General features: G+C 67.6%; 50 protein-coding genes (2 of these 50 cut by a window edge). 19 read left to right on the plus strand and 31 right to left on the minus strand.

Going from position 1 to position 57,671, the window contains the following annotated elements; translation table 11 throughout:
* Window positions 1-516, minus strand: the beginning of a protein-coding gene (locus tag ABD683_RS17170) for an acetyl-CoA C-acetyltransferase (protein WP_344771288.1). It extends 816 nt beyond the left edge of the window; the window shows 516 of its 1,332 coding nt (coding positions 1-516); it begins with the start codon at window positions 514-516; the stop codon falls past the left edge of the window.
* A 158-nt stretch (window positions 517-674) separates the two neighbouring features.
* Between ABD683_RS17170 and ABD683_RS17175 the strand changes: the two genes are divergently transcribed.
* Genes ABD683_RS17175 through ABD683_RS17185 form a run of 3 tightly spaced genes read left to right on the plus strand, consistent with a single transcriptional unit; the run spans window position 675 to window position 4,834 of the window.
* Window positions 675-2,021: a 3-oxoacyl-ACP reductase gene (locus ABD683_RS17175; RefSeq protein ID WP_344771289.1), complete on the plus strand. Its 1,347-nt coding sequence runs from the start codon at window positions 675-677 to the stop codon at window positions 2,019-2,021.
* A 1-nt stretch (window position 2,022) separates the two neighbouring features.
* Window positions 2,023-2,907, plus strand: coding sequence for a MaoC family dehydratase (locus ABD683_RS17180; RefSeq protein ID WP_344771290.1), 885 nt, complete (start codon window positions 2,023-2,025; stop codon window positions 2,905-2,907).
* A gap of 28 nt (window positions 2,908-2,935) precedes the next feature.
* The gene (locus ABD683_RS17185) at window positions 2,936-4,834 is read left to right on the plus strand and encodes a CocE/NonD family hydrolase (protein WP_344771291.1); all 1,899 of its coding nucleotides are present in this window, start codon (window positions 2,936-2,938) and stop codon (window positions 4,832-4,834) included.
* A gap of 137 nt (window positions 4,835-4,971) precedes the next feature.
* Here ABD683_RS17185 and ABD683_RS17190 read toward each other — a convergent pair whose 3' ends face one another.
* The 5 genes from ABD683_RS17190 to ABD683_RS17210 form a co-directional block, all read right to left on the minus strand.
* Window positions 4,972-5,844, minus strand: a complete 873-nt coding sequence (locus tag ABD683_RS17190; RefSeq protein ID WP_344771292.1) for an acyl-CoA thioesterase — start codon at window positions 5,842-5,844, stop codon at window positions 4,972-4,974.
* A gap of 122 nt (window positions 5,845-5,966) precedes the next feature.
* Window positions 5,967-6,872: a PAC2 family protein gene (locus tag ABD683_RS17195; RefSeq protein WP_344771293.1), complete on the minus strand. Its 906-nt coding sequence runs from the start codon at window positions 6,870-6,872 to the stop codon at window positions 5,967-5,969.
* Window positions 6,873-6,887: 15 nt separating this feature from the next.
* Complete coding sequence (dxs, locus tag ABD683_RS17200) at window positions 6,888-8,783, minus strand: 1-deoxy-D-xylulose-5-phosphate synthase (protein WP_344771294.1); 1,896 nt, start codon at window positions 8,781-8,783, stop codon at window positions 6,888-6,890.
* A 4-nt stretch (window positions 8,784-8,787) separates the two neighbouring features.
* Window positions 8,788-9,624: an alpha/beta fold hydrolase gene (locus ABD683_RS17205; RefSeq protein ID WP_344771295.1), complete on the minus strand. Its 837-nt coding sequence runs from the start codon at window positions 9,622-9,624 to the stop codon at window positions 8,788-8,790.
* A gap of 39 nt (window positions 9,625-9,663) precedes the next feature.
* Window positions 9,664-10,164 carry a flavin reductase family protein gene (locus ABD683_RS17210; RefSeq protein WP_344771296.1) on the minus strand — a complete coding sequence of 167 codons (501 nt, stop codon included), beginning with the start codon at window positions 10,162-10,164 and terminating at the stop codon, window positions 9,664-9,666.
* A 59-nt stretch (window positions 10,165-10,223) separates the two neighbouring features.
* On the opposite strand from ABD683_RS17210, the gene xylB reads away from it, so the two are divergent.
* Genes xylB through ABD683_RS17225 form a run of 3 tightly spaced genes read left to right on the plus strand, consistent with a single transcriptional unit; the run spans window position 10,224 to window position 13,970 of the window.
* Complete coding sequence (xylB, locus tag ABD683_RS17215; RefSeq protein WP_344771297.1) at window positions 10,224-11,606, plus strand: xylulokinase; 1,383 nt, start codon at window positions 10,224-10,226, stop codon at window positions 11,604-11,606.
* Window positions 11,607-11,628: 22 nt separating this feature from the next.
* On the plus strand, window positions 11,629-12,792 hold the full coding sequence (gene xylA, locus ABD683_RS17220) for a xylose isomerase (RefSeq protein ID WP_344771298.1): 1,164 nt from the start codon (window positions 11,629-11,631) through the stop codon (window positions 12,790-12,792).
* A 56-nt stretch (window positions 12,793-12,848) separates the two neighbouring features.
* Window positions 12,849-13,970 carry an ROK family protein gene (locus tag ABD683_RS17225; RefSeq protein WP_344771299.1) on the plus strand — a complete coding sequence of 374 codons (1,122 nt, stop codon included), beginning with the start codon at window positions 12,849-12,851 and terminating at the stop codon, window positions 13,968-13,970.
* Between the two features lie 23 nt (window positions 13,971-13,993).
* Here ABD683_RS17225 and ABD683_RS17230 read toward each other — a convergent pair whose 3' ends face one another.
* The 9 genes from ABD683_RS17230 to ABD683_RS17270 all read right to left on the minus strand — a co-directional run bounded on the left by ABD683_RS17230 (window position 13,994) and on the right by ABD683_RS17270 (window position 27,858).
* Complete coding sequence (locus ABD683_RS17230; protein WP_344771300.1) at window positions 13,994-15,172, minus strand: ROK family transcriptional regulator; 1,179 nt, start codon at window positions 15,170-15,172, stop codon at window positions 13,994-13,996.
* A gap of 50 nt (window positions 15,173-15,222) precedes the next feature.
* The gene (locus ABD683_RS17235) at window positions 15,223-16,488 is read right to left on the minus strand and encodes a sugar ABC transporter permease (protein ID WP_344771301.1); all 1,266 of its coding nucleotides are present in this window, start codon (window positions 16,486-16,488) and stop codon (window positions 15,223-15,225) included.
* The gene (locus ABD683_RS17240; RefSeq protein ID WP_344771302.1) at window positions 16,485-17,267 is read right to left on the minus strand and encodes an ATP-binding cassette domain-containing protein; all 783 of its coding nucleotides are present in this window, start codon (window positions 17,265-17,267) and stop codon (window positions 16,485-16,487) included. The genes ABD683_RS17235 and ABD683_RS17240 overlap by 4 nt, the downstream gene beginning before the upstream one ends.
* 93 nt (window positions 17,268-17,360) lie before the next feature.
* Window positions 17,361-18,443, minus strand: coding sequence for a sugar ABC transporter substrate-binding protein (locus tag ABD683_RS17245; protein WP_344771303.1), 1,083 nt, complete (start codon window positions 18,441-18,443; stop codon window positions 17,361-17,363).
* A gap of 211 nt (window positions 18,444-18,654) precedes the next feature.
* On the minus strand, window positions 18,655-21,318 hold the full coding sequence (gene acnA, locus ABD683_RS17250; protein ID WP_344771304.1) for an aconitate hydratase AcnA: 2,664 nt from the start codon (window positions 21,316-21,318) through the stop codon (window positions 18,655-18,657).
* 124 nt (window positions 21,319-21,442) lie between these two features.
* Entirely contained in the window at window positions 21,443-22,129 is a 687-nt protein-coding gene (locus tag ABD683_RS17255) for a hypothetical protein (protein ID WP_344771305.1), read from the minus strand.
* 9 nt (window positions 22,130-22,138) lie between these two features.
* The gene (locus ABD683_RS17260; protein ID WP_344771306.1) at window positions 22,139-24,640 is read right to left on the minus strand and encodes an SCO7613 C-terminal domain-containing membrane protein; all 2,502 of its coding nucleotides are present in this window, start codon (window positions 24,638-24,640) and stop codon (window positions 22,139-22,141) included.
* 9 nt (window positions 24,641-24,649) lie between these two features.
* A complete protein-coding gene (locus ABD683_RS17265) occupies window positions 24,650-25,849 on the minus strand; it encodes a class I SAM-dependent RNA methyltransferase (RefSeq protein WP_344771307.1) in 1,200 nt (399 codons plus the stop codon).
* Window positions 25,849-27,858, minus strand: a complete 2,010-nt coding sequence (locus ABD683_RS17270) for an APC family permease (protein WP_344771308.1) — start codon at window positions 27,856-27,858, stop codon at window positions 25,849-25,851. The genes ABD683_RS17265 and ABD683_RS17270 overlap by 1 nt, the downstream gene beginning before the upstream one ends.
* Window positions 27,859-27,974: 116 nt before the next feature.
* Here ABD683_RS17270 and ABD683_RS17275 point away from each other — a divergent pair, with 116 nt between their 5' ends.
* A complete protein-coding gene (locus ABD683_RS17275) occupies window positions 27,975-28,637 on the plus strand; it encodes a potassium channel family protein (RefSeq protein WP_344771309.1) in 663 nt (220 codons plus the stop codon).
* Window positions 28,637-29,299: a potassium channel family protein gene (locus ABD683_RS17280; RefSeq protein ID WP_344771310.1), complete on the plus strand. Its 663-nt coding sequence runs from the start codon at window positions 28,637-28,639 to the stop codon at window positions 29,297-29,299. Before ABD683_RS17275 ends, ABD683_RS17280 begins: the two co-directional genes overlap by 1 nt.
* Here ABD683_RS17280 and ABD683_RS17285 read toward each other — a convergent pair.
* The 4 genes from ABD683_RS17285 to dut all read right to left on the minus strand — a co-directional run bounded on the left by ABD683_RS17285 (window position 29,296) and on the right by dut (window position 31,515).
* Window positions 29,296-29,937 (minus strand): DUF3159 domain-containing protein, encoded by a 642-nt coding sequence (locus ABD683_RS17285; RefSeq protein WP_344771311.1) that lies wholly within the window; start codon window positions 29,935-29,937, stop codon window positions 29,296-29,298. The two genes, ABD683_RS17280 and ABD683_RS17285, sit on opposite strands and share 4 nt — an antisense overlap.
* A gap of 8 nt (window positions 29,938-29,945) precedes the next feature.
* A complete protein-coding gene (locus ABD683_RS17290; protein ID WP_344771312.1) occupies window positions 29,946-30,296 on the minus strand; it encodes an OB-fold nucleic acid binding domain-containing protein in 351 nt (116 codons plus the stop codon).
* A gap of 125 nt (window positions 30,297-30,421) precedes the next feature.
* On the minus strand, window positions 30,422-31,048 hold the full coding sequence (locus tag ABD683_RS17295) for a DUF3710 domain-containing protein (protein WP_344771313.1): 627 nt from the start codon (window positions 31,046-31,048) through the stop codon (window positions 30,422-30,424).
* Window positions 31,048-31,515 (minus strand): dUTP diphosphatase, encoded by a 468-nt coding sequence (gene dut / locus ABD683_RS17300; protein ID WP_344771314.1) that lies wholly within the window; start codon window positions 31,513-31,515, stop codon window positions 31,048-31,050. The genes ABD683_RS17295 and dut overlap by 1 nt, the downstream gene beginning before the upstream one ends.
* 110 nt (window positions 31,516-31,625) lie before the next feature.
* Here dut and ABD683_RS17305 point away from each other — a divergent pair, with 110 nt between their 5' ends.
* Together ABD683_RS17305 and ABD683_RS17310 are read left to right on the plus strand one after the other, a co-directional pair.
* Window positions 31,626-32,111 (plus strand): DUF3093 domain-containing protein, encoded by a 486-nt coding sequence (locus tag ABD683_RS17305; RefSeq protein WP_344771315.1) that lies wholly within the window; start codon window positions 31,626-31,628, stop codon window positions 32,109-32,111.
* Complete coding sequence (locus ABD683_RS17310; RefSeq protein ID WP_344771316.1) at window positions 32,086-32,535, plus strand: DUF4235 domain-containing protein; 450 nt, start codon at window positions 32,086-32,088, stop codon at window positions 32,533-32,535. The genes ABD683_RS17305 and ABD683_RS17310 overlap by 26 nt, the downstream gene beginning before the upstream one ends.
* On the opposite strand, the gene ABD683_RS17315 is transcribed toward ABD683_RS17310, so the two are convergent.
* The 3 genes from ABD683_RS17315 to ABD683_RS17325 form a co-directional block, all read right to left on the minus strand.
* Window positions 32,510-32,809 carry a DUF4193 domain-containing protein gene (locus ABD683_RS17315; RefSeq protein ID WP_340385235.1) on the minus strand — a complete coding sequence of 100 codons (300 nt, stop codon included), beginning with the start codon at window positions 32,807-32,809 and terminating at the stop codon, window positions 32,510-32,512. The two genes, ABD683_RS17310 and ABD683_RS17315, sit on opposite strands and share 26 nt — an antisense overlap.
* Before the next feature lie 63 nt (window positions 32,810-32,872).
* Window positions 32,873-33,664 (minus strand): inositol monophosphatase family protein, encoded by a 792-nt coding sequence (locus ABD683_RS17320; protein ID WP_344771317.1) that lies wholly within the window; start codon window positions 33,662-33,664, stop codon window positions 32,873-32,875.
* Window positions 33,661-34,698: a ferrochelatase gene (locus ABD683_RS17325; protein ID WP_344771318.1), complete on the minus strand. Its 1,038-nt coding sequence runs from the start codon at window positions 34,696-34,698 to the stop codon at window positions 33,661-33,663. Before ABD683_RS17325 ends, ABD683_RS17320 begins: the two co-directional genes overlap by 4 nt.
* A gap of 43 nt (window positions 34,699-34,741) precedes the next feature.
* Between ABD683_RS17325 and ABD683_RS17330 the strand changes: the two genes are divergently transcribed.
* Window positions 34,742-35,926: an MFS transporter gene (locus tag ABD683_RS17330; RefSeq protein WP_344771319.1), complete on the plus strand. Its 1,185-nt coding sequence runs from the start codon at window positions 34,742-34,744 to the stop codon at window positions 35,924-35,926.
* A 35-nt stretch (window positions 35,927-35,961) separates the two neighbouring features.
* Window positions 35,962-39,351 carry a bifunctional proline dehydrogenase/L-glutamate gamma-semialdehyde dehydrogenase gene (locus ABD683_RS17335; RefSeq protein WP_344771320.1) on the plus strand — a complete coding sequence of 1,130 codons (3,390 nt, stop codon included), beginning with the start codon at window positions 35,962-35,964 and terminating at the stop codon, window positions 39,349-39,351.
* On the opposite strand, the gene ABD683_RS17340 is transcribed toward ABD683_RS17335, so the two are convergent.
* A complete protein-coding gene (locus tag ABD683_RS17340) occupies window positions 39,348-39,968 on the minus strand; it encodes a trimeric intracellular cation channel family protein (RefSeq protein ID WP_344771321.1) in 621 nt (206 codons plus the stop codon). The genes ABD683_RS17335 and ABD683_RS17340 overlap by 4 nt on opposite strands.
* A 109-nt stretch (window positions 39,969-40,077) precedes the next feature.
* Between ABD683_RS17340 and sepH the strand changes: the two genes are divergently transcribed.
* Window positions 40,078-41,037: a septation protein SepH gene (gene sepH / locus ABD683_RS17345; RefSeq protein ID WP_344771322.1), complete on the plus strand. Its 960-nt coding sequence runs from the start codon at window positions 40,078-40,080 to the stop codon at window positions 41,035-41,037.
* 170 nt (window positions 41,038-41,207) lie between these two features.
* Here the strand turns inward: sepH and ABD683_RS17350 are convergent, their stop codons facing one another.
* The 4 genes from ABD683_RS17350 to ABD683_RS17365 are packed head-to-tail and all read right to left on the minus strand — an operon-like array spanning window position 41,208 to window position 46,279.
* Window positions 41,208-41,873 (minus strand): thymidine kinase, encoded by a 666-nt coding sequence (locus tag ABD683_RS17350; RefSeq protein WP_344771323.1) that lies wholly within the window; start codon window positions 41,871-41,873, stop codon window positions 41,208-41,210.
* Between the two features lie 19 nt (window positions 41,874-41,892).
* A complete protein-coding gene (locus tag ABD683_RS17355; RefSeq protein WP_344771324.1) occupies window positions 41,893-43,011 on the minus strand; it encodes an alkaline phosphatase family protein in 1,119 nt (372 codons plus the stop codon).
* On the minus strand, window positions 43,008-43,589 hold the full coding sequence (locus ABD683_RS17360; RefSeq protein WP_344771325.1) for a DUF5998 family protein: 582 nt from the start codon (window positions 43,587-43,589) through the stop codon (window positions 43,008-43,010). The genes ABD683_RS17355 and ABD683_RS17360 overlap by 4 nt, the downstream gene beginning before the upstream one ends.
* Window positions 43,589-46,279, minus strand: coding sequence for a bifunctional acetate--CoA ligase family protein/GNAT family N-acetyltransferase (locus tag ABD683_RS17365; protein ID WP_344771326.1), 2,691 nt, complete (start codon window positions 46,277-46,279; stop codon window positions 43,589-43,591). Before ABD683_RS17365 ends, ABD683_RS17360 begins: the two co-directional genes overlap by 1 nt.
* Window positions 46,280-46,379: 100 nt before the next feature.
* On the opposite strand from ABD683_RS17365, the gene ABD683_RS17370 reads away from it, so the two are divergent.
* Genes ABD683_RS17370 through ABD683_RS17385 form a run of 4 tightly spaced genes read left to right on the plus strand, consistent with a single transcriptional unit; the run spans window position 46,380 to window position 51,883 of the window.
* Window positions 46,380-48,848 (plus strand): DNA gyrase/topoisomerase IV subunit A, encoded by a 2,469-nt coding sequence (locus tag ABD683_RS17370; RefSeq protein ID WP_344771327.1) that lies wholly within the window; start codon window positions 46,380-46,382, stop codon window positions 48,846-48,848.
* Window positions 48,849-48,877: 29 nt separating this feature from the next.
* A complete protein-coding gene (locus ABD683_RS17375; RefSeq protein WP_344771328.1) occupies window positions 48,878-49,630 on the plus strand; it encodes an LppX_LprAFG lipoprotein in 753 nt (250 codons plus the stop codon).
* A complete protein-coding gene (locus ABD683_RS17380; RefSeq protein ID WP_344771329.1) occupies window positions 49,627-51,375 on the plus strand; it encodes an MFS transporter in 1,749 nt (582 codons plus the stop codon). Before ABD683_RS17375 ends, ABD683_RS17380 begins: the two co-directional genes overlap by 4 nt.
* Window positions 51,376-51,388: 13 nt before the next feature.
* Window positions 51,389-51,883: a beta-class carbonic anhydrase gene (locus ABD683_RS17385; RefSeq protein ID WP_344771330.1), complete on the plus strand. Its 495-nt coding sequence runs from the start codon at window positions 51,389-51,391 to the stop codon at window positions 51,881-51,883.
* A gap of 3 nt (window positions 51,884-51,886) precedes the next feature.
* Here the strand turns inward: ABD683_RS17385 and ABD683_RS17390 are convergent, their stop codons facing one another.
* Complete coding sequence (locus ABD683_RS17390; RefSeq protein WP_344771331.1) at window positions 51,887-53,980, minus strand: DNA gyrase/topoisomerase IV subunit B; 2,094 nt, start codon at window positions 53,978-53,980, stop codon at window positions 51,887-51,889.
* 176 nt (window positions 53,981-54,156) lie between these two features.
* On the opposite strand from ABD683_RS17390, the gene ABD683_RS17395 reads away from it, so the two are divergent.
* Entirely contained in the window at window positions 54,157-54,378 is a 222-nt protein-coding gene (locus tag ABD683_RS17395; RefSeq protein ID WP_425548518.1) for a DUF7455 domain-containing protein, read from the plus strand.
* Between the two features lie 78 nt (window positions 54,379-54,456).
* Here ABD683_RS17395 and ABD683_RS17400 read toward each other — a convergent pair whose 3' ends face one another.
* Complete coding sequence (locus ABD683_RS17400; protein ID WP_344771332.1) at window positions 54,457-56,058, minus strand: phospholipase D-like domain-containing protein; 1,602 nt, start codon at window positions 56,056-56,058, stop codon at window positions 54,457-54,459.
* A gap of 228 nt (window positions 56,059-56,286) precedes the next feature.
* On the minus strand, window positions 56,287-56,976 hold the full coding sequence (locus ABD683_RS17405; RefSeq protein WP_344771333.1) for a hypothetical protein: 690 nt from the start codon (window positions 56,974-56,976) through the stop codon (window positions 56,287-56,289).
* A 59-nt stretch (window positions 56,977-57,035) separates the two neighbouring features.
* Between ABD683_RS17405 and ABD683_RS17410 the strand changes: the two genes are divergently transcribed.
* Window positions 57,036-57,290, plus strand: coding sequence for a hypothetical protein (locus ABD683_RS17410; protein ID WP_344771334.1), 255 nt, complete (start codon window positions 57,036-57,038; stop codon window positions 57,288-57,290).
* Here the strand turns inward: ABD683_RS17410 and ABD683_RS17415 are convergent.
* Window positions 57,261-57,671: the final stretch of an RNA polymerase sigma factor gene (locus tag ABD683_RS17415; protein ID WP_344771335.1), read on the minus strand. Its footprint extends 1,062 nt past the window's final position; only the last 411 of its 1,473 coding nucleotides appear in the window; the start codon falls outside the window, past its right edge; its stop codon occupies window positions 57,261-57,263. The two genes, ABD683_RS17410 and ABD683_RS17415, sit on opposite strands and share 30 nt — an antisense overlap.

Consider the following 57,671-nt stretch of genomic DNA (forward strand, 5'->3'; position numbering starts at 1 on the left):
CTTGAGGAGCGCGGCGACACGGCCCTTGGTGTCCTTGGCGCGGTTGGCCTCGAGCAAGATCTTGCGCAGCTTGTCACCCACGGCGAGCGGGGCGTCCGACGTGGTGTCGGAGCCACCGGCGATACCGGACTCGATCTTGCCGAGGGCGATCTTGTTGGCGACGAGGATCGCGGCCTGGATGCCGGTGTCGCACGCCTGCTGGACGTCGTACGCGGGCGTGTCGGGCGAGAGCTTGGATCCGAGCACCGACTCGCGCGCGAGGTTGAAGTCGCGGCTGTGCTTGAGCACGGCACCCGCGGCGAACTCTCCGACGCGTTCGCCCTCGAGGCCGAAGCGCGTCACGAGCCCGTCGAGCGCCGCTGTCAGCATCTCCTGGTTGGACGCGTTGGTGTAGACGGTGTTGGAGCGTGCGAACGGGATGCGGTTGCCGCCGATCACGGCAACCCTGCGTACGGTCGGCGCGCTCGACGTCGCCGCCTTCTTGGCTGGTGCCTTCTTGGCCGGTGTCTCCGCCATGGCGGTCTCCTCAGGTCTTCTCAGTGTTCGTGCTCAGGTTGTCTGAACGTGACGAGCGCCGCATACCCTGTTGGTGGACTGGCGCCTGCACCCGACGTTACAGTTTCAGGAGCATTCCAGATACCAAGGGTATCCGAGAGATAGGACACACCCAAGCCATGGCCGACCGCTACCAGTCGCTCGCGCACAACCCGATCGGCAAGTTCGTCGTCAAGAACCTGGGCCTCCCCAACCCTCCGGTGCTGGAGCGCTGGAAGGAAGGCGAGCCGCTCGTCAAGGGAACCGTCCTCATCGGCGCTGCCCCGGGCGGCACGCTCGGCCAGAAGCTCAACGCGACGCTGAAGTCCAGCGGCATCACGGTGGTCGGCGTCCGCGCAGACGGCAAGCGCTACAAGGCGCTCGTCTTCGACGCGACGGGGATCTCCGACACCGCCGGCCTCGCCGACATGCAGCAGTTCTTCACGCCGGCGCTCCGCAGCCTCTCGAGCTCGGGCCGTCTCATCGTGATCGGCACACCGCCCGAGCAGGCGACGTCGGAGACGGCGGCCATCGCGCAACGGGCACTCGAGGGCTTCGTTCGCTCCGCCGGCAAGGAAGTCGGGGGCAACGGCAGCACGTCCAACCTCGTGTACGTCGGCGCCGGCGCCGAGGACGCACTCGCCTCGACGCTCGAGTTCCTCCTCTCCCCCAAGTCCGCGTTCGTCTCCGGCCAGGTCATCCGCCTGGGCCTGACCGAGCTGGTCACGGCCGATGAGTACGACCCCGCCCAGCCGCTGGCCGGCAAGGTCGCCCTCATCACAGGCGCATCTCGTGGGCTCGGCGAGGCCATGGCGCGCACCCTGCACCGTGACGGCGCGTCGATCGTCGGACTCGACGTCCCGCAGTTGTCGGCCGAGCTCGACGCCGTGATGGCTGAGCTCGGCGGCACGTCGATCGCCGCGGACATCACCGCCCCCGATGCCCCCAAGGTCATCGCCAAGGCGGTCAAGGACGCACATGGTCACGTCGACATCGTGGTGCACAACGCCGGCATCACCCGCGACAAGCGACTCAAGAACATGAAGACCGAGAACTGGAACCTCGTGATCGACATCAGCGTCGGCGCGCCGCAGCGCATCACCGCCGAGCTGCTCAAGCAGAAGCTGCTCGGCAAGGGTGGCCGCGTCATCGGCATCTCGTCGATCGCCGGTATCGCCGGCAACAACGGCCAGACGAGCTACGGCACCGCCAAGGCCGGCGTCATCGGGTTCGTCAACGACCTGTCCAAGCGCGTCGCCAAGGACGGCATCACGGTCAACGCGATCGCGCCGGGCTTCATCGAGACCGACATGGTCAAGACGATGCCGCTCGGCATCCGCGAGGCGGGACGCCGCCTGAGCTCGCTGTCGCAGGGCGGACTGCCGATCGACGTTGCCGAGGCCATCGCCTGGTACGCCAATCCGGGCTCGTCCGCGATCTCGGGCAACACGGTCCGCGTGTGCGGCCAGGCGCTGATCGGCGCCTGACATGACCACCACTCGTACGTTCAGCAAGGCGCCGTCGACCCTGCCGATGATGCTCAAGGCGGTACTGCCGGCACTGCCTGTCGTCGGCGGGCTGCCCGGCGTCAAGCACGCCAAGGGATCGGTGCCCGACGTGGTGCTCGAGCGCCGCGGTGTGACGACCGATCGGGAGCACCTGGAGTCCTACAACGAGGTCTGCGGGTTCCCGCGCGGAGACACGGTCCCCGCGACCTATCCCCACATGGCGGCGTTCGGGCTGCACATGAGCCTGATGACCGACACGTCGTTCCCGTTCGCACCCATGGGACTGGTGCACCTGCGCAACAGCATCACGCAGCACCGCCCGATACGGGTCGACGAGACGTACGACATCTCCGTACGTGCCGCCGATCTCCGCAGTCACCCCAAGGGCTCGCTGGTCGACCTCATCACCGAGGCGACGGTCGACGGCACCATCGTGTGGGAGGAGGTCACGACGCTGTTCTCCCGCCACAGCGGAGGGGCCGCCGAGAAGACCGCGGCTCCCCTGGCCGGCGTCGAGGCACCGAGCGGTGTCGTGCACTGGAAGCTGTCGGGTGACCTCGGTCGCCGATATGGCGCGGTGTCAGGTGACCGCAACCCGATCCACCTCTATCCGCTGACCGCCAAGGCGTTCGGCTTCCCGACCAACATCGCCCACGGCATGTGGACGCTCGCTCGATGCATCTCAGCACTGCAGAACAAGCTGCCCGAGGCGTTCACCGCCGAGGTCGAGTTCCGCAAGCCGATCTTCCTGCCCGGCACCGTCGTGTTCGGGTCGGACGCGAGCGACGGCGGGATCACCTTCGGGGTCAAGGGATCCAAGAAGCCCGTGACCCACCTCGTCGGCCGGATCGTCACTCCTACGTAACTCGGAGTTACGTCGCGTCGTTGAGTTCATGACGACTCTGGAGGGAATCCCGTTGACCACCCGACGCCTGGCACGCCTGCTGACATTCCTCACCTCGCTCACGCTGATCGGGGGGATGCTCTCGTTCACGTCGGCCTCCGCCGCCGTGACGTGGAAGCCCCGCCCCGAGCAGTACACCAGGACCGTCACCGAGAAGGACGTCGCGATCCCGATGTCCGACGGCGTGATCCTGCGGGGCGATGTCGTACGGCCCGCCGATGCGTCCGGGAAGGCGATCAACAAGCGGTTCCCCGTGATCGTGACCATCACGGCGTACAACAAGACGCTCCTCGGCTCGGCCGGCGGCCTCGGCGGCACCCCTGCCGACTACCTCGTGAAGCGCGGGTACGTACAGCTCACCGTCGACGCCCGCGGCACCGGGAGCTCCGAAGGCATCTGGCGGGCCTTCGATGCCCGGGAGAACGCCGACGGCGGCGAGATCATGACGTGGGCCCACTCGTCGGCGCGTCCGTGGAGCAACGGGATCACCGGCATGAGCGGCCCGTCCTACATGGGCATCAGCCAGCTGTGGGCCGCGGCGGCCAACCCTCCCGGTCTCAAGGCGATCTTCCCGCAGGTCCCCGGCGCAGACGTCTACCGCGACATCGTGGCGTCGGGCGGCCAGCTCGACGTCGGCTTCATCCCGCTGTGGCTGGGCCTCGTCACCGGCGCAGGACTCATCCCGCCCGCTGTCGGCTCCTCCGACCCCCAGTCGGCCATCACCGAGCTGCTCAACCACCTGCAGGGCGCGGCAACGTTCACCGTTCCGCTGCTGCTCCAGGCGCTCGGCGGCGGCGAGCCCGCGTACGACGGAGCGTTCTACAAGGAGCGCTCGGTCATCAACGTCATCGACAAGGTCAAGGTCCCGGCGTTCTTCGTGTCCGGTGAGTACGACCTGTTCCAGCGTGGCACTCCCCTGCTGTTCGAGAACCTCAACAAGCGGGGCATCCCGACCAAGCTGATCATCGGCCCCTGGGACCACCTCCAGGCATCGGGCGGCACGGGACTCGACAAGGCGGGCTACGGCTCGCTCGCGGCGCTCCAGCTCCGCTGGTTCGACCACTACCTGCGCGGTGTCGCGGACTCGACGCTCAACACCGACATCGCCAACCTGACCTACTACGAGCAGGGCACTGGCGCGTGGGCCAGGGACTCGAGATGGATCGGCGCCGGCCTCAAGGGCTCGAGCCTCAAGCTCACCGGATCGTCCAAGCCAGGAGGTGCCGCGGGCGGCATCACGTCAGGCGCTCGTACGGACGGCGTCTCCGACATCTACCCGATTCCGGTCCAGGGCCTCTGCACGCGGTCGACCAACCAGTGGACGGCTGGCCTGCCCAACCTCCTGCTCGCCGACCTGCCGTGCTTCTCCGACAACCAGTACAACGACAAGCTCGGAGCGGTGTTCTCGTCGAAACCCCTGACCAAGGCGGTGACGCTGCAGGGTCCGATCAACGCGCACCTCTTCACGTCCAGCGTCGGCGGCGACGGCATGCTGTCGGTCGCGGTCGAGGACGAAGCACCCGATGGCACGGTCAAGCGACTCTCGGGTGGCTGGCAGGTCATCTCGCACCGCGCCCTCGACACGACGAGGTCGCGCTACCTCGACAACGTGCTGATCCAGCCGTTCCACCCGTTCACCAAGGCGACCCAGAAGAAGCTGGCGTACGGCGAGGTCGCGCCGGTCGACGTCGAGATCTTCCCGACTCGCGCCAAGATCCTGCCGGGCCACAAGCTGCGGATCGCGGTCCAGGCGTTCGACGTGCCGCACCTGTTGCCGACGCTGCCCGACCTGCTCGGCACGCTGACGGTGCTCAAGATCCACAGCTCGACGGCGTACCCCTCGACGATCAACTTCCCGAGCGTCGGGACACTGCCAATCGTCAACTAGGTCCCACCAGCTTCGTGATTCCCAGGAGCGGCCAGGAAACTTTCAGGCTGAGGACATGAACCTGGGACTGGACCCCTGAAGCAGCAAGGATCCTGTGCCAGATGTCGAGGAGCTGCTGGGAATCTTGGGACTGACCGTCAGTCGCGCGGTCTGACCGGGCGGATCAGGCCCTCCTGCGCCACCGTCGCGACCAGCGTGCCGTCCTGGGCAAACACCCGGGCGGTGCTCAGACCGCGTGCGCCGGAGGCCGACGGCGACGTCTGGTCATAGAGCAGCCACTCGTCCATCTGGATCGGGTGGTGGAACCAGATCACATGGTCGAGCGACGCAGCCTGCACGTCAGGCGTCCCGATGAAGACTCCGTGCGGGATCAGCGAAGCGCCCAGGAGGCTGAAGTCGCTGATGTAGGCAAACGCTGCGTTGTGGATGATCCGCGACTCCGGCAGTGTGCCGTTGGTGCGGAACCACATGCGCTGGACGACCGGCACGAGATCGCGCTGTGGGTCATCTGCCGTGCGGTTGTCGCCGACGTAACGCAGGTCGAACGACGCCCACTCGCGCTCCCAGATGTCGATGCCCTCCTGGCCGTTGGTGTTGATCAGCTCGATCAACGGCCGCGAGTCGTCCGGAGACGGAACCTCAGGCATGACGTCCTGGTGGATCCACCCGTCTTCCTGCTTCTGGAACGACGCCGTCATGTAGAAGATGATCGCGCCGTGCTGGCGTGCCGCGACCCGGCGCGTCGTGAACGAGCCTCCGTCGCGGATCTTCTCCACGTCATAGACGATCGGGATGCTCGGATCGCCGCCGAGGATGAAGTAGATGTGCAGCGAGTGCACGGACCGGTCCTCGGGGACCGTCAGCTGTGCCGCCATCAGCGCCTGCGCGGCGACCTGGCCGCCGAACACACGCTTCATCGAGGAGACCTCGGGCTGTGAGCCGCGGTAGAGGCCTACCTCCAGCTCCTCGAGCTCGAGCAGGCCGACGACTTCACTCAGGGATCCGGGCACGCACCGATCGTAGCGTTTGGCCAGCCCTGATCGTTCTTGCGCTGACGCGCAAGGCTAGCCCTGATCGTTCTTGCGCTGACGCGCCAGGCTAGCCCTGATCGTTCTTGCGCTGACGCGCCAGGCTAGCCCTGATCGTTCTTGCGCTGACGCGCCAAGAACTGCTCGAACTGGTCAGCGAGCTCGTCGCCGCTCGGGAGCTCTTCGTCACTGGCCAGGAGGGACTCGGCGGCACCGCGGGTGAACGCGTCGTACTGCTCCTCGAGGCCGGTCAGCACATCGGTGCCACCCTGCTGCTCGATCTGCTCCTCGATCTCGGCGATCGTGTCGTTCTGGCGCGCACGCAGACGCTCGACGTCGATGCTGAGACCCGTACGGTCGGTCAGCGCGTCGATCAGGGCAAGCGCGGCCGGCGGGTAGTCGACACCCGCGAGGTAATGCGGCACGTGCACGACATAGCCGGCCGCATCGTGGCCCCACTGACCGAGACGGAACTCGAGCAGGGACTGGGCCGACGACGGCACCGCGACCTGGGCCGACCAGAGATTCTTGCGGTCGACCAGCTCGGGCCGCGTGGCATGCGCCGTGATCATCGGCGGGCGGGTGTGCGGCACGCCCATCGGCACGGCGCCCAGCCCGATCGAGAGGGGAACGCCGAGATCCTCGATGACCTCGTGGGTCTCGGCGATGAACCGTTCCCACATGAAATCTGGTTCGGGACCCGCGAGCAGGAGGTAGGGCGTGCCGTTGGCGTCGTGCTCCAGGACGACCTGCAGCGTGGGTTCGGTGTAGTCGACGTAGCGGTCCTCGCTGAACGCGATCATCGGCCGACGTGCGCGGTAGTCGTACATCGAGTCGAGGTCGAACTCGTGGACCACCTTGCCATCGCCCGTGCGCAGCTCGTTGGCCGCGAGCCGCGTGGCCGAGCCGGCTCCAAGGAACCCATCGAGGGCGTGAATCAGCACCGGACCGCTGCCCGGCTCTGCTCCAGAGCTGTCAGCGGACTTGCGGATGCGGGGATTCCAGGCCACGTCTATGTCAACCGCTCAGGCCGTGGCCGTATTCCGGGCCAGCGCTGCGATCGTCTCGTCGGCGACGGCCCGCGGCGTGAGCCCGAGGCGCCCGAGGATCACGTCACGCTTGGCGTGGTCGAGGAACTCCTGCTCGATGCCATGCACCTGGATCGGTGTGAGGATCCCGGCATCGCGTACGGCCTGCGTGTAGGCCGAGCCGACGCCGCCGTGACGACCGTTGTCCTCGATCGTCACGACCTGCGTGAATTCTGCCGCAAGCCGGACCAGCGCGGGATCGATCGGCTTGACCCAGCGAGGGTCGACGACCGTGACGCCGTTGCCTGCCGCACGGATCAGCTCACCCGCCTCGACGCCGAGATGTCCGAACGCGCCGACCGCGATGACGAGGACGTCCTGCTCCTCGTCGCGCGACAGCACGTCGTAGGTGCCGACCCGCTGGATCGCCGGGAGGTCATCGCAGACCGCGCCCTTGGAGAACCGGATGACGCTTGGGGCGTCGTCGATGTCGACGGCCTCCCGGAGCAGCTCGCGGAGCTGCTGGCCGTCGCGCGGTGACGCCAGGTGGAGGCCCGGGACCATCTGCATCAGCGACATGTCCCACATGCCGTTGTGACTGGCGCCGTCCTCACCCGTAACACCGGCGCGGTCGAGCACGAACGTGACGCCGCACTCGTGCAGCGCAACATCGAGCAGGACCTGGTCGAAGGCACGGTTGATGAACGTGGCGTAGACCGCGACGACGGGGTGCAGGCCACCCATCGCGAGACCGGCGGCGCTGGTGACGGCGTGCTGCTCGGCGATACCGACATCGAAGACCCGGTCGGGGAACTTGTCGGCGAAGGCGTCGAGACCCACCGGGTAGAGCATCGCGGCGGTGATCGCCACGACATCAGGACGCTCGTCGGCGATGCGTACGATCTCGTCGCGGAACACCGAGGTCCAGCCGGCAGGTGCGACATTGGTGGCCTCGCCGGTCTGTACGTCGAACGGGTTGGCCTGGTGCATCTGGTCGTTCTCGTTGGCGACGGCGATGTCGTAGCCCTGGCCCTTGGTCGTGAGCACGTGGACGAGGACGGGACCACCGAACTTCTTGGCCGCGGCGAGCGCCCGCTCGACGGCGGGGCGATCATGCCCGTCGACGGGACCGATGTACTTGAGGCCGAGGTCCTCGAACATCCCCTGCGGCGCCAGTGCGTCCTTGACGCCCTTCTTGATGGCGTGAAGGGCTTCGTACGCCGCTGGTCCGACGCGACGCGACCGGTTGAGACGGTCCTTGATGGCACCCAGGGCAGGCTCGTAGCGAGGATTCGTACGGATCTCGGTGAGCCGGTTGGCGAGGCCGCCCACGGTCGGCGTGTAGGAGCGGCCGTTGTCGTTGACGATCACGACGAGGCGCCGATCCTTGTCGGCGGCGATGTTGTTGAGCGCCTCCCAGGCCATGCCGCCGGTCAGCGCGCCATCGCCGATCACCGCGACGACGTGGTCCTCCTTGCCGAGCAGGTGGTTGGCCTTGGCCATGCCGTCGGCGTACGACAGGCTCGTTGATGCGTGGGAGTTCTCGACCCAGTCGTGCTCGGACTCGGCGCGGCTGGGATAGCCCGAGAGGCCACCCTCACGGCGCAGCTCGCCGAACTGCCCGGCGCGGCCGGTGAGCATCTTGTGGACGTACGCCTGGTGACCCGTGTCCCAGACGACCCGATCCCGAGGCGAGTCAAAGACCCGGTGGATCGCGATACCGAGCTCGACGACGCCGAGGTTGGGCCCCAGGTGACCGCCGTTGGAGGCGACCGACGAGATCAGGAGCTCACGGATCTCGGTGGCAAGCGCGCCGAGCGCATCGTCATCGAGGCCGCGCAGGTCGGCGGGCCCGGTGATCGTCGCAAGAACGTCCTGCTGCGCTTCGGCCATTGGCTCAGTCTATCGAGTCGCCCATGTCCTGCGCAGTCAGGAAGTCCTCGATCAGGCCGGCCAGGATCTCCGGCTGCTCGACCGTGCTGGAATGCCCGCAATCCTCGACCTTCTTGAGCACCGATCCCGTGATCCCGGCGGCAATCGCCTCCGACCGTGCGACGGGCGTGGCGACGTCGTCCACACCCACGACGACCAGGGTCGGGACCGAGATCTTGCCGAGCTCGGCCGAGACCGGCTCACGGTCCACGACACCCAGGATCGCCTTCACCAGTCCGGCGCGATCGACCGCGGCGACCCCGTCCTTCCACCGCTCGATGTCAGGCTTCGACGCGGCGCTGGCGAGGAACGTCGGTCCAAACATCAGCTGTTGCACCTTGCCCGCGAGGGGCCGGATGCCCACGACGCGGTAGATCTTCGCCAGCAGCCTGTCCTGCTTGGCCATCGCCGGGTCCTCCGGATCGGCGCTGGTGTCGAGCAGGGTGAGCGACCGGATGAGCTCAGGGCGCCGCGCCGCCAGCCGCATGCCGACGAAGCCGCCCATGGACAGCCCCACGTAATGGACCGGCCCGACGCCGAGGCCTTCGATGACGTCGGCCGCGTCGAGGAACAACGTGTCCATGTCGTAGCCGTCGGCGGTTGCCGGCGTCTTGCCCTGGCCACGCCAGTCGACGGCGACGCAGCGGTAGGAGGCGCGAAGGCGCTCGATCTGTGCCTCGAACATGTGCCCGCTGAACAGCAACCCGTGACCGAACACCACGGTCGGAGCGGCCGGACTGGCAGTCGGAGGGCCGGTGTCGGTGATGTTGACCTGGATGCCGTTCGCCGCGATGAGGGTCATGCGCCGAGCATGGCATGGCCAGGGCGATCGCGGGAGGACTCAGATCTCGTAACGACCGCGTAGGTGGATCAGGGCATCCGAGTCGCCGGTCTCCACGTGCTCGACGACTCCCTCCACGAGCAGTCCCCAACCCACCGGACGAGTCTCCTCGAGGAGTCGTATGCCGAGCCAGCCGGCGCTGCCTTCGAGGACCGGACCCCATTCGCCGTCGGTCCACACGCCCAACGTGAAGGGGCCGCCCGGCGCGGGCACGGTTCCGGCGAAGGCATCTGCAAGGAACCTGTGCTCCTCGGCCAGCACGTTGACCGCAACGGTCTCCGGCCCTGACGTCCACCAGTCGGAGTCGGCATCGATCACCGCCAGCACGTGGCCGGGTTCACCGTTGGCCACGATCACCGACGAGACCGTCAGCCCTGCACGGCCTGAGCCCACGCCACTGGCCCACACCGTGACAGGCGCCGGCATGCGTCCTCGCAGCTGCCGCAGTGGGTCGCGATCACCACTCGGTGGCAGGAAAGGGTGGTCTGAATGAATCGTCACGCTGCCAGCGTACGGCCCTGTGCCTTGACTTAATTCACGACTCGTACTAAACCTGACTCATGGCATTCGTGATCGGCGTCGACTCCTCAACCCAGTCGACGAAGGCACTGCTGGTGGACGCCGATTCCGGCACCGTCCTGGAGAGCCAGCATGCGCCGCATCCGGCCGGCACCGCGGTGGACCCGCGGAGCTGGCTGGATGCGTTCGACAAGACGACGGCGAGCCTCCTCGATCGCGCCGAGGCCATCGCCGTCGGCGGACAGCAGCACGGCATGGTGGCGCTCGACAGCGATGACGCACCCGTGCACGACGCGATCCTGTGGAACGACACGCGCTCCAACAAGGAAGCGCTCGACCTGATCGACGAGATGGGCGGGCCGGCCGCGTGCGCCGAGGCGGTCGGCAGCGTGCTGGTCGCATCATTCACCTCGACCAAGCTGCGGTGGCTCCGGGACCACGAGCCCGACGCCGCCAGCCGTACCAAGCGAGTGCTCCTCCCCCACGACTACGTCTCCCGGCACATCGTCGGAGGCGGTGAGCCGTTCACCGATCGCGGCGATGCCTCGGGCACCGGCTACTTCTCGACACGCGACGACGCGTGGCGACCCGATCTTGCCGAGACAGCCATCGGTCATGCCGTCGAGCTTCCCCGCATCGTCGCCTCCTCGGACGTCGCAGGCATGTCAGCGTCCGGACTCAAGGTCGCGGCAGGCACCGGCGACAACATGGCCGCGGCCCTCGCGCTCGATTTGCAGCCCGGTGACGTCGTGGTGTCGATCGGCACCTCCGGCGTCGCCTCGGCGATCGCCGGCGAGCCGGTCTGCGACCCGACCGGGTCCGTGACCGGATTTGCCGATGCCACGTCACGATTCCTGCCGCTGGTCGCGACGATCAACGCGGCTCGCATCCTCGAGCTGCAGTCCACCCTGCTCGGCGTCGACCACGACGAGCTGGCGCGGCTGGCCCTGGCGGCGCCGTCGGGCGCGAACGGTCTCACGGTGCTCCCCTACTACGACGGCGAACGTACGCCGAGCCGGCCCGAAGCCACCGGCACGTGGTCGGGGCTGACGACGTCGACGACCCGTGAAGACCTGGCCCGCGCGGCTGTCGAGGCGCTCCTGTGCTCGCTCGCCGACGCGATCGATCACCTGACCGCCGCCACCGGGACGCCGCCACAGCGGATCCTGATGGTCGGGGGCGCGGCGAGCAATCCCGCCGTACGCACCCTCGCCCCGGCGATCTTCGGCCGCCCCGTCACGGTGCCGGCCCCCGGCGAATACGTCGCGCTCGGCGCGGCACGCCAGGCCGCCTGGGCGCTCGCCGGCACTCCCGAACCCCCGTCCTGGGCGCCTGTCGCGGCCGAGACCTATGACGCAGAACCGACCCCTCTGGTGCGTGAGGCCTACGCACTCCTTCGCGACCGCGAAACCCTCGAGGACTAGCCCCAATTAAGAGAGTGTTGCCATGAGCATCCCCACCCCGTCACCGTCCGACAAGTTCTCCTTCGGACTCTGGACCGTCGCCTACCCCGGACGTGATCCGTTCGGTGACCCGACGCGTGAGCCGATGGACGTGATCTATGCCCTCGAGAAGCTCAAGGCGATCGGCTCGTACGGCGTCAACTTCCACGACGACGACCTGATCCCGTTCGGCTCCGACGACAAGAGCCGCGAGGCGATCATCGAACGCTGGAAGAAGGGGCTGGCCGACACCGGCCTCGTCGTCACGACCGCGACGACCAACCTGTTCGGCCACCCGGTCTTCAAGGACGGCGGCTTCACGTCCAACGACCGCGAGATCCGCCGCTTCGCGATTCGCAAGGTCATGCGCAACATCGACCTCGCCGCCGAGCTCGGCGCCAAGGTGTACGTGTGCTGGGGCGGCCGCGAAGGTGCCGAATCCGGCGCTGCCAAGGACGTGGCAGCTGCGCTCGACCGCTACCGCGAGGCGTTCAACATCCTCGGCGAGTTCGTGCACGACAAGGGCTACGACATCAAGTTCGCGATCGAGCCCAAGCCCAACGAGCCTCGCGGCGACATCCTGCTGCCGACGATCGGCCACGCGCTGGCGTTCATCGAGACGCTCGACCGCAAGGAGAGTGTGGGCGTCAACCCCGAGATCGGGCACGAGGAGATGGCCGGGCTCAATGCGGCACACGGCTACGCCCAGGCGATGTGGCAGGGCAAGCTCTTCCACATCGACCTCAACGGCCAGAGCGGTCCCCGCTACGACCAGGACTTCCGCTTCGGTGCCGGCAACGCCCGCGGCGCCTTCTGGGTCGTCGACACCCTGTTGGCCGGCGGCTATGACGGTCCGGTGCACTTCGACTTCAAGACGCCGCGCACCGAAGACGACAACGGCGTGTGGGTCGCGGCCGAGGCGTGCATGACCAACTACCTCATCCTGCGCGAGAAGGCCCTGGCGTTCCGGGCCGATCCGGAGGTCCAGGCCGCTCTCGAGGCGGCCAAGCTGCCCGAGCTGGCGAAGCCGACGCTCAACGAGGGCGAGACCTGGAGCGAGCTCGAGGCGTCGTCGGGCCCGTCGGCGGACGAGCTGGCCGCGTACGGCGCCGGCTTCGAGAAGCTCGACCAGCTGGCGCTCGAGCACCTCTACGGAGTGCGTGGTTAGTGATGACTCCCGGGCCAAGCGGAACGGAGCACCTGCGCCGGCAGAACACTGCGCTGGTGCTCCGTTCCCTTCGCTCCGAGGGCGCAGCCACCCGTACCGAGCTCGCACGCCGTACGGGCCTCGCGAAGGCCACGATCGGCACGATCGTCGCGGAGCTCGGGACCGGTGGGGCGATCAGCGAGGACCAGTCCGCACCCTCGGGCCGAGGTCGTCCCGGGCGCCCCGTCACGCTGACCGGCGAGTCGATCATCGGCCTGGGATTCGAGGTCAACGTCGACTACCTCGCGGCGGTGGCGCTCGACCTCGGCGGCAACGACCGCATCTCCACGATCCGTGAGGTCAGCGGGGACGGACCGCCCAGCGTCGATGAGCTGATCGCGCTCGCGACCGAGATCCGCGACTCACTGGTGGCCGACGGTCACAGCATCGTCGGTGCCACGGTTGCCGTACCCGGGCTCGTCGAGCACGACAACCGCACGATCGCCTGGGCGCCCAACCTCGGCTGGGACGATGTGGATCTCGCGACCCAGCTCGAGACGGCCTTCGGTGAGAACTGCCCGACGATGGTCGACAACGACGCCAACTGCGCGGCCCTCGCCGAGGCATCCCACGGGGTCTCGACCGATGTCCAGAACTCGCTCTACATCACCGGAACTGTCGGAATCGGCGCCGGCATCGTGCACGACGGCCGACTCCTGCGCGGCGGTGCCGGATTCGCCGGCGAGGTCGGTCACATGCCGATCGGCGACGAGTCGTCGGTGTGCGGTTGCGGGCGCACGGGATGCTGGGAGGCGTCGGTCGGCCTACGCGCCATGCTCCGTTCCGTGGGGATGCAGGAAGGGGAGACACCGCTGAGCACGGCGCTCGCGGTCGCCGAACGTGCATCCCGTGAGCAGCCCGTACGGGATGCACTTGCCGGTCTCGGCACGAGCCTCGGCATCGGGCTCGCGACCCTCGCCACCGTGATCGACCCCTCGGTGATCGTGCTGGGTGGTTACTTCGTACCGCTCGGTGAGTACGTCGTGCCTGCTGCCAACGGGGTGCTCGAGGCGCGGCTGCCTGCCGCCGACAAGCACCTGCCGGAGATCCGGCTCAGCTCACTCGGAATCCATGCCGCGGCACTCGGCGCAGCCGAGGGCGCACTGGCCGGTGTCTACGCCGGCGCGGTGTCCATCTAGCACCCCCGCGATCTGTCGGGGGTTCAGGACGCCAGGACGCTCTCGACGTCGTGGCACGCGCTGGCCAGGCAGGCCACGGGATCGCTGAGCAGCGGGCCGAATGCCAGCTCGGCAGCCCCCAGCAGCACGGAGTCACCCCCGAGACCGGGCACGCACACCTCGACGAGCTCGCGCGGTGCCGTCAGGGCGTGGGCGCCGAGTCCGGCCTCGACGTCCTCGCTGACCAGGGGGTAGAGGGCGCGAAGGTAGCCGCCCAGCACGATGACTCGTGGATTGAGCAGGTTGACGGCGGCCGCGAGACCACGACCGAGGTTGCGACCGACGACACGCAGGTCCGGAGACGCCTCACTGACACCCTTGAGGAACTCCCCGAGCGCCGCCACGCGATCCGGAGGGCAGCCCACCGCGAGGGCGATCGCCGGGGCACCGATCTCGGTCTCCCAGCAGCCACGACTTCCGCAGTGGCACACCTTGCCGTCGGGGGTGAACGGGAGGTGGCCGATCTCTCCGGCGTAGCCGCCGGACCCCTCGAGCGGACTTCCGCCCACGATCACACCGGCACCGACACCAACTTCGCCGGAGAGGTAGATCAGGTCGTCGACACCGACGCCTGCTCCGCGCAGGTGCTCGGCAAGAGCACCGAGATCAGCGTCGTTGCCGAGTACCGGACGATCGGGGGTCGTGATGCGCTCGGAGAGGATCTCCGCGAACGGGACGTCGTGCCACCCGAGGTTGGGGGCAAAACGTACGAGCCCGTCCTCGGCGCGGATGATGCCCGGGACACTGATGCCGATCCCGACCAGCGGGGCACCTTCCTTGACGTCCTTGACGACCAGGCGCATGAGCTCGACGACCGAGTCGGCGATCGCGCGCGGGTCGTGTGACGACGGGATCGGCCCGGTCGCCCGTGCCTCCACGGCGCCACCGATGCCGACGCGCGCCACGGTCAGGCCGTCGACGCGCACGTCGGTGGCAAGGACGTACGCACCACCGCGCGTACGCACGTCGACGGACGGACGACCGGCGCTGATACGTGTGCCCGACGGCTTGACCTGCTCGGCGAGACCGAGCGACTCAAGCTCGGTGACCAGCCCCGCGATCGTGCTGCGGTTGAGGCCCATCCGAGCCGTGAGCTCGGCACGCGAGATGCGGCCGGCGCGGTGCACATGACCCAGAACAGTGCCCAGGTTGTGACGCCGCACGTCCTCCTGGTTTGTTCCGACGCCCGAGCGTCCCGCGGAGGCCACCTGACTCAGCCGAGACCCGTGGCAGACCGCCGCCTGCGCGAGATCGCATCGACGCTGGCCGCGAGGAGCAGCACGCCGCCGGTGACCAGGAAGTTGATGTAGGACGCCTGAGCGAGCAGGCCGAGTCCGTTGGCGATCGTCGCGATGACGAGGCCACCGATGACGGCGTCGCGTGCCTTGCCCCTGCCGCCGAACAGGCTGGTGCCGCCGATCACGGCCGCACCCACGGCGTACAGCAGCGTGTTGCCGCCGCCGGAGGACGTCGAGACCTTGCCGCCGTACGACGCCACGACGATGCCGCTGATGGCGGCCATCGACGAGCACGCCATGAACACAGCGACGCGGATGCGAGCGACGTTGATGCCGGCGCGGCGCGCCGCTTCGGCGTTGCCGCCGACGGCATACACGTGACGGCCCCAGGTGGTGCGGGTCAGGAGGAACGTCCACATCGCCAGCAGCACGACGACCAGCGGGAGGACGTACGGGATGCCCTTGATCGGGAAGCTGGGGTTGACGCTGCGGTTCTCGTTGAGGATGTAGGTCACGGCCAGCAGGACCGCTCCCAGCGTCAAGATCTGTGTGACCACGACGGCGAGCGGCTGGTGCTGCAGCTTGGCCGCGACCTTGCGACGATGTGCCAGCAGCTTGAACGCGGCGAACAGCGCGGTGATCGCGATGGCGCAGATCCAGCCCCACAGCACGCTGAGGTTGTTGTTGGCGATGCCGCTGATGACCGAGTCGTTGACGCGGACCGAACCGCCTTCGCCGATCAGCCACAGCGGGATGCCCTGCAGGCCCAGGAAGAACGCCAGCGTGACGACGAACGATGGGATGCCGAGCTTGGCGACGAGCAGTCCGATCGCCAGCCCGATCGCGGCACCAACCGCGACCGCCGCCAGGACCGCGATGTACCACGGCTGGTCGTGCTTCACGAGCAGGACGCCCATGACGCAGGCAGACGTACCGCCTGCGACGCCGGCAGACAGGTCGATCTCGCCGAGCAGCAGCACGGGCACCAGCGCCATCGCCAGGATGATGATCGAACCGGCCTGGGTGATCAGGTTGGCGAGGTTGAGGTTGGACAGGAACCGGTCGTTGGCGAAGTTGAACACGATGAACAGCACGACCAGGCCGGCGATGGAGGGCAGAGCGCCCATGTCGCCGCCACGTACGCGGCTGATGTAGGCGCGTACGGACTCGCCGAACGTGTTGGACTGCGTCAGGTCGGAGGCGAAGCCGGCCTCTTCGGCGTCAGTGATGATGTCGGTCATGAGGTGCTCGCAGCCTTCGTTGCGGGTCCGGGGATGCCAGCAGACTGGCCGGTCGTGATGAGTTCGACCACCTGCGTCGAGGTGACGTCCTTGGTACGGACGTCAGCGGCGACGCGGCCGAGGTAGAGCGCGGTGATGCGGTCGGCGACCTCGAACACGTCGGTGAGGTTGTGCGAGATCAACATGACGCCGACGCCCTGGTCGGCGAGGCGGCGTACGAGGTCGAGGACCTGGCGGGTCTGTGCGACGCCGAGTGCTGCGGTCGGCTCGTCGAGGAGCACGACCTTGGAGTTCCAGAGGGCCGACTTCGCGATCGCGACGGTCTGGCGCTGACCACCGGACAGGCTGGCAACACTCTGGCGGACGGACTTCACGGTGCGTACCGACAGGGACGCGAGGACCTCGCGTGCCTTGGACTCCATCGTGGTCTCGTCCATCACGACGCCGCTCTTCATCTCGCGGCCGAGGAACATGTTCTCGACGATGTCGAGGTTCTCGCACAGCGCGAGGTCCTGGTAGACCACCTCGATACCAAGGGCGGCGGCGTCCTTGGGGCTGGTCACGTGCTGGGGCTGGCCCTCGAAGAGGTATTCACCCGAGTCCGCGGGGTAGATGCCGGCGATGGCCTTGACCAGCGTTGACTTGCCGGCGCCGTTGTCACCCACGAGGGCGGTGACTTCACCGGGATAGATGGCGAGGTCGACGTCATGGAGAACGTGGACGACACCGAAGCTCTTGTTGATTCCACGCAGATTGAGGATCGGCGACTTTTCGCTCATGACTGACCTTCCGAGAGCAGTGTTCGAGACGTGGCGATGGTACTGCGTGGGATGTGGCCTCCCGGGATCACCGGGAGGCCACACCCGTTGCAGCTACTTGATGCCAGCGTCAGTGCACAGCTTGGCGAAGTCGCCCGTGCACACTTCCGATGCCTTCAGGTCGCCCGACTCGATCGGAGCACCGACGTTGGACTTGTCGATGGCAACCGGGTCGAGGAGGATCGCCGGAACGTCGCGGCCACCCTGCTCGTCCTTGACCGTTCCGGTCGTCGCGGGCTTGTCACCCTTGACCATGGCGATAGCGGCCTCAGCGAGCGCGCCGGCCTGGCCCGTCGCCGACTTCTGGATCGTCATGCACTGCGTGCCAGCAAGGATGTTCTGCAGGCCCTCAGCCGTTGCGTCCTGACCGGTGACGGGGACCTTGCCGGCCTGACCGTTCTTCTTCAGGATCGAGATGACACCGCCGGCGAGGCCGTCGTTGGCGGCATACACGCCGTCAACCTTGCCGTCGACCTTGGTGTAGAGCTGCTCGAAGATCGTGACAGCCTTGTCGTTGTCCCAGTCGGGAACAGCCTGCTCGGCAACGTTCTTGTAGTTCGAGATCTTGTCGAGAACGCCGTGCGCGCCCTGTGAGAACAACGTGGCGTTGTTGTCGGTCGGCGAGCCGTTCAGGTAGATGATGTTGGCGGGCTTGTCTCCGAGGCACTTGGCGAGACCTTCACCCTGGAGGGCGCCGACCTTGCTGTTGTCGTAGGAGATGTAGGCGTCAGCCGAACCACCCAGCGTCAGGCGGTCGTAGTCGATCGTCTTGACGCCCTGCTTCTTGGCCTTCTCCTCGATGGCGGCACCCGAGTCCGAGTCGAGGTTGACGATCGCGAGGACCGTCACGCCGTCGGCGATCATGCCGTCAGCAATCGTGGCCATCTTCTCGGCGTCGCCTTCAGCGTTCTGGATGCTGTATTCAACGCCAGCGTCCTTGAATGCCTTCTCGAGCGCCGGACGGTCTGCCGACTCCCAACGAGCCGATGACTTCGTGTCGGGAAGGATGACGCCGATCTTGCCGTCGGCCTTGCCGCCTCCGCCGTCGCTTCCTCCGCTGTCAGAGCTGCCACAGCCAGCGAGCGCGAGGGTCGCACCCATGACTGCCGCGAGTACCAGATTGCGTGTCCGCTTCACACAGACCGCCTCCTCATTCTCCAGTAGTGCGTCACGCGATGGACATGAGTTGGACATCGGCGCGCAATTGTTGTTTGGAACAACGTATAGCGTGATGGCAGTCACGTCCAGCCTGTCGGACAACAAATTCCTGTCGGCGTGTCGCATTCCGCAATTGGACGTGCAAAAGGGGCACCATCGTCTCCGACAGTGCCCCTGACCTGCAGATATGTCAGTCGAGGAGGCTGCGCAGGACGTACGGCATGATGCCGCCGTTGCGGTAGTAGTTGGCCTCGCCAGGTGTGTCGATTCGGACAACTGCGTCGAACTCGACCTCTCCAGCCTTGACGTGGACGGTCTTGGGGATGCGTCCTTCGTTGAGCTCGGTGATGCCGGTGAAGTCGAACGCCTCCTCCCCCGTCAGGCCCAGCGACTCGGCGGTCTGGCCGGCCGAGTACTGAAGCGGGAGCACGCCCATCCCGAGCAGGTTGGAACGGTGGATGCGCTCGTAGGACTCGGCGATGACGACCTTGACGCCCAGGAGCGCGGTGCCCTTGGCAGCCCAGTCGCGCGACGACCCCGAGCCGTACTCCTTGCCCGCCAGGACGACCAGCGGGATGCCGGCATCGACGTACTTCTCGGATGCCTCGAACACCGTGGTGACCGGCGTGCCGTCCGCCAGCAGGTCTCGGGTGAAGCCACCCTCGGTGCCGGGTGCCAGCTGGTTGCGCAGGCGGATGTTGGCGAACGTGCCGCGGATCATGACCTCGTGGTTGCCTCGGCGCGAGCCGTAGGAGTTGAAGTCGCGCGCCTCGATGCCGTGCTCGGAGAGGTATTTGCCTGCGGGGCTGTCCTTCTTGATCGCACCTGCCGGGCTGATGTGGTCGGTCGTGACCGAGTCGCCGAGCTTGAGCAGCACCCGTGCCCCACTGACCTCGGTGACGGGATCGGGCTCAAGACCCATGCCGTCGAAGTACGGCGCCTTGCGGACATATGTCGAATCCGGATCCCACTCGAACACGTCACCGTCAGGCGTCGGAAGGTTCTGCCAGCGCTCGTCACCGGCGAACACATCGGCGTACTCGCGGCTGAACGTGTCCGAATCGATCGACGAGGCAATGACGTCCTCGATCTCCTGCGGAGTCGGCCAGATGTCCTTCATGAACACGTCGTTGCCGTCTTGGTCCTGGCCCAGCGGATCGGTGTAGAGGTCGACGTCCATCGAGCCGGCCAGCGCGTACGCGATGACGAGAGGCGGCGATGCGAGGTAGTTCATCTTGATGTCGGGGTTGATGCGGCCCTCGAAGTTGCGGTTGCCCGACAGCACGGCGGTCACGGCGAGATCACCGTCGTTGACGGCCTTGCTGACCTCGGGGATCAGCGGGCCGGAGTTGCCGATGCAGGTGGTGCAGCCATAGCCGACGAGGTTGAAGCCGAGCTTGTCGAGATAGACGTCGAGACCAGACTTCGAGTAATACTCCGTGACGACCTTGGAACCGGGTGCCAGCGTCGTCTTGACCCACGGCTTGCGCTGCAGGCCCTTCTCGACGGCCTTCTTGGCGAGCAGCCCGGCGCCGATCATGACCGACGGGTTGGACGTGTTGGTGCAGGACGTGATCGCAGCGATCGTGACGGCACCGTGGTCGAGCTCGTACGTCGTGCCGTCCTCGAGCGTCACCGTCTGCTTGTTGCTCGCGTCGGACGAACCGGCATAGTCGGCGAGTGCCGTCTTGAACGACGACACCGAGTCGGTGAGCGAGACGCGGTCCTGCGGGCGCTTGGGTCCGGCGATCGACGGTACGACGTCGCCGAGGTCGAGCTCGAGGTACTCGGAGTAGCGCGGCTCGTTGTTGGCGTCGTGCCACATGCCCTGGGCCTTGGCGTAGGCCTCGACGAGAGCGATCTCGTCCTCGGAACGACCTGTGAGCCGGAGGTACTTGGTGGTCTCGTCGTCGATCGGGAACACCGCGATGGTGGATCCGTACTCCGGGCTCATGTTGCCGATCGTGGCGCGGTTGGCCAGCGGTACGGCACCGACGCCGGAACCGTAGAACTCGACGAACTTGCCGACGACCCCGTGCTTGCGCAGCATCTCGGTGATGACCAGGACGAGGTCGGTCGCGGTGGCACCCTCCGGCAGCTCGCCCGACAGCTTGAAGCCGACGACGCGCGGGATCAGCATGCTGATCGGCTGACCGAGCATGGCTGCCTCGGCCTCGATGCCACCGACGCCCCAGCCGACGACGCCGAGACCGTTGACCATCGTGGTGTGCGAATCGGTTCCAACGCAGGAGTCGGGATAGACCGTCCCGTTCTTGTCGAACACGACGCGCGCAAGCTTCTCGATGTTGACCTGGTGCACGATGCCGGTGCCCGGCGGGACGACCTTGAAGTCGTCGAACGCGCCCTGGCCCCAGCGGAGGAACTGGTAGCGCTCGCGGTTGCGCTCGTACTCGATCTCGACGTTGCGCTCGAACGCCTCGGGCGTGCCGAAGACATCGGCGATGACGGAGTGGTCGATGACCATCTCGGCGGGCGCCAGCGGGTTGATCTTGGTGGCGTCTCCCCCGAGGTCGGCCATGGCCTCGCGCATCGTGGCGAGGTCGACGACGCAGGGAACGCCGGTGAAGTCCTGCATGATCACGCGGGCCGGCGTGAACTGGATCTCCTTGGAGGGCTCGGCGTCGGCATCCCAGCCGGCGAGCGCCTCGATGTCGGCCTTCGTGATGTCGGCGCCGTCCTCGGTGCGCAGCAGCGACTCGAGCAGCACCTTGAGGCTGAACGGGAGGGTCGATACGTCGAGCCCGTCACCTGTCACCGCGCCCAGGCGGTAGTAGTCGTAGGAGCTGTCCCCGACCTTGAGTGAGTCCTTGGACTGAAAACTGTCGACGGCCATGATTTCTCCTTCGCGCTGTCAGGTCCCATCCTGCCCAGCATTGGCTCGCAATGCATGGTCAGGATGCCCTAACCCGCACGCGTACTAACTCTCTTGATATCAAGATACATGATATCAAGACGTCTTAGAACACGTGGGGGAACTGGAGCAGCAGCGGCGAGAAGAACGCGATGTAGAGCAGCGCCACGCCCAGCACGCCCGCGACCCCCACGATGTCGAGCACCACCAGCGCACGCCGTCGGCCCGTGGTCGTGACGGCATCCGCCCCTTCGGCGCGGACGACCTTGGTACGAGCGAGCCAGTCGGCGAACCCTCGACCCGTCGGGAGCAGGAGCGGGACGAGCAGCACGAGCAGGGCGAGGTAGGCCGCTCCCCCGACGTGCCAGCTCTCGGGGGTCAGGCGCCGCAGCGATGTTGGGAGCCCGATCGGTATCGCGGCGACCGCGAGGTCGAGCAGTGCCGCCATGACCACGCCACGTAGCAGGCCGCGCCAGCGACCGGTCGGTGAATCGTCACCGACGTCGACGACCTTGAGCCCCACGCGGTGCTTGCCGATGCTGTGGCCACGCACGCCCTGGCGGAGCCCATTGTTCCAGATCAGGAACAGCTCCCCGGCGATGAGGCCACTCAACAGCATGTCGTCGGAGAGGCTGATCGACCAGAAGTCTCCCGTGGTGGTCGATGTCAGCACATGAATGCCCCGACCCGCGACATACAGGACGGCGCCGGCGGTGAACGCCAGGCAGAACAGGAGCGCATCCTGCAGGAGCGCGTCACGTCGTAGCTGCCGAGTCGTACGGAACTCGCCCATGTGACTGTCCTACCGCATCGAGGTGACGTAGGACGTGACGGCGCGGCCATCTCGTACGCGGTTCTCCCAGGTCACGCCGGCGCCGATGAAGATCGCTCCTGCGGACGCGATCAGGACCCAGCGCGGCAGACCGAGCGCGAGAGGTCCGACGTTGGCGATCGCCAGCAGCAGGAGGATCGCCGCGCCCGCGACGAACGGCGCGTTCCACCTCTTGGCCACTCCCCCTCCCACGGCAACGAACGCGCCGATGCCCAGGAGCAGTGCACGCAGGCTGGTGGGCTCGTCGAGTGCTGCGGGAAGGCTGGGCAGGAGTGTGAGGAGGAGCCCCGAGCCGAGCGCCCGGACCGACGAGACCTCTGGTCGACCACGCATCCACCACAGACCAGCACCGATCAGCACGATGCCGAAGGGCAGGGTGTAGGCCTCGACCGTCTCGACGTCGCTTGCAACGAGGCGCAGCACGTACGCGAGCCCGAGCGCCGCGAACCCGACCCATCTCAGGTGAGGGCGGTCGGGCGTGAACAGCGAGACCAGCGAGACGCTCGCACCGAGAACTGTCCAGATCGCGGCCTGCCACCCGAGGGACACGTCACCGGAGCTGGCGATGGTGATGCCGACGACCGCGACGAGAACGGTGCCCGCCTCGACGCCTCGACGGCCGGCCACGGCACGAAACAGGGACGAGGCGACAGCAAGGCCGATCGCGGCAGCGACGACGAGCGAGAGAGCCACGAGTCGAGGTGCCTGGTCGGCGAGATCCGTGCCGATCCCGGCGGCGCCGAGTCCCCAGCCCGTGGCGGCGAACGCGACCGCTTCGCGACGCATCGCGTCGGTGGACCGGACGCCAACGGTGGCAAGCACCACAGCAGCGACACACCAGACGGCGAGCGTTGCGGACCTCGAAGGCGGCGGCAGGATCGGAGCGAGAGCCACGACGACGGGGCCCACCAGGCTCCACGCGAGGTTGGACCGTGGCGGCACTTCCGACAGCACGAGACCGACCGCGATCGTGGCCAGGGCGACCACAGTGAACGCCGCTTCGCCCGCTGCCAGGGCGACGACGACACCCGCGCCCGCGACCACCGTCGAGGCCGGGACCAACCACGTACGAGCAGCCTTCAGCTCCGGCCACCATCGGGCGAGGACCGTGCCAACGGCGAGCGCGGCGAACACGACAGTGGCAAGCCACCACGGCCCGGAGCCGTCGTCGATGGCAGCCGGGCGCGACCAGAACGGGTGGTCGCCGCGGGAGTCCTGGAAAGATCTCTCGACGAACGAGCCGAGCGACCCCAGCCACGGAAGGGCTGCGAGCGTGAGTCCGCCGGCGAGGATTGCTGTCGCGATCCGCGCGCCCCGTGACCAGCTGTCCGTACGGCGCAGGACGAAGGCTCCCAGGACCACGAGGCCGGCGACCACGATCAGACCGCCCCGATCCACGTGTGCCGTCTCCACCGGGAGTGCGATCAGCGTTGCAGCACCCAGGACTGCCACAGCAGACGCACCCACGACGCCACGGCGCTCGAGGAGTCCCGTACCCACAGCTGCCAGGACAACGACCAGCAGCGGCAGACCATGGCGCTCGGCCGTCAGGTCGTGGAGGCTCGGGTTGTCGAACGCCTCCGCGAGTGCCGCACCGATCAGCAACACGACTCCGAACGCTCCTGCCGCGGCCAGCAGGATCGAGGTCACGTGCTGCGTGAGTCGCAGTGAGACGAGCAGCAGCGCCACCACGAACGCCGTGGCGACGACGCCAGCCCAGAACGGACTCCAGTCCTCGGAGTCATACAGCTGTACGCCGAGCACCACGGCACCGAACCATGGCGCGACACCCGCCACGATCATCGGCGCCAGCAGACCCTCGCCGCCGTCGAGGCGGGTCCTGGCCCACCGGATGATCGCCAAACCAGCAGCGAACATGACCACCGACCAGGCGGTTGCCACTGCGACGAATGGCAACGAGTCGAGGCCGAACAAGCCCTGACCCCACGCCGCGAACCAGTCGACCGTCACGAGGCCGAGGAAGACGGACCACAGCGCCTCGGCCGATCCACGCAGGCCACGCCGGCTGATGTAGGCCGCCAGCACTCCGACGACGGCCGTGAAGGCCAGCAGCACCAGCGCCCGTCCGGTCACCCCGAGGGACCCCCACGACACCGTGATGAAGATGAACCCGGCGATGAGGATGAACAGCGCCCCGAGGGCCAGCAGGATCGATCCCGTCGACCACGTGCGACTGACCGGCCGATCAAGCCTCGGCGGCGCTGATGGCAGCGGCGCCGAGGTGGGAGGCGCAGGAACTGCGGTCGCTGGGGCTGCGGTCGCCGGGGCCGCGCCCACCGAGCGCGCCTTCTCGAGCAGCGCGTCGGCCTGGAGCAACGTCTGCCAGAGCTCACGTGCAGGCTGCGACGTCAGGCTGAAGCCACACGTGGCACACGCAACCATCCCGTTGATCGGGGCGGCGCAGCTCGGGCACACGGACGGATCGGCGAAGCGCATGGCCCACTGTGGCACGTCAGGTGCTCAGTCCCGAAGGAGAACCGCCACGCACTCGACGTGATGTGTCATGGGGAACAGCGCGAACGCCCGGAGCCCGTCGAGCCGATAGCCCAGAGCAGCAAAGCTGGCGAGGTCGCGTGCCAACGCGGCCGGGTCGCAGGCGACATACACGACTCGGCGTGGCGAGAGTCCTGCAATCGCGGGCACCACCTTCTTGGCGCCGGTACGCGGTGGGTCGAGCACGACGACGTCGACCTGCTCGCCGACCAGGCCATCGCGGAGGGCCCGTTCGGTCGTGGCACCCACCAACCGGACCTGCGGCGCGTCGTGGAGGTTGCGGCGAGCGTCCTTGGCGGCGACCTGGTCGGCCTCGACGCTGAAGACGGTGCCGCTCTCCCCCACGGCATCGGCGAGGAATGCCGTGAACAGCCCCACGCCGGCGTACAGGTCGGCGACCACGTCCCCGGGCTGGACACGCGCGCCGTCGAGGACCGCGTCGACGAGGGTGTTTGCCGCCGCCGGGTGCACCTGCCAGAACCCCGAGCCGGAGACGCGGAAGTCCTTGTCCCGTACGCGCTCGGTGAGGACGCCCGTGCCTCCGCGTGTCGTCCCGTCGACCGCGACGACACCATCGACGGCTGACTCGACGGCGTCGGAGATGCTCGCGTCGGTGACGAGAAGCTTCTCCCCCGTCGACGACACGATCGCCTCCACGGACTCGGCGTCCCACTCGTGGCCGAGCACCTGCGGGAGGTCGGGGTGCGCGATGACGCAGCGGTCGACGGGAACCACCCGGTGCGAGCGGTGACGGCGCAGGCCGGCATGGCCCATCGCGTCGACGGCAAACGTCACCCGCGTACGCCAGCCGAGCTCGTCCGGCTCGACGGCTTCCACCTCACCGGACCACTCGATCCCGGCGAGGCGCTGGAGCTGCTCACGCACGACATCACCGAGCAGCGCACGCTGCACCGCCGGGTCGACGTGCTGGAAGTCGCAGCCCCCGCACTGCCCGGCGTACGCGCATGGTGGCGCGACCCGACCCGGTGCCGACTCGATGACCTCGACGGCGTCGGCGCGCAGGAACTTCTTGTTGGACTCGGTGATCTCGATCCGCACGCGCTCGCCCGGCAACGTGTGCCGGACGAACACGACCTGCCCGTCGACCCGCGCCACACAGTGCCCGCCGTGGGCGATCGGCCCGACGTCGACCACGACGTCCTGCATCAGCGGTCCCGGAAGCCGCGGCGCACGTCACCCGGTGCCGGTCGTTCCCTGCCGAAGCGGCTCTTGGCCAGACCAGCGGAGTCGAGCTGGTAGGGGACGCTGGTGACCATGACGCCCGGCATGAACAGGAGGCGGCCCTTGAGCCGCAGCGCGGTCTGGTTGTGGAGCAGCTGCTCCCACCAGCGACCGACGACGTACTCGGGGATGTAGACCGTGATGACGTCGCGCGGGCTCGCCTTGCGGACCTCCTTGACGTACCGCAGGACCGGCCTGACCAGCTCCCGGTACGGCGAGTTGACCACCTTGAGCGGCACCGGGATCTCGAGCTCGTCCCATCGCTTCATCAGCTGTTCGGTCTGCACGGGGTCGAACTCGACCGTGAGCGCCTCGATCGTGTTGGGACGCGACACCCGTGCGTACGCCAGCGCCCGCATCGTCGGCTTGTGCAGCTTGCTGACCAGCACGATCGCGTGCACCCGGGACGGCAGCCCGACGTCGGAGTCGTCGATCGCGAGCTCGGTCGACACCCGCGCGTAGTGGCGGCCGATCCCGCGCATCAGCATGAACACGAGGACCATCGCGACGATCGCGATCCAGGCACCGGCGAGGAACTTCGTGATCAGCACGATGACCAGGACCGTCGCGGTCATGCCGAGGCCGATCGAGTTGACGATGCGCGAGCGCACCATGCGGGCGCGGACGGCCGGGTCCTTCTCGGTCTTGAGGTGTCTCGTCCAGTGCTTGATCATGCCGAGCTGGCTCAGGTTGAACGACACGAACACGCCGACGATGTAGAGCTGGATCAGCTTGGTGACCTCGGCGTCGAACGCCTGGATCAGCACGATCGCGGCCACGGCGAGCAGGATGATGCCGTTGCTGAACGTGAGCCGGTCTCCGCGGGTGTCGAGCTGTCGCGGCAGAAACCCGTCGCGGGCCAGGATCGAGCCCAGCACCGGGAAGCCGTTGAACGCCGTGTTGGCCGCGAGGATCAAGATGATGCCGGTGCACGCGATCGTGAAGTAGAACAGCGGTGTGAAGTCGCTGTAGAGCGTCTTGGCGAGCTGACCGATCACGGTGTCCTGCTCGTACGACGAGCCGACCGGCACACCGTTCTTGAGCAGCTGACGTGCAGGGTCCTCGACATAACGCAGCTTCATCAGGTCGGCGAGCACGATGATGCTCATCAGCATGGCGACGGCGAGCGTGCCGAGGAGGAGCAGCGTCGTTGCCGCATTCTTGCTCTTGGGCTTCTTGAAGGCGGGCACTCCGTTGCTGATCGCCTCCACACCGGTGAGCGCCGCACAGCCGGACGAGAACGCACGCGCCAGCAGGAACACCATCGCGAACCCGGTGAAGCCCTCTTCGAACTGTCCCTCGGAGGCGATCGTGAAACCGGCACTCGGCACCTCAGGAAGATCACCGAAGAGGTAGCGCCAGTATCCCCACGCGCCCATCATCAGGATCGCCGCCATGAAGAGGTACGTCGGCACGGCGAACGCCTTGCCCGACTCCTTGGTGCCGCGCAGGTTCATCGCCATCAGGATCACGACGAGGACCGAAGCAGCGGTCGCCTCATGTCCATCCAGCCACGGCAGCGCCGAGCTCGCGTTCTGCACGCCGGACGAGATCGACACCGCAACCGTGAGGACGTAGTCGACGAGCAGCGCACTGCCTACCGTGAGACCGGCCGTGGGTCCGAGATTGACCGTCGCGACCTCGTAGTCACCGCCACCACTCGGATAGGCGTGGACGTTCTGCCGGTAGGACGCGACAACCGTCAGCAGGACGAGCGTCACGGCGACGCCGATCTTCCAGTTGAACGCGTACGCCGACAAGCCGCCGAGCGACAGGGTCAGGAAGATCTCGTCGGGCGCATACGCGACTGAGGACAACGCGTCGCTGGCGAACACCGGAAGCGCAATGCGCTTCGGCAGGAGCGTCTCGCCAAGCTGAGTGCTCCGGAGCTTGCGACCGACTAGTGCACGTTTGGTCGCCTCGATGATGCCCACGTGTGACGATGCTAGACCTGCGCGGCGGTCATTGCTGCGCCAACGCCCCAACCGGCCCGACGGTGTGCGTCACATCTGGTGCACGGGCACACTCGGCGCGGTGTAGCGTCGCCTGCGTGCACATCGTGATCATGGGTTGCGGCCGCGTCGGCTCGACTCTCACCCACAGCCTCGAGGAGCGCGGCCACACCACGGCCGTGATCGACTCCAACCCGGATGCGTTCCGGCGCCTCGGCCCGGGGTTCAGCGGCCTGACCGTCACCGGACTCGGCTTCGACCGCGAGGTGCTCAAGCAAGCCGGGATCGAGCGCGCCGACGGCTTCGCCGCGGTGTCCAGCGGCGACAACTCCAACATCATCTCCGCGCGGGTTGCCCGCGAGCAGTTCAAGGTCGAGACCGTCGTCGCCCGCATCTACGACCCGGGACGCGCCGAGGTCTACGAACGCCTCGGCGTACCCACCGTGGCCACGGTCCCCTGGGCTGCGGATCAAGTCCTTCGCCGACTCGTGCCGGCGGGTTCGGAGCCCGCGTGGCGAGACCAGTCCGGCGAGGTCCGGCTCGACACGGTCTATGCACCGTTCGGCTGGATCGGACACCGCATCGACCAGCTGGAAGCCGCTGCCGGGGTGCGCGTCGCCTACCTCACGCGCCTGGGCTCGGGGCTGATCGCCTCAGCCGACACCGTGATCCAGGAGGGCGACTACCTCAGCCTGTTCATGCGCGAGGACTGCGCAGAGAAGGCCCACGCCGCCCTCGACGCGGGACCGGAGGCCGACTGATGCGCGTCGTGATCGCCGGAGCAGGGGCCGTGGGCCGATCCGTCGCTCAGGAGCTGATCGACAACGGTCACACCGTGCTGCTGATCGACAAGTCCCCGTCGTCGATCCGCTCAGACATCGTTCCGCAGGCCCAGTGGCTGCTGGCCGATGCGTGCGAGCTGTCATCGCTGGCCGAGGCGCAGCTCGAGTCGGCCGACGTCGTGATCTCGTCGACAGGTGACGACAAGGCCAACCTCGTCATCTCGCTGCTGGCCAAGACCGAGTTCGCGGTGCCGCGCACCGTCGGACGCGTCAACCATCCCAGCAACGAGTGGCTGTTCAGCGAGTCGTGGGGCGTCGACGTCTCCGTCTCGACGCCGCGCCTGATGGCCGCACTCGTCGAGGAGGCCGTCGCTGTCGGTGACCTCGTACGCCTCTTCACGTTCCGCCAGAGCAACGCCAACCTGGTCGAGCTCACGATGCCGGAGAACTCCCCGTTCGTCGGCAAACGGGTCAGCGAGGTGCCGTGGCCCGAGGACGTCGTCCTGGTCGCGATCCTGCGCGACAACTCGATCCAGACGCCCGACAGCGATCGTTCGCTCGAGGCCGGCGACGAGCTGCTGTTCGTCACGCCCGAGGATGCCGAGGACAGGCTCGGCGAGATGCTCTCACCCAAGAACTAGAGGACCGTCTCAGGGTCGGCCGGCGTGCGGTTGCGTCCGAGCAGCCACGCCATCGCGGCAAACGACGCCAGCTGCAGCGGCCACCCCAGCGCGAGCTTGGCGGTGCCCAGCAGGGCGACGTGGTCGGTGACGTACAGCGGGTATTGGACCGCGACCCTGATGAGACACGGGAGCGCAAGGACCCAGGTCAGCTGTGAGCAGAGCTTGACCAGCGGCTTGTCCCGGTGCCACTCGGTGGGGTCGCCGACGAGGCTGCCGATCATGAACCCGACGACGGGCCAGCCGATCACGATCGAGAAGATCATCGCCGCGGCGTAGCCGCCGTTGAGCAGGATGCCGGGCAGGAACACGTCGCGCGCCTCACCCGAGCGTGCCGCGAACACCGCGGCGATGCCGATGCCGAACAGGGCATTGACGACGAACTGCACGCTGGACCGCTGCACCACGCGTACGAGCAGGAGCGCCACAGCGGCAACGATGCTGGCGCCGAGCGAGACCTTGAGGTCGTGCGTCGTGATCCAGCACAGCGTGAACAGCGCGATCGGCGCGGCGCTCTCGGCAACCCCCCGACGCCCGCCGAGCACGATCGCAAGCCTGGCGCGGACGAGCTGCTCGACAGTGCCTGCAGACGCTGTCATGCCGTGGCTCATGCCTCGAGTTCGTAGCGCGGGTTGTAGATCACACGTGTCCCGTTGCGGGTGCCGATGCGGCCGTAGGCCTTGAGCTGGCGGCCGGCGGCGATGCCCTCGATCTTGCGGCGGCCGAGCCAGATCAGCGTGACGCTGTCGGAACCGTCGTACAGCTCAGCCTCGAGGGCCGTGACGCCGTCAACCGGTCGGAGCGTGACGGAACGCAGCACGCCGTGCAGCGTGCAGATCGCGCGGTCGGGCTGGCTCACGATGAGCTTGCAGCCGGCCTTCGCGGCGTCCAGCTTGAGCTCGCTGGACTCCTGGTGCTCGCTCGAGAGCTTCTCGAGCGTCTTGCTGATGCGTCCCATAGCTCAATTCTAGGCCGTGCCAGGTCAATCCGCGCAGCCGATCCGGGCGTGCCCGCGCTCGGCCACCAAGACCGAGGTCCGAAGCCATGCGCGTCCGGGTGGCGCGCGGGCTGGTCTGGTGCGGTCTAGCCCTCGGGTGGTGCGGGGACCGCATTCGGTGGGACCCGCAGCAGCAGTGGTTCGCGGAGCATCTTCGGGCCCTCACCTCGCACGACGATGACGTCGTTGAGCGCATCCATGAGGATGTGGTCCTCGGGAACCAGCGCCGCCTCGCCGAGCAGCGTCGCGCGCAGCAGCCAGCGGGGTCCCTCGATGCCCATGATGCGGCTCGGCTGCACTCCGGTCTCGCCATCGGGCGTCGTCGCGGGCACCGTGACCTTGAGCTCAGGCCCGTGCGGGCCCTCGTCCTCGATGGCCTCACCGCCGAGGCGCTCGACCTCGGCGACGATGTCGCTGCGTACCTCGTCCCACAGGCCGCCTGACCGCGTCGCGGCGAACGCCCGCAGCTCGAGCGCTCCGTTCTCGGCCACCATGAGGACTGAGCCGATCTCGCCATCGTCGTTGTCAGCCGGCAGCTGGAGCGCGTAGTCGTCGTGGCCGCGCACGATCAGGGAGCCGAGGTCGACGTACGTCGGATCGTCCACCACGGACTTCTCGGTCGAGTCCCACGGACCGTGCTCGCGGCCGCCGGTCTCCTCGATCGGCTGGTCGTCGATCTGGGGTTGGGCGTCCTTCTTGCGGAAGCGGGCCATCAGCTGCTCTCGGATCGGGTGGCGGCGGCCGCATGGCCACCTGTTGAACCGTAGCCCCCCGCACCGCGCGCGGAGCCCGAAAGCTCGTCGACCTCGGCGAACGTGACGATCTCGACCCGCTGGATCACGAGCTGGGCGATTCGGTCACCGCGCGAGAGGTGGATCGGCTCGCGCAGGTCGTGGTTGACCAGGAGGACCTTGATCTCGCCGCGGTAGCCCGCGTCGATCGTCCCGGGCGTGTTGACGATCGAGAGCCCGTGGCGCAGGGCAAGTCCCGATCGTGGGTGGACGAACGCGGCGAACCCCTCGGGGAGAGCGATCGCGATCCCGGTGGGTACGAGCGCGCGCTCGCCCGGCGCGAGGGTCAGGTCGACCGTCGTCACCAGGTCGGCGCCCGCGTCACCGGGATGCGCATACTGCGGCAGCGGAACTCCCGCATCGAGGCGCGTGACACTGACCTCAGTCATGCCGTTCCGCCCCCTGCTCACATGGCACGCGGGCGGACCCCCAGCTCCATTCGGTCATGACGCCGACCCTACCCGCGGCGGCGGTCGACCTCATGAGGCAGGCTGGGAGCGTGACGACATACCGCGAGCGACTCACCGCCCCCATCTCCTGGTGGCTGACTGCGGCAGCGTTCGCCGTCGTGTGGGGCTGGATCCTGCTGGTCGCGACGACGTGGCCGATCGCCATCGCGACGACCGCGATCGTCGCCGTGTTCTGCCTGTACGGCGTCTGGCGCTACGGGTCGCTCCTCGTCGCCGTCGACCCGGCACTCCTGCGGGCCGGCGCCGCGGTGCTCGACGCCGCGCACCTCGGCGAGGTCGAGGTGCTGCACCGTGCCGACTACCGCAACCGCCTGGGCGTCGGTGCCGATGCCCGCGCCCACCTCGTCACCCGTCCCTACCTCGACCGCGGAGTGCTGGTCCGGGTCGACGACGACAGCGACCCGACCCCCTACTGGCTGATCGCCAGCCGGCACCCGGAGGCGCTGGCCGCCGCGCTGGGACACACTGGTCCTACCAAGGAGGTGCCCCATGTCGAAGAAGTCCAAGAAGGCTGAAAAGCGGCTGCTCGAGGAGGCGGCGCCCGCCAAGGCGTCCGCACCCGGCAAGGGCGCCTGGCGCCTCATGGACAGAGGCGCGTCGATCGCCGCAGGCGCGCTTGCCGGCCGCATCTCCGCATTGACCTGGAAGCTCGTCACCGGCAAGAAGCCTCCCGTCAACGGCCGACACCCCGACGTCAGCACCAAGGAAGCCGTCGCCTGGGCGGTCATCGGCGGGGCGACGATCGAGCTGGTCAAGGTCGCCGTACGCCGTGGGACCGCGACCTACTGGGTTCGGTCGACCGGCAGCCTGCCGCCCGGCATGAAGCCGCTCGCGACGTCCCCCGCACCAGAGGTCACCGACAATGCAAAGGAGCCGGTCCCCACGGAACCGGCTCCACACAACGTACGAAGGTTCAGTCTGCGCAGTCGCGGCAGATGAACACGCCCTTCTTCTCCGACGCAAGCTGACTGCGATGGTGCACCAGGAAGCAGGACGAGCAGGTGAACTCGTCGACCTGCTTGGGGACCACCTGGACGGCCAGCTCTTCGTGCGACAGGTCGGCTCCGGGCAGCTCGAATGACTCCGCCGCCTCGGTCTCGTCCTCGTCGACCTTGCCGGAGTTCTTCTCGTGGCGACGCGCCTTGAGCTCCTCGATGCTGTCCTCGGACTGCTCTTCCTCGGTCTTGCGCGGGGCGTCGTAATCGGTAGCCATCAACTCTCCATCTTGTCCGTAACAACCGGCGCGATTGTGCCACACAACACGGCGCAATCACACTCAGAAGCCACAAGCGCGCACCAGGTCGAAATATTCCTCGGCAATCGAGGGATGGGCCACCATCACGAGGCGCTCGTCCGGCTCCCCATCGAGGCCGCTCAGCAGCAGCCCGGATTCACTGGCAATCAGCCCTCCAGCGGCCAGATCCCACTCCTTCAGGCCCTCTTCGACGTAGGCGTCGTACTGCCCCTCCGCGAGCGCGCAGAGGTCCAGGGCCGCCGACCCGATGCGACGAATGTCACGTACGTGCGGCAGCAGGCGCGCGACCGCCTCGGCCTGCTTCGTCCGGATCTCCGGCACGTAGTTGAAGCCGGTCGCCACCAGCGCGTGGGAGAGCCTCGCGACGGACGGCGCGGAGAGCAGGAGGCGATCGTCGCCGTCGTAGCGCCATGAGCCGCCGCCGCGTACGGCACCCCACTCGGCGCCGCTCGCAATGTTGACGACGTAACCCGCGACCACCTCCGCGTCCTGACGCGCCGCGATGGAGACGCTGTACATCGGGATGCCGTAGATGAAGTTGACCGTGCCGTCGATCGGGTCCACGACCCAGTCGACGCCCGACGTGCCGATGACGTCGTCACCCTCTTCGCCGACGAAGCCGTCGTCTGGCCGCGCGGCCTTGATGCGTGCCCGGATCAGCTCCTCGCAGGCGCGGTCGATCTCGGTGACCGCGTCCGTCGGGCTCGACTTGGTCGCCGCGACGTCGACGCGCCCTTTCGGCCGGACCCGGTTGACGTACATCGCCGCCTCGCGTCCCACGGAGCGCGCAAGCTCGAGCAGCGCTTCGGTCATGCGATGGTCGGCAGGTGGGCGCGGGCATTGAGGCAGCAGTCGACGGCGCAGGTGTCGTGCGAGGGCCCCAGGTCGCCCACGGTCTTGCGCGCAGGCACCTCACCACGCTCGACGGCGGCGCGCTCGAGCACCAGGTCGCGGACCATCGCAATGAAGTCCGGGTGCGTGCCCGGCGTGTCGACGCGTTCGTACGCCATGCCGAGCTCCTTGGCGGTCGCGCTCGCCTCGGTGTCGAGGTCGTAGATGACCTCCATGTGGTCGGAGACGAACCCGATCGGCACGACGACGACCGAGTCGACGCCGTCCGCCTTGAGGTCGCGGAGGTGGTCGTTGATGTCGGGCTCGAGCCACGGCATGTGGGGCGAGCCGGAGCGGGAGCAGTAGGCCAGGGACCACCCGTCAGCACCCGCGGCGTCGGCCACGAGCGAAGCGACCTGCTGGTGCTGGTGCTCGTACGCCTTGACGCCGGGTCCGCCGCTCGCCTCGTTCATCGAGTCAGGGATCGAGTGGGTCACGAAGATGACGTGAGAGCCCGGCTGATGGGCGAGGCCGGCCCGGGTCGCCTCGGTCAGCGGACCGACGAAGCCCGGGTGGTTGAAGTAGTGGCGCAGACGGCTGAGCTTGAGGTCGACCCCGATCGTCGCGTCGAACAGGTCCTCTCGGTACTGCCGGCAGCCCGAGTAGGACGCGTAGGCGCTCGTGACGAAGCACGCCGCGTGGGTGATGCCGTCCGCCTCCATCTGGCGGGCGGCGTCGCGCAGGTAGGGGTCCCAGTTGCGGTTGCCCCAGTAGATCGGCAGGTCGAGGCCGTGGTCGGCGAAGTCCTTGCGCAACGAGTCGAGGAGCTCGAGGTTGAGCTCGTTGATCGGCGACGTACCGCCGAACAGCATGTAGTGCTGCCCGACCTCGGCAAGGCGTTCGCGCGGGATGCCGCGACCTGACGTGACGTTCTCCAGGAATGGCACGACGTCCTCGGGGCGTTCCGGTCCTCCGAACGACACGAGAAGCACCGCGTCGAATGGGCGGGGATCCATACCCGTAGTTTCTCATGTAGCGATTCGTCGGGAGGGAGCAACCATGCTTGGCACCTATCGGGCCGTCCTGTCCCGTCCCGGAGCCGCGCTGTTCTCCTTCACGGCCATGATCTCGCGTTTCCCGTTGTCGATGGCCGGGCTCGGCCTCGTGCTCGTGGTGTCGGAGCGTTCCGGCTCGTACGGCCGAGCGGGCACCGTCGCAGCCGCGTACGTCCTCGCCGCGGCGGCACTGGGCCCGACACAGGGCAGGTTGACCGACCGCGTCGGCCAGGCACGCGTCCTGGCCGTCGTCGGCGCGCTGTACGCACTCGGCATCACCCTGACGCTCATCGCGATCGACCGGGACTGGTCGACGCCGTGGATCCACGTCTGTGCCGCGTTCGCCGGGGCCTCGACACCGCAGACCGGGAGCATGGTGCGGGCCCGCTGGACTCACGCCGTCACCGACCGCAGCCAGCTCAACACGGCGTTCTCGATCGAGGCGGTCCTCGACGAGGTCGTGTTCCTCGTGGGCCCCGTCGTGGTCACGTTCCTCACGATTCAGGTGTTCGAGTTCTCGGGCCTCGTGGTGGCCGCGGCTGCCGCGACGCTGGGGTCGTGGGCGCTCGCCGTGCAGCGGTCGACCGAACCCCCGGCGTCGGCCCACACCTCGACCAGCCGGGCACCCCTCTCCTGGTCCCTCCTCGGCCGCGTGGTCTTCGCGTCCGTCGGGCTGGGAGTGCTGTTCGGCTCTGCCGAGGTCATCGTCGTGGCGTTCGCCACCGAGGAGGGGCAGCGCGGTGCGTCGGGGGTGGTGCTCGCGATCTGGGCGGCGGGCAGCCTGCTCGCCGGAGTCGTGGTCGGTGCGCTTCCGCAGACGCGCGACCCGCTGAAACGCTGGCGTACGTCCCTGCTCCTGCTGAGCCTGTTGTTCGTTCCCTTGCTGTTCGTGTCAGGCATGGCGTGGCTCGCGGTCGGCATGTTCCTCGCCGGCTTCATGATCTCGCCGACCCTGATTGCAAGCACGAGCCTGGTCGAGCACCACGTGGCGCCGTCCCGGCTCACCGAGGCGCTCACCTGGGCGACGACCGGCCTCATGGTCGGCGTCGCTCCGGGCGCTGCGATCGCCGGTTGGGTCGTCGACCATCACGACGCCTCCACGGCATTTCTGGTGCCGTTGATCGCCGGTCTGGTCGGGTCGGTCGTGGCCTGGACGCTACGTCTCCCAGCCGATGCCGACGCCGCGTGAACATGCACCCTGATGGCACTAACCTTGGGGACGAGATGACCGAACTGACACTGGCCGAGCGCAGCGTTGAGCTCGTCCGCACCTGGATCGACCCGCAGGGCCGGGCCACGAGGCGCACCGACCCGTCCGCCGAGCGTCTGGCCAGCCTCCTCAAGGATCCGAGCGGCCTCGAGTTCACGATCGGGTTCGTCGACCGGGTCGTCCGTCCTGACGACTCACGGGTCGCGGCGCGCAACCTGCGTACCCTCGCGTCGCACACGCCACGCTTCCTTCCCTGGAGCCAGCGGTTCCTGCTCAAGGTGGGAGGGCTCGTCTCGATCCTCTTCCCCGGCCTGGTCGTCAGGATCGCCCGGGGCACCCTGCGCCGAATGGTCGGTCACCTCGTCGTCGACGCACGCCCCAAGCAGCTCGGCAAGGCGATCAAGCGCCTGCGCTCCGGCGGAGACCGGCTCAACCTCAACCTCCTGGGCGAGGCCGTGCTCGGCGAGGGCGAGGCGGCCCGTCGTCGCGACGGCACGCTGGAGCTGCTCGAGCGTGACGATGTCGACTACGTCTCGGTCAAGGTCTCCTCCGTCGCCAGCCAGCTCTCGATGTGGGCGTTCGACGAGTCCGTCGCCCGCGTCGTCAAGCAGCTGACGCCGTTGTACGAGCGCGCCGCCGAGGGCGAGCCGACGTTCATCAACCTCGACATGGAGGAATACCACGACCTCGACCTGACGGTCGCGGTGTTCACCCGGATCCTCGAGGCGTTCCCCGATCTCGAGGCAGGCATCGTGCTGCAGGCCTACCTCCCCGATGCGCTCTCGGCGATGCAGGAGCTCCAGGAATGGGCGTCCAAACGTCGCGCCAACGGCGGTGCGCCGATCAAGGTGCGTGTCGTCAAGGGTGCCAACCTCGCAATGGAACGCGTCGACGCGACGATCCACGGCTGGCCACTGGCGACGTGGGGTTCCAAGCGGGAGACCGACACCAACTACAAGCGCGTGCTCGACTGGGCGATAACCTCCGAGCGCGTCGACGCCGTGCGCATCGGCGTCGCCGGGCAGAACCTCTTCGACATCGCCTATGCATGGCTTCTCGCGGGAGACCGCGGCGTACGCGACGCGGTCGAGTTCGAGATGCTCCTCGGCATGGACACCGGGCCGACCGACGCGGTCCGCGGCGACATCGAGCAGCTGCTGCTCTACACCCCGGTCGTCAAGCCAGCCGAGTTCGACGTGGCCATCTCCTACCTCGTACGACGCCTCGAGGAGAACGCCAGCAGCGACAACTTCATGTCGGCGGCCTTCGAGATCGCCGACAACCCTGACCTGCTGTCGCGCGAGATCCAGCGGTTCCTCGACTCCGTCAACGACCTCGACGAGACGGTGCCCGAACCGCACCGCATCCAGAACCGCTCGACCGAACAGCTCGAGGCGCAGTCCGGCACGTTCGTCAACACTCCCGACACCGACTCGGCGACCCGGGCCAACCGCGAGTGGGGACGCCTCGCCCTGAGCCGGTCGTCCTACACCCAGCTCGGCGCCGAGACCGTACGCATCAACAAGATCGCCGGTCCGGCCAACCTCGAGACGATGATCCAGGAGACCCGCGAGGCGGCGAAGGCCTGGCAGGCACGTGGATCGGAGGTCCGGGCCTGGGTGCTCCACGAGGCCGCCAAGGCCCTGGGCACGCGCCGGGGTGACTTGATCTCCGTCATGGCGGCCGAGGCCGGCAAGACGATCGCCGAGGGCGATGTCGAGGTCAGCGAGGCGATCGACTTCGCCAACTACTACGCCGAGGCTGCCCGCCGCCTCGACGCCGTCGACGGCGCGGAGTTCGTGCCCGACCGCCTGACGGTGGTCACTCCCCCGTGGAACTTCCCGGTCGCCATACCGGCCGGGTCCGTGCTGGCCGCCCTGGCCGTCGGCAGCGGCGTGATCATCAAGGCAGCACCACAGACCCCGCGCAGCGCAGCCGTCATGGTCGAGGCGCTCTGGCAGGCGGGCGTGCCGCGGGACGTGCTGCGCTACGCCACGATCGACGAGGGCCCGCTCAGCAAGGCCCTGATCTCGCACTCCGACGTCGACCGCGTGATCTTGACCGGTGCCTGGGAGACCGCCCGGATGTTCCGCTCGTGGCGTCCAGACCTCCCGCTGCTTGCCGAGACCAGCGGCAAGAACGCCATCATCGTGACGCCCAGCGCCGACCTCGACCTCGCGGTGGCCGATGTCGTACGCAGTGCGTTCGGCCACGCCGGACAGAAGTGCTCCGCAGCCAGCCTGGTCATCGTCGTCGGCTCCGTCGGCCGGTCCGAACGCTTCCGCCGCCAGCTCGTCGACGCCGCGTCGTCGTTGCGGGTCGGCTTCCCCACCGACCCGGCCGTCACGATGGGCCCGATCATCGAGCCGCCCCTCGGCAAGCTGGCCGAGGGCCTCACGACACTGGCCGAGGGCGAGAGCTGGCTGCTGGCACCCAACCAGCTCGGCAGCGACCCGCGAGTGTGGTCGCCGGGCATCCGCGACGGCGTCCAGCCCGGCAGCACGTTCCATCAGACCGAGTACTTCGGCCCGATCCTCGGCATCATGCACGCCAAGTCGTTGTCGCAGGCGATCGAGTGGCAGAACGCCACCGACTACGGCCTCACCGCCGGACTGCACTCGCTCGACGCCGATGAGGTCAACCAGTGGATCGACGAGGTCCAAGCCGGCAATCTCTACGTCAACCGAGGCACCACGGGTGCCATCGTGCAGCGCCAGCCGTTCGGCGGCTGGAAGCGCTCCTCGGTGGGAACGACGGCCAAGGCAGGTGGCCCCAACTACCTGACCCACCTCGGCTCGTGGAAGCCCCGCCCGCTCCGTGACTCCACCACCGTCAAGCTGCTGCCCGAGGTCGAGCGCATCCTCGAGGCGGCCAGGCCAGAGCTGACCGCGACCGAGCTCGCGCAGCTGCGTGCAGCCGCCAGCTCTGACGAACGGGCGTGGAAACGCGAGTACGGCGTCATGAAGGACGTGTCTGCCCTCGGCGTCGAGCGCAACGTCTTCCGCTACGTGCCCGTGCCGGTGACGATCCGGTTCGACGGCTTCGTGTTCGAGCTGGTCAGGGTCTTGCTGGTCGCAGCTCGTACCGGATCGCCGATCATCGTGAGCTCTCGCACTCCCCTTCCGGAAGGTCTCGCGCGCAAGCCCTACGTCGAGTCTCGCGACGCATGGCTCGCCCATGTCGCCGAGGAGCGGCCCGCCCGCGTACGACTCGTCGGATCCGAGGCCAAGGACGTGTCAGCGGCGGTCGGCGGCGATCCCGACGTCGCGATCTATTCCGGACCTGTGACGCTCTCGGGCCGGGTCGAGGCACTGCCGTTCCTCAAGGAACAGGCCATCTCGATCACCAATCACCGGTTCGGCAACCGGGACGCCGAGTTCGCCTACGTCCTCCCCCGAGACTAGGCACGGTCGGCGCCCGGCGGGATCGGCGCCGTCCAGCCACGCCGCAGCGCCACCAGGCGCCAGACCAGGCACACCGCGCCACCGAGCACGTACCAGCCCGCGTCATAGCCCTGATCATGGATGACCGAGGCGATGAGGGCTCCCGCAAACGCCGGCGTCGCATACAGCTCGCCGCGGAAGATCACGGGGACGCGACCGGCCGCGACGTCACGCATCATGCCGCCTCCGACGCCCGTCAGCAGCCCCAGCACCGATGCGGCGAGGATGTTGAGGCCCGCCTCCTGGGCCTTGACGGCGCCCGTGACGCAGAACAGGGCGAGTCCGATCGCATCGAGCACCATGATCTGGTTCTCCATGCGCCCGATCGTGGGGTGGAAGTAGAACACCACTCCGCCAGTGACGGCGGGCACGACGAGATAGCGCCAGTCGTCGAGAGCTGCCGGTGGCACGGCGCCGATGAGCACGTCGCGGAGCACACCACCACCCAATCCGGTGAGCATCGCGAGCACGACGATGCCGAAGACGTCGAGCTCCTTGCGTACGCCGACCAGTGCCCCGGTTGCGGCGAACACCGCAATTCCGGCAAGGTCGAGGATCAGGAGCAGCGTGTCCGACACGTCGACGACGCTATCGGGTGTCGGCGCGTCACCGCAGGTTCGGCACGCACAACCCTAGGATGAAGGCAGGCCCCCGCGAACGAGGGCTGACGTATCGGAGGCGACGCCAATGCGCGAACTCGGTCTTGATCGACTGAGCGAGGATGGACGGTTCCTCGTCGCGCGCGACACCGCCACCGGTGAGACATTCCACATCCCTGTCGACCACCGCCTCACTTCCCTGGTCGCAAAATCTTCGAGCAGCGGCATCCCCGCAGGCCAGTTGGAGATCAAGATGGAAAGTTCGCTCAGCCCTCGCGACATCCAGACACGCATCCGGCGAGGTGAGACCGTCGAGTCGGTCGCCGAGTCGGCCGGTGTGCCCGTCGATCAGATCGACAGGTTCGCCGGACCCGTGCTCGCCGAGCGCGAATACATGTGCGAGCAGGCACGCAAGACGACGATCCGTCGCAAGCACGTCGGCGGTACCGGCGTGCTCCTTGGCGTGCTGGTCAACGACAACATCGCTGCCGACGGCGGAGTGCCCGAGTCGGCCATCTGGGACTCCTGGCGTCGCGAGGACGGCCGGTGGAACGTCACGGTGACGCCGGCCGGCGAGCAGCCCGCCAACTTCCTGTTCGACGTCAAGAGCCGCTACGTCGTGCCGGCCGACGAGTTCGCGCACGGCCTGGTCGGCGACGTCGCACTGCCCGATTCTGCTGACATGGCGATCGCCGATGCCGTACGCGTTCCCTCGCGCAAGGCTCCCGTCGAGTCCGAAGACCTGGTCGACGAGATCATCGACGAGGTCGGGCAGGTCACCGAGTCCACCGAAGACCTGGCCGACGTTCCCTCTGCCGTGTCGTCGATCAAGGAAGCGCGCGACCGCCGGGTGCTCGAGCAGCAGGCCCTCGACGCCAAGAAAGCCCAGGAGCCCGAGCCGGTGCAGGCCGAGCACGACGACGACTTCGAGGAGTCGATCGAGCACGATGTCGCGGTGCCCGACACGATGGGCCCCCGCAAGAAGCGCCACGAGCGTCGTCGCGTCCCCAGCTGGGACGAGATCATGTTCGGCGACAAGAACGACTAGTTCGAACGAGATCCTCGAGCGCGCTTCCGAGTCACGCTGGCTCTTCACCTGGAGGTTCGGCTCGGTACTCCCCGAAGGACTGAGGCTCAGCAGTGCCCGGGGTGTCACGTGGTCGCTGGCGTCGAGCGCGTTGCGAGGAGCACGTGCGTTGCGTCTGCGGTCACGCGAGTCTAGAAGGGCAGGACGTCGGGTGACATGGCTGCGGCATTGGCGGTCGCCGCGGTCATGCGGCGGCGGTGGTGGCGACGACACAGCACTTCGTAGCCCACGACCTTCTCGACCTCGTCGGCGTCAGGGGTGAGCTCGTGCTCGACGTCACCGACGACGATGACCTCGCCTTCGACGACCATCACGCCGTCCTCGGTGCGCGCGTTGTGCGTGGCACGCTCCCCGCACCAGCACAGCGCCTCGACCTGAAGCGTGTGGACGTGGTCGGCGAGCTCGATCAGCCGGGCGGAGCCCGAGAACAGCTGCGTACGGAAGTCGGTGAGGATGCCGAAGGCGAACACGTCGATCGCCAGCTCGTCGACGATCTTGGCGAGCTGGTCGATCTGGTCGTGGGTGTAGAACTGTGCCTCGTCACACACGAAGTAGTCGATGCGGCCGCCCTGCGTCAGCTGGTCGACGGTGTAGTGCCAGAAGTGGAAGTCGTCGCCCACCTCGATCGCCTCGACGGACAGCCCCAGACGGCTCGACAGCGTCGACTTGCCGGCTCGGTCATGGGACGTGAACACCAGTCCGACGCGGCCACGAGCGCGGTGGTTGTGGTCGACCTGAAGCGCAAGCGTGCTCTTGCCGCAGTCCATGGTGCCCGTGTAGAAGTTCAGATCTGCCACAGAACCATCCTGCCAGCGATCATGGTGCAACCAGCACGGGGATCCGCAGCTCCGGCTCGGTGATCGAGCCGTGAAAACCCGTCATCTTCATCTCGATCGCGAACTCCGCCGACGAGAACACCGCGAACTCACCCAGGGCCGCCACGACGACGTCGCCGATGCGCCCGCGTACGTCAGGGGCGATCGGCCCGAACCAGTCCTCGATGCCGGCCTGCGTGCGGACGACGGCGCGGTCGCCTAGCTCCTCGGCCCAGCGGGCAGCGACGTCGTCGGCCGCACCGCTGCGGGTGTAGACGTGCCGGAATCGTGCCTCGCCGGCGAGCATCGTCACATCGGTGAGCATCGCGGGATGCTGGGTGACGTCGAAGCGGTCCTCCATCGGGAGGTCGATCATCCCGTGGTCGGCCGTCACGATCAGCACGCAGTCGGCGGGGAGCTCAGCGCGCAGGTCGGCGATCTCGCGGTCGATCGTCGTGAGCATCTCGCGCCACTGCTCCGACCCACACCCCCGCGCATGGCCGGTGTGGTCGAGACGGGACTCGTACGCATACGTCATCGATCTCGGTGCTGCCTCGATGACGTCGACGATCACGTCAAGGCGCTCATAGACCGAGTTGACGCCGTGGAACGGTACGCCCCGCTGGCTGCACAGCGTCAGACCCGTGCCGACGAACTTCGCGTCGTTGACCGAGGACGTCTCCACACCGTCCTGCTGCATCATCTCCAGCACCGTCGGGCGTGGCTGCCAGACCAGCGGGTCGATCGGCAGGTCCCAGCGCAACGAGTTGAGTCGCAGGCCGCTGTCGGGATCGCGCGACGTGTAGCCGACCATGCCGTGGCTGCCGGCGGCGACACCCGTGCCCAACGAGGTCAGGCTGGTCGCGGTCGTCGACGGTATGCCGCACACCATGTCGTCGATGCCGTGGAGCGAGGAGAGGAACGAGGCAGCGTCGGCGTGCTCCTGCAACAGCGTCTGGCCGAGTCCGTCGACGAGCATCACGACGTATCGCGGAGCCTCGGGTAGGTCGAGGGTGTTGGCAAATCCCCGGTTGCCCAGCGCGGCCGCCACGGATGGCATGACCTGGTCGATCGTCCGGCGACCGGCCAGTCCTGGCAGCGCCAGGGCGGCTTGTGTCATCCGGTGTGCCCGGCGGTGGCACCCGAGCTCGTCGCGGCAGAGAGCGTACGGGCGAAGCTCAGCAACCGCTCCACCGCCGCGCCGCCGTCCGCAACCGCGCTGACGCGCAGTGAGAAGTCGTCGCCCGTCACGCTGCCGGTGTAACCGTGGTCGGCATCGCACTCCGGATCAGAGCACTGGGCCGGCGTGAGGTCGATGCGTGACATCACGCCCCAGCCGATCGTGACGACGGCTTCCTCGAGCTGCTTGGACGTCGAGGTGACCATGCGGGTGACGACCACGGATCGCACCTGTGAGAGGGCCACCGCCTCCGACGTCGTCGACGTGTAGGGCTTGGGCAGCAGCTCGTCACCGGGGTGCTCGTCGGTATGGACCAGGACCAGGCGGGTCGGCGTCAGCGCGAGGACCGTCATGTGGCGCCGGATCTCGTCACGGTCGAAGGTCGGCTCGTGGTGCAGGACGTAGGCAGTGACGCTCTCGCCCGCCAGCGCATCGTTGAGTCCCTCGGCGACGATCTCCGGGTAGTAGCCGCTGCGGGAGACCTCGCTCGCAAGCTCGTCGGTGTGGTCGATGCTCATCACGCCAGCGTATCTCCCGTGGCACCGGGCTGACTGAGCCGCCGGACGTACCACTCGCCCCGGCGGTCGGCGGACGGCACGACCTTGGCGCGCGCGCTGAGCGCCGTGAAGCCTTTGTCGTGCACCAGCACCGGCTCGAGGTCGAGCTCGGCGATCTCCGGCAGGTCGTCCTTCATGGCGGCGAGGCGTACGACGATGTCCTGCAGCGCGTCGACGTCGACCGGCTCGGAACCGCGGTAGCCGTAGAGCAGCGGTGCCGAGCGCAGGTTGCGGATCATCGCCTCGGCGTCGAGGTCGGTCAGGGGCGGTATGCCGTATGACCGGTCGCCCAGCAGCTCGCTCGGCGCGCCGGCGAGGCCGAACGAGACCAGCGGGCCGAACAGCGGGTCCTCCGCGACGCTGAAGCTGACGTGGATGCCGTCGGCGGCGGCCTTCTGGACGAAGAATCGCGTGCCCTTGCGCATGCCTGTCCACGACGTGACGTTGTCCCACGCGGCCGCCATGTCGTCGGCGTTGTGGATGCCGCGCCACACGTGGACCAGGTCGGGGTTGATGCGCAAGTGCTCGCTGCCGGCCTTGAGCACGACGTCCCACCCGAGCGCCTCCCCCGCCGCGATCGCCTCCTCCTTGGTGTGGACGTTCTCCCAGGTCCACAAGTCGATGCCGTAGCAGGCGAGCAGCGCGTGCACCTGCTCGGTCGACAGCACGGCACCACGCGGCGCGGCAGCCAGCACCTGGCGCACCAGGGCGCGCGCGTCACCCGTGCGGTGGTCGAGAGCGATGTGGAACTCACCGTGGTCGCGTGCCGCCCACTCGGCGTAGTTGACGACCCGCGCCAGCGCACGTACGGCGGCCTCCGGCGCTGCATAGGACGGCACCGAGCCGCGACCGGCAGAGCCGCCGAGAAGGTCGGGTACGCGCAGCAGCACCGGGACGCCCTGGCTGCCGAGGAAGGTCGAGACGATCGGCTTGTCGGACTGCTCGCCGACCGCGGCGAGCACGTCGGCGACATCTTCGCCGGTCGTGTTGAGGGGCGGGATGTAGATCGCGACGAGTGCGTCGACCCGGTCGTTGGCGAGCTCGGACTCGATCGCCGCCTCGAAGTCGTCGGCGGTCGCGTCGGCGCCGAGCGACACGGCTTCGACGACCTGCAACCCCGACGAGGCGGCGGAGTCGGCGACGATCAGCGCCACGGCGTCGGAGTTGCCGACGATCGAGATGCGGTTGCCCTGCGGCAGTGGCTGGTGCGCCAGCAGCTGCGCGACGTCGAACATCTCGTCCAGGCTGTTGACCTGGATGACGCCGGCCTGCCGGAACATCGCGTCGACCGCGGCCTGCGGGGCAGCGCTGCGCTTGACCGCGTGGCCGGCGGGTACGCCCTGCGTCGACCGCCCGGACTTCACCGCGACGATCGGCTTGGTGCGGGAAACACGCCGGGCGATGCGCGAGAACTTGCGAGGGTTACCGATCGACTCGAGGTAGAGCAGGACGACCTCGGTCGAGTCATCCTCCTGCCAGTACTGCAGGAGGTCGTTGCCCGAGACGTCGGCGCGGTTGCCGGCCGAGACGAATGTCGAGAGGCCGAGCCCGCGCTCCGACACCGACTCGAGGATCGCCGTGCCGAGTGCGCCCGACTGGCAGAAGAAGCCGACGCGGCCCTGCGGAGGCATCGAGGGCGAGAGCGAGGCGTTGAGCTGCAGGTCGGGTGCGGTGTTGATGATGCCGAGGCAGTTGGGACCGATCAGCCGCAGGCCGTAGCTGCGGCTCAGGCCGAGCAGCTCACGCTGGCGCTGGCGGCCCTCGGGACCCTCCTCGGCGAATCCGGCCGAGATCACGATCAACCCGTGCACGCCCTTGGACGCGCAGTCCAGCACGACGTCCTTCACCGAGTCGGCCGGGACCGCCACGATCGCGATGTCGACCTCGTCCGGGATGTCCTGGACGGTCTTGTAGGCCGGCAGGCCCGACACCGCTTCGGCCTGCGAGTTGACGGCGTACACCGCGCCACTGAAGCCGCCCAGCACGAGGTTGCGCACCATGGCGAGGCCGATCGAGTTCTCACGGCGGCTGGCACCGATCACGGCGATGCTGCGGGCGCGGAAGATCCGCTCGATCGAGGCGGCCTCCGCGCGCTGCTCGCGAGCGCGCATCACGCCCATCGCGGAGTCAGTGGGCTCGATCTTGAACGCGAACCGTTGCACGCCCTCGTCGATCGATCCGTCGATGAGGTAACCCATCTCGCGAAAGATCTGCTGCATCCGCGTGTTGGACGGCAGGACGTCGGCGACGAACCGTTGGATGCCGCGCTCACGGCCGGCCTGCGCGAGGTGCTCGAGGAGCAGCTGACCGACGCCGCGACCCTGATGGGCGTCCTCGACCAGGAACGCCACCTCGGCCTCGTCACCCTCGGCGTCGTAGCGGCCCACACCGATGATCTCGCCGTGCAACGTCACGACGAAAGCGACGCGGCGATCGTGGTCGACCTTGGTGAAGCGGGCGACGTCCTTCTCCGACAGCGTCGGGTAGGGCGAGAAGAACCGGAAGTACTTGGACTGGTCGGACACCCTGGAGTAGAACTCGACGAACCGTTCGGCATCGCTCTCGAGGATGGGCCGGAGCTGGGCGACACGACCGTCCTTGAGGAGGACATCGGCCTCCCAATGGGCGACGGGATGCACCTCGGTGGTCACGGACCCAACCTATCGGTTGCCTGCACGGCGTGGCGACGAGAGTCCGTACGTCCGGGCGAGGGAAAATGACGGTTCACACCGCAGACGTGGAAGAGGATGCATGGCCCGGAGCAGCAAGCAGGCACCCGAGGAAGACTTCGAGGAGCACATCGTCGACACCGACGTCGGCGACGAGATGCGATCGAGCTTCCTGGAGTACGCCTACTCCGTGATCTACTCACGTGCGCTCCCTGATGCCCGCGACGGCCTCAAGCCGGTGCAACGGCGCATCCTCTACACGATGGATGACCTCGGCCTCCGTTCCGACCGGGGTCACGTCAAGAGCGCCCGCGTCGTCGGTGAGGTCATGGGTCGGCTGCACCCGCACGGTGACGGTGCCATCTACGACGCACTCGTACGCCTGATCCAGCACTGGTCCCTCCGGCTCCCACTCGCCGACGGGCACGGCAACTTCGGATCGCCCGACGATCCGCCCGCCGCGATGCGCTACACCGAGGTCAGGATGCATGCCGCCGCCGAGGCGATGACGGCCTCGATCAACGAGGACACCGTCGACTTCAAGCCCAACTACGACGGCCGCGAGACCGAGCCGTCGGTGCTCCCTGCAGCGCTGCCCAACCTGCTGGTCAACGGTGCCAGCGGCATCGCGGTCGGCATGGCCACCAACATCGCACCCCACAACCTGATCGAGGTCGTCCAGGCGCTGCGCCACCTGATCCAGCACCCCGATGCGTCGCTCGACGACATCATGAAGTTCATCCCGGGCCCCGACCTGCCGACCGGCGGCAAGATCGTGGGTCTCGAGGGCGTACGTGATGCGTACGCGACCGGCAACGGCTCGTTCCGCATGCGCGCCTCCGCACGCATCGACTCGGTGACTGCCCGCCGCAAGGGCATCATCATCACCGAGCTGCCCTACAACGTCGGCCCCGAGAAGGTCATCGAGGCCATCAAGAAGCTCGTCCAGGCCAAGAAGCTCCAGGGCATCTCCGACATCAAGAACCTCACCGACCGGCACAAGGGCCTCCACCTGGTGATCGAGGTCAAGAACGGGTTCATCCCCGAGACGATCCTCGAGCAGCTCTACAAGAGCACGCCGATGGAGACGTCGTTCGGCATCAACGCGGTGGCACTGGTCGACGGGCAGCCCCGCACGCTTGGCCTCAAGGAGATGCTCGAGGTCTACCTCGCGCATCGCCTCGAGGTCGTCCGCCGTCGTACGCAGTTCCGCCGAACGAAGGCCGCCGACCGGCTGCACCTGCTCGAGGGCATGCTGCTCGCACTCGTCGACATCGACGAGGTCATCCAGCTCGTCCGGGCGAGCGAGAACCGCGCGGAGGCCAAGGAGCGCCTCATGTCGGTGTTCGACCTCTCGGACGTGCAGGCGACCTACATCCTCGACCTCACGCTGGGCCGCCTCACCAAGACCGACCGCATCGAGGTCGAGCGAGAGATCAGCGAGCTCCGCAAGCTCCTCGAGGAGCTCGACGCGATCCTGGCCGACGAGCAGCTGCTCCGCAAGGTCGTCGGTGAGGAGCTCAACGACATGGCGCAGCAGTTCGGCACACCGCGCCGTACCGTGCTGCTCGAGTCGTCAGGGCAGACCGCCACGGCGGCGGCCCCGCTCGAGGTCAGCGACGACCCGTGCTGGGCGCTGCTGTCCGCCACGGGGCTGATGGCGCGTACGTCCGACGACAACCCACTCGGCGAGGTCGGCGGCCGCGTCAAGCACGACACGATCGTCTCCGCCGTACGCACGACGGCCCGCGGCGAGATCGGCATCGTCTCCACGACCGGCCAGGTGCGTCGCCTCAACGTGCTCGACCTGCCGGCCCTGCCACCGACGGCACAGTCGCCCAACCTGCAGGGCGGCGTGCCGCTGCGCGAGATCGTCGACCTCGACGGCTCGCCGCTGGCGTTGATGTCACTCGCCGACGACGGCCCGGGCATCGCCCTGGGCACCCGGCACGGAGTGGTCAAGCGGGTCAAGCCCGACCATCTGACCCGCGACCAGTGGGAGCTCATCTCGCTGGCTGACGGAGACGTCGTGGTCGGCGCCGCGGCTCTCACGACCGGCGACGAGGAGCTGGCATTCGTCACGTCCGACGCCCAGCTGCTGCACTTCCCGGCCTCACTCGTACGGCCCCAGGGACGATCCGGCGGGGGTGTCGCCGGCATCAAGCTGGCTGACGGCGCCCGCGTGGTCTCGTTCGGTGCGGTCGCCAGCGCAGAGACGGCCCACGTCGTCACGGTCGCCGGCTCGGGCGAAGCGCTCCCTGGCACCCAGAACGGCGCCGTCAAGGTCAGCCCGCTGTCGATTTATCCCGCCAAGGGCCGTGCCACGGGCGGCGTACGCTGCCACCGCCTGCTCAAGGGCGAGGACACGTTGCTGCTCGCCTGGGTCGGCGACGGCACCCCGCTGGCGTGCGCGACCAGCGGCTCACCCGTCGACCTGCCCGCGCCGGTCGATCGCCGCGACGGATCCGGCGTCGCGGCTGCGCAGCCGATTCTGGCGGTCTCGTCGTCGGCAGCTGAGCTGCCGGGCGTCCTCGGTGTGACGACCGGCTAGCGACACTGTCGCGTGCAAGACTGAGCCCCGTGCGTACCAATCCCCCCGCTGCCATGCCCCGTCTGACGGGGGTATCCCCATGGATCGTTGCCCTGCTCACTGCCGTTCTCGCACTCAGCGGGTGCTCGGGCGGAGGCGACACGAAGGATTCGGCCGCCGACACGTCGAAGCTCCAGGCGCGCCTCGACGCCGCCAAGAAGACCATCGACGACGCCGAGTCGATCACGATCTCGCTCTCCACCCCCCATGTGCCGACCGGGGTGAGCGGCCTGCTGTCGGCCAAGGGCCAGGGCAACCACACTCCCGCGTTCAAGGGCAAGGTCACCGTCGTCACGGGTGGCACCAGCCTGGGCGCCGACGTGATCGCGGTCGGCGGCGACGTGCTCGCCAAGACGAGCTTCTCCCCCGTCTACCTCTCGATCGACCCCGCGTCGCTGAAGGCGCCCGACCCGGCGGCGCTCTTCGACAAGACCACCGGCATCACCCAGATCCTCACCAAGACCGACAAGCTCACCGACGGTGGCAAGTCGCGCGACGGCTCCGACGTCCTCACGACGATCAAGGGGACGCTCCCCAGCAGCGTGGTCCAAACGATCATCCCGTCGGCTGACGGCGGATCGGTCTTCCAGGTGACCTACCGCCTCGATGACGACGACGTCCTGCGCGATGCGACGCTGAGCGGACCGTTCTACGAGACCGGCGGCGACGTCACCTACACCGTCAAGCTCACGGCATCAGACACGCCCGTCACGATCGAGGCCCCGACCCGACCCGGCGCGTGAGCTCGCCCGAAGGGACCCGCCCCGCGTCCCGGATCCTGCTCGGCCTCGCGGCCGTGGCCATCGCGTTCGCTGCGGCCGACACGTACGTCGTGGTGCTCGCGCTCCCCGACATGATGAGCGCCACCGGCCTCGAGCTCGACGAGCTGCAACGAGCTGCGCCGATCGTCTCGGGGTTCCTGCTCGGCTACGTCGCGATCCTCCCGCTGATCGGCCGCATCTCCGACCTGCGCGGCCGTGTGCCGGTCCTGCTCGGCTCGCTGGCGGTGTTCGCCGTCGGATCGTTGATCACGGCAGCCGCTTACAACCTCGAGACGATCGTCACCGGCCGGCTCATCCAGGGCGTCGGCGGAGGTGGTCTGATACCGCCGACGCTCGCGCTCGTCGCCGACATGTGGCCGCCCCCGAAGCGCGGTCTCCCTCTCGGCATCGTGGGCGCCGTCCAGGAGCTCGGCAGCGTCGTCGGCCCGCTGTATGGCGCGGTGGTCCTCGCGTTCGGCGACTGGCGCGACATCTTCTGGCTCAACTGCGCCATCGGCCTGGTCCTGGCCGCGGCGATGCTCCGGCACCGCGATCCGGTCGGGCCCGGAGCCGTGCGCACGGTTCGCCGCGACTACCTCGGCATGGGCCTCGGTGCTCTTGTGCTGACCGGGCTGACGCTCATCATGCTGGAGCCCACCCGGCTCGTACAGGGAGTCAACTCGGGTCGCCCCTTCGTACCCTTCAGCGGCGATTCACGCTGGTTCACTCCCCTGGCCGTGGCGACCGGTGCCCTCCTGCTGCTGTTCCTCCTGCGACAGGCCATGGCCAGGTACCCGCTGATCGGCTGGCGCAGCTGGGGTGATCTGGCCCGCGAGACCGACATCTGGGGCGCCGTGCTGCTCACGACGGGGCTCGGCGCCGTCATCCTCACGTTCGCTTCCGCGGAGCCTGAAAAGGCGGCGGTCTCGTCGCAGGCGCCGTGGCTGCTCCCGATCGCCGTCGTGGCGTTCATCGGCTTCCACCTTCGCCAGCGGCGTGCCGAGCGACCCCTGATACCCCGTGGCGCTCTCGGTGCACGGCCCGCCTGGGGAGCGCTCGTCGTGTCGTTCTTCATCGGCGCTGCGCTGATCGCCGCGCTGGTGGACATCCCGTTCTTCGCGCGGCTCACGGTCTATCGGGACTCGCAGCTCGACGCGGCGCTGGTGCTCGTACGATTCCTGGTCGCGCTGCCGATCGGCGCCGTGATCGGCGGCTACCTGTTGCGGCGCATGCCCGCCCACGTCCTCACGCCGATCGCCATGGTGCTCAGCGCCGCGGCGTTCTTCCACATGGCCACGTGGCATGCCACCTCGCTCAACCACGAGACCGAGACCCTCTCCCTCGTCCTCGGCGGTCTCGGCTTCGGCCTCGCCATCGCCCCGGTCAACGCCGCCTTGCTGGCGCACACCGCTGACTCCGTCCACGGCGTGACCTCGGCCCTGCTGATCGTCGCGCGGATGGTCGGCATGCTCCTGGGCATCTCGGCACTCACGACGATCGGCCTGCGCGCGTTCTATGCAGCGTCGGACAAGATCCCGCCGGCCCAGGACCTCTGCAACGGTGCAGCGGCGGCGTGCCAGGCCTACAAGGACGCCGTACGCGATGCCGGCATCACCCAGCTCCACACGGTCTTCGTGGGTGCGGCGGTGTGCGCACTGATCGCCGCCGCGCTGTCCCTGGTCCTCCTGCGCGGCACCGCCGGTGAACGAGCCGTCGACACGCACTGACTAGGATTTCGGCATGGCCGACTTCGATGACCTGCTCGCCGCCAACCGTACGTTCGCCGACACCTTCGAGCTCTCCGGATTCGACGGCATCGCCCACGCCGGAGTCGCCATGGTGACGTGCATGGACTCGCGCATCGATCCGCTGCGCATGATCGGTCTCACCCCCGGCGATGCCAAGATCCTGCGCAACCCGGGCGGACGAGTCACCGATGCCGCGCTGGTCGCTCTGGTCCTTGGTGTCAACCTCCTGAAGGTCAACCGGGTCATGGTCGTCGAGCACACCAGCTGCGCCATGGCGAAGTCGACCGAGGACGAGCTCAAGAAGCAGCTCGGCAGCGCTGCCGGCAAGGACGCCTCCTGGATGACCCTCGGAGTGATCGAGGACCAGCTCAACACGATCCGCGCTGACGTCCAGCGCGTTCGCACCCACCCGCTGATCCGTGACGACGTGCTCGTCGGCGGTTTCCTGTACGACGTCGAGACCGGGCTGCTCCAGCCAGTCGAGTGATGCTCAGGCGTCGATGCGGTCGGCGTCGATCTCGTAGGCGCCCTGCACGATGAACTCCTTGCGAGGAGGTACGTCGTTGCCCATCAGCAGCTCGAACACCGACTCGGCCTCGATCCCGTCGTCGACCGTCAGGCGGCGCAGCGTGCGATGGCGCGGGTCCATCGTGGTCTCGGCCAGCTGGCTGGCGTCCATCTCGCCCAGACCCTTGTAGCGCTGCACCGGGTCCTTCCAGCGGATGTTCTTGCGCTGCAGCTCGGCGAGCTTGCGGACCAGCTCGGGGTCGGAATAGGTGTAGACGTACTTCTCCTGCCCCTTCTTGGGGTTGATCAGCTCGATGCGGTGCAGAGGCGGCACCGCGGTGTAGACCCGTCCGGCGTCGACCAGCTCGCGCATGTAGCGGAAGAACAAGGTGGCCAGCAGGCACCGGATGTGCGCGCCGTCGGAGTCGGCGTCGGCCATGAAGATGATCCGGCCATAGCGCGCGGCGTCGATGTCGAAGGTGCGACCACTGCCGGCGCCGACGACCTGGATGATCGACGAGCACTCGACGTTCTTGAGCATGTCGCCGATGCTGGCCTTCTGGACGTTGAGGATCTTGCCGCGGATGGGCAGCAGTGCCTGGAACTCTGAGTCACGGGCCGACTTCGCGGTGCCGAGGGCCGAGTCGCCCTCCACGATGAACAGCTCGGACCGTTCGACGTCGTTGCTGCGGCAGTCGGCGAGCTTGGCGGGCAGGGCACTCGACTCGAGCGCGTTCTTGCGACGCTGCGTGTCGCGCTGCTGTCGAGCCGCCAGACGTGTGCGAGACGCGTCGACGACCTTCTGCATGACGAGCCGAGCCTTGCCCTTCTCGGCAGTCTTGTTGGACGTCAGGTAGCGCTTGAGCTCTCGGGACACGACCTGGTTGACGATCTTGGTGACCGCCGGAGTGCCGAGGACCTCCTTGGTCTGGCCCTCGAACTGGGGTTCGGCAAGGCGTACGGTCACCACGGCGGTCATGCCTTCGAGGATGTCGTCCTTGATCACGTCGGGGTCGCCGGACTTCAGCAGGCGCGTGGTCTTGAGCACCTCGTTGAACGTCTTGGTGACACCGCGTTCGAAGCCGTTGAGGTGGGTGCCGCCCTTGGGCGTGGCGATGATGTTGACGAACGACTGCACCTCGGTGTCGTAGGCGTTGCCCCACCGCACCGCGATGTCGACGCCCAGGGTGCGCTCGATGTCCTGCGGGGTCATGTGGCCTTTGTCGTCGAGCAACGGGACCGTCTCCGTGAAGACGTCCTCGCCCTGCAACCGCAGCACGTCGGTCACGCCCTCGTCCGGCGCGAGGAACTCGCAGAACTCGGCGATGCCGCCGTCGTGACGGAACTTCTCCTCGTGCGGCTCGTCACCGCGCAGGTCACTGATCACGATCTCGAGCCCGGGCACCAGGAACGAGGTCTGGCGGGCTCGCGCGACCAGCTCCTCGTAGGCGAACTTGGCGCCCTTGATGAAGATCTGCGGGTCGGCCCAGTAGCGGACCCGGGTGCCGGTCTTGGCCTTGGCGACCTTGCCGATCTTGCGCAGCTCGTTGGTCGGCGTGAACGGGGAGTCGGGACTGTCGCCGTCGAACACGCCCGGCTCACCCCGACGGAACGACATCGCCCACGTCGCGCCGCCCTTGTCGACCTCGACGTCGAGCCGGGACGAGAGGGCGTTGACGACGGAGGCGCCGACGCCGTGCAGTCCGCCGGTGGCGACGTAGGAACCGCCGCCGAACTTCCCGCCGGCGTGGAGCTTGGTGTAGACGACCTCGACCCCGGTCAGACCAGTCTTCTTCTCGATGTCGACGGGTACGCCGCGCCCGTCGTCCTGCACCTCGACCGAGCCGTCGTCGTTGAGGGCGACCCTGATGTGCGAGCCGAATCCCGACAACGCCTCGTCGACGGAGTTGTCGATGATCTCCCACAGGCAGTGCATGAGACCGCGGGTGTCGGTCGAGCCGACGTACATGCCGGGGCGCTTGCGGACGGCCTCCAGGCCCTCGAGGACGAGGAGATTTCGGGCGTCATACGTGCTGTCGATGATTGCTGGCCTTTCGGGGTTGTCGCGCTCCCTCAAGCCTATCGAGGTCGGGTGACAGCCACGGCGTGACACGCGGCTGACAGCGCGCCTGCGTCCATTTGGATCCGGCGAGGAGTATGTATGGCATAGGTCACCAACGGCCACGAGGAATACCGCCCCGTGATTGGATGTTGACCACTATCGAAAGCCCAAGGCTCAGAGAGAAGGTCACCGTGAACACACTGACAGCCCCCATGCTGAGCTCGCTTGACCGCTGCGACCGTTGTGGCGCTCAGGCCTACGTACGAGTGACCTTGGGTGGCGGTGGTGAGCTGATGTTCTGCGCCCACCACGCGCGCCAGCACGAGGAGAAGCTTCGTGAGATGTCGGCCCTCATCCACGACGAGAGCGAACGCCTCGCTCCGTCGCCGGTGCTCGTCGACGAAGAGATCTGATCTCAGCACCACGCGCAGCGTTCAAGCAGAGCACGAGCCGACCAGTTGAACTGGTCGGCTCTTGCTTTGTCACATGTCTCAGTAGGGGTAGATCTTGTATTCGTAGCTGCGACCGATGTTGCGCCAGTGCTGGACGTAGTCGGCGTAGACGTCGGGGTCGAGCGACTCGGTGGTGACCTCGTCACTGGCGAGCAGGTTGGACCCGGTCAGGGCGGCAGAACCGGCCTGGACCATCGTGGCGCGTGCTCCACCGGAGGTCGGCCACGGAGCGCCATTGGCCTGGACCTCAAGCGGGTTCTGCGGGTTCTTCTTGAGCAGTGCCTCGATCAGGATCACCTTGTCGTGCGGCTTGGCCCACGCCGCGATGATGTGGACGTTGGCGGTGCGGAGCTCGTCCAGGATCGGCCGGCAGACGCGGATGTAGATCTGGCAGTGCAGCGCGCGGTTCTCGGCGAGGTCGTCCTGGAACGCCACGACGGACACGTCGCAACCGCCGTTGGACAGCTCGACGAGCTTCTCGGCGATCGCGAGTCGGCGATACTTCCAACGGTTCTCCAGGACCTTGATCTTGCACTTGTCGTCGGGGATCACGCGGTTGAGCGCCGCCATGATCGGATCCTTGCCGTTGAGCGGTGTGGCGGCGATCGGCGAGGCATGCACCGTGTAGTTGGAGAGGTTGGAGTAGAACATCCCGTAGTCGGCGTAGTCACTCTTGTAGCCGTCGTTGACCTTCGCTCCGGGATAGCCGAAGCGGGTGTTGGCCAGGCTCGCTGCCCGGATGTAGCCGGGATAGTTGTTGCCGGAGACGGTGCGCTCGCCCAGGAGGTCCTGGAACATCGCGGCCGACTGGATGTAGAGCAGCTTGTCGTTGTAGATCGTCTGACCGTTGTTCCAGGTGTATTCGCCACTGGGGCCACCGAGGTTGGCCGAGCCGTACCAGACCACGCTTGCTGCCGGCTTGCCCTCACGGGTGTAGCTGACGGTCTGGCCCGCGGGATTGCTCGAGCCGATGATCAGCGACTTGGTGTGGATGATGCCGCCCTTGGCGGTCGAGATGCACGCCAGGCTCTTGCCCTTGGCGCAGATCTTGAACCAGCCGGTGTGGATGCCCTTGAAGGTCGCGGAGTTGAGCTGGCTGGCAAGCGAGCGCGATGCCGCGGACTGTGAGTCGGCGCCGTGCACGAAGCGCACGTTGACACCCCACTTGGCGGCCTCGATCAGCTTGCGGCCGACACGCTTGGAGCGCTCCATGCGCGAGACCGACATCTGGATGTAGGTCGCGCGGCGCTGGGCCTCGGGGCGCAGCGACCGCTGCGAGCAGAGCGGCGTGGACGATCCGTCCGGAACCTTGAAGGTGCCGCAGATCAGCCGCTCGAGCTCATCGAGCTGGCTGAAGTCGCTGTAGGCCTCGCTGTTGACCGAACGACGCGGCTCCGCGAAGTTGGTCTCCTGGATGATCGGGTAGCCCGGTGTGTCCCACGGTGCTGCCGCGGCGGCGACCGGCCCGTCGGCAGCCTGTGCCTGGGGGTCCGGCGCCGAGTCGGACGGAGCAGGAGTCGTCGCCGTCTGGGTGGGCGTGGGAGTCGGAGTGACCTCGTTGGCGGTAGCCGTCGAGATCGTCGATGTCAGCCCCAGCGCCAGAGCGCCGGCCAGGACACCTGAACCGAGGAGGCGCGTCACGCGGCGCGTCCTGCCAGTCGTACGCACAGTCGAACTCCCCGAGGATTGGTGTCGTGGTCGAGACAGTCTAACGCAACCGTGACGGGGAGCCTGTCACGTAGGGATGACGTCAGTCGAGATAGTCGCGCAGTAGGGATGGCTGAACGCTGTACCCCTCCACGTACTGACCTGAAATGTACCCAACGCTGTGGGGTGAAATATCCCCGACTGGCCGATCGCGCCGTCTGGTTAGCCCAATCCCGGCTCGAGATAGACCTTGCATGACTTAGCCGAGGCGGACACGATCACGTCGATCTCGTCGGCATACTTGCCGCTCGGTGCAATGAGATCCGGGTAGGTGAATCCGCTTCCGGCGATCTTGTTGGAGCTGTCATGGCAGACCACGGCGACCTTGGGGTTTTTCAAGATTTTGTCATTCGGGTTCGTCATCTGAACCTTGGCGACTCGACCGCCGTACTCGCTGTTGACCAGGGGCGCGTCGGCTGTGCCGAGATCGTCCGAAACGTCGTCGGCAAACGTGCCGTCGTCCTCGATCAACAACGTCGCCTCCACGGAGGCCGCCTTCTGGCCCGGCGCCAAATCAGCTTGGGTAACAACGGCGAGCTCCTGGCCCGGCCACGAGAAGTTGTCAACCTGGGACTCGGTCTTCAGTACCTCGCCGCTTGTGTCCTTGATGTTGAAACTCACCGTCACTGTCTGCCCCGCATGGTCCGACTTGTTCTTGACGATCGCAGCAAGACCCACGTACTCGTCATCACCCTGTCCAAAGCCGGAATCGACGATCGCGCCTTGTTCCTTCTCCGGCTGCTTCTTCTCGTCGTCGGATTTGGTCGACGTGTTCTGATCGACCACGTCGGGGTCTCCACCGCATGCGGCAAGACTGGCGATGACGGCAAGGGCAACGAGAGCACGCTTCATCGCGAAAGCATCTCACCATGCCGTGCGTCTTGGGGTCGGTTCACGATTACGATCGCCGAATGAGCTCAGCTGGAGTTGCAGCAAGCGCGGCGATCATCGCGGCCTTGGTCAGCGTTGCCAACATCATCGTGACGACCCGTGCCAATCGGGACGAAGGGGTCAAGCGATGGACGCGTGAACTGTTGCCAGACACCGCCCTCGAGCTGGATCAACTCTTCTCCGAACACATCAGCGTGTTGAGGGATACCGAATGGGACGCCCTGCCGGAAGCTGACCGCGAGGACTTAGTCCAGATAGTCGCGCAGGACCTGTGATCGCGACGGGTGGCGCAGCTTGCTCATCGTCTTGGACTCGATCTGACGGATGCGCTCACGCGTCACGCCGTAGACCTTGCCGATCTCGTCGAGCGTCTTGGGCTGGCCATCGGTGAGACCAAACCGCATCGAGACAACGCCGGACTCGCGCTCCGAGAGCGTGTCGAGCACCGCGTGAAGCTGTTCCTGCAGGAGTGTGAACGACACGGCGTCGGCCGGGACGATCGCCTCGGAGTCCTCGATCAGGTCACCGAACTCCGAGTCGCCGTCCTCGCCGAGCGGCGTGTGGAGGCTGATCGGCTCGCGACCGTACTTCTGGACCTCGACGACCTTCTCGGGCGTCATGTCGAGCTCGATCGCGAGCTCTTCGGGAGTGGGCTC

Origin of the sequence: Aeromicrobium panaciterrae, from assembly GCF_039537165.1 — a bacterium.
Lineage (GTDB): Bacteria > Actinomycetota > Actinomycetes > Propionibacteriales > Nocardioidaceae > Aeromicrobium > Aeromicrobium panaciterrae.

What these genes read in the sequence shown, in the direction of transcription:
- ABD683_RS17175 (WP_344771289.1), top strand. Translation starts at nt 675, where the DNA reads ATGGCCGACCGCTACCAGTCGCTCGCGCACAACCCGATCGGCAAGTTC.
- ABD683_RS17180 (WP_344771290.1), top strand. Translation starts at nt 2,023, where the DNA reads ATGACCACCACTCGTACGTTCAGCAAGGCGCCGTCGACCCTGCCGATG.
- ABD683_RS17185 (WP_344771291.1), top strand. Translation starts at nt 2,936, where the DNA reads ATGACGACTCTGGAGGGAATCCCGTTGACCACCCGACGCCTGGCACGC.
- dxs (WP_344771294.1), bottom strand. Translation starts at nt 8,783, where the DNA reads ATGGCCGAAGCGCAGCAGGACGTTCTTGCGACGATCACCGGGCCCGCC.
- ABD683_RS17205 (WP_344771295.1), bottom strand. Translation starts at nt 9,624, where the DNA reads ATGACCCTCATCGCGGCGAACGGCATCCAGGTCAACATCACCGACACC.
- xylB (WP_344771297.1), top strand. Translation starts at nt 10,224, where the DNA reads ATGGCATTCGTGATCGGCGTCGACTCCTCAACCCAGTCGACGAAGGCA.
- xylA (WP_344771298.1), top strand. Translation starts at nt 11,629, where the DNA reads ATGAGCATCCCCACCCCGTCACCGTCCGACAAGTTCTCCTTCGGACTC.
- ABD683_RS17235 (WP_344771301.1), bottom strand. Translation starts at nt 16,488, where the DNA reads ATGACCGACATCATCACTGACGCCGAAGAGGCCGGCTTCGCCTCCGAC.
- ABD683_RS17240 (WP_344771302.1), bottom strand. Translation starts at nt 17,267, where the DNA reads ATGAGCGAAAAGTCGCCGATCCTCAATCTGCGTGGAATCAACAAGAGC.
- acnA (WP_344771304.1), bottom strand. Translation starts at nt 21,318, where the DNA reads ATGGCCGTCGACAGTTTTCAGTCCAAGGACTCACTCAAGGTCGGGGAC.
- ABD683_RS17255 (WP_344771305.1), bottom strand. Translation starts at nt 22,129, where the DNA reads ATGGGCGAGTTCCGTACGACTCGGCAGCTACGACGTGACGCGCTCCTG.
- ABD683_RS17265 (WP_344771307.1), bottom strand. Translation starts at nt 25,849, where the DNA reads ATGCAGGACGTCGTGGTCGACGTCGGGCCGATCGCCCACGGCGGGCAC.
- ABD683_RS17280 (WP_344771310.1), top strand. Translation starts at nt 28,637, where the DNA reads ATGCGCGTCGTGATCGCCGGAGCAGGGGCCGTGGGCCGATCCGTCGCT.
- ABD683_RS17285 (WP_344771311.1), bottom strand. Translation starts at nt 29,937, where the DNA reads ATGACAGCGTCTGCAGGCACTGTCGAGCAGCTCGTCCGCGCCAGGCTT.
- ABD683_RS17290 (WP_344771312.1), bottom strand. Translation starts at nt 30,296, where the DNA reads ATGGGACGCATCAGCAAGACGCTCGAGAAGCTCTCGAGCGAGCACCAG.
- ABD683_RS17295 (WP_344771313.1), bottom strand. Translation starts at nt 31,048, where the DNA reads ATGGCCCGCTTCCGCAAGAAGGACGCCCAACCCCAGATCGACGACCAG.
- dut (WP_344771314.1), bottom strand. Translation starts at nt 31,515, where the DNA reads ATGACTGAGGTCAGTGTCACGCGCCTCGATGCGGGAGTTCCGCTGCCG.
- ABD683_RS17310 (WP_344771316.1), top strand. Translation starts at nt 32,086, where the DNA reads ATGTCGAAGAAGTCCAAGAAGGCTGAAAAGCGGCTGCTCGAGGAGGCG.
- ABD683_RS17315 (WP_340385235.1), bottom strand. Translation starts at nt 32,809, where the DNA reads ATGGCTACCGATTACGACGCCCCGCGCAAGACCGAGGAAGAGCAGTCC.
- ABD683_RS17320 (WP_344771317.1), bottom strand. Translation starts at nt 33,664, where the DNA reads ATGACCGAAGCGCTGCTCGAGCTTGCGCGCTCCGTGGGACGCGAGGCG.
- ABD683_RS17325 (WP_344771318.1), bottom strand. Translation starts at nt 34,698, where the DNA reads ATGGATCCCCGCCCATTCGACGCGGTGCTTCTCGTGTCGTTCGGAGGA.
- ABD683_RS17330 (WP_344771319.1), top strand. Translation starts at nt 34,742, where the DNA reads ATGCTTGGCACCTATCGGGCCGTCCTGTCCCGTCCCGGAGCCGCGCTG.
- ABD683_RS17335 (WP_344771320.1), top strand. Translation starts at nt 35,962, where the DNA reads ATGACCGAACTGACACTGGCCGAGCGCAGCGTTGAGCTCGTCCGCACC.
- sepH (WP_344771322.1), top strand. Translation starts at nt 40,078, where the DNA reads ATGCGCGAACTCGGTCTTGATCGACTGAGCGAGGATGGACGGTTCCTC.
- ABD683_RS17355 (WP_344771324.1), bottom strand. Translation starts at nt 43,011, where the DNA reads ATGACACAAGCCGCCCTGGCGCTGCCAGGACTGGCCGGTCGCCGGACG.
- ABD683_RS17360 (WP_344771325.1), bottom strand. Translation starts at nt 43,589, where the DNA reads ATGAGCATCGACCACACCGACGAGCTTGCGAGCGAGGTCTCCCGCAGC.
- ABD683_RS17370 (WP_344771327.1), top strand. Translation starts at nt 46,380, where the DNA reads ATGGCCCGGAGCAGCAAGCAGGCACCCGAGGAAGACTTCGAGGAGCAC.
- ABD683_RS17385 (WP_344771330.1), top strand. Translation starts at nt 51,389, where the DNA reads ATGGCCGACTTCGATGACCTGCTCGCCGCCAACCGTACGTTCGCCGAC.
- ABD683_RS17405 (WP_344771333.1), bottom strand. Translation starts at nt 56,976, where the DNA reads ATGAAGCGTGCTCTCGTTGCCCTTGCCGTCATCGCCAGTCTTGCCGCA.
- ABD683_RS17410 (WP_344771334.1), top strand. Translation starts at nt 57,036, where the DNA reads ATGAGCTCAGCTGGAGTTGCAGCAAGCGCGGCGATCATCGCGGCCTTG.